This is a genomic window from Pelotalea chapellei, from assembly GCF_018531195.1.
GTDB classification, from domain to species: domain Bacteria; phylum Desulfobacterota; class Desulfuromonadia; order Geobacterales; family Pseudopelobacteraceae; genus Pelotalea; species Pelotalea chapellei.
Window position 1 is genome coordinate 115,344 of sequence record NZ_JAHDYS010000003.1, and the last position, 57,671, is coordinate 173,014.

The 57,671-nt window shown below is 51.4% G+C and carries 48 protein-coding genes and 1 pseudogene (2 of these 49 cut by a window edge); 25 read left to right on the forward strand and 24 right to left on the reverse strand.

Annotation, left to right across the window (positions count from 1 at the left end; genetic code table 11):
• The 5 genes from KJB30_RS03910 to KJB30_RS03930 form a co-directional block, all read left to right on the forward strand.
• A protein-coding gene (locus tag KJB30_RS03910; protein ID WP_214296633.1) for a PAS domain S-box protein crosses the window boundary here: on the forward strand, nucleotides 1-2,171 show its 3' portion. The gene continues 1,357 nt to the left of window position 1, outside the view; the window shows 2,171 of its 3,528 coding nt (coding positions 1,358-3,528); its start codon lies off the left edge, out of view; the stop codon is at nucleotides 2,169-2,171.
• A 74-nt stretch (nucleotides 2,172-2,245) separates the two neighbouring features.
• Nucleotides 2,246-3,040, forward strand: coding sequence for a response regulator (locus KJB30_RS03915; protein ID WP_246545488.1), 795 nt, complete (start codon nucleotides 2,246-2,248; stop codon nucleotides 3,038-3,040).
• Nucleotides 3,041-3,042: 2 nt separating this feature from the next.
• A complete protein-coding gene (locus tag KJB30_RS03920) occupies nucleotides 3,043-4,002 on the forward strand; it encodes an HD-GYP domain-containing protein (protein ID WP_367618923.1) in 960 nt (319 codons plus the stop codon).
• Nucleotides 3,992-5,293, forward strand: a complete 1,302-nt coding sequence (gene nosR, locus KJB30_RS03925) for a response regulator c-di-GMP phosphodiesterase, NosR family (protein WP_214296635.1) — start codon at nucleotides 3,992-3,994, stop codon at nucleotides 5,291-5,293. The genes KJB30_RS03920 and nosR overlap by 11 nt, the downstream gene beginning before the upstream one ends.
• Nucleotides 5,294-5,526: 233 nt before the next feature.
• Nucleotides 5,527-5,841 (forward strand): hypothetical protein, encoded by a 315-nt coding sequence (locus tag KJB30_RS03930; RefSeq protein WP_214296636.1) that lies wholly within the window; start codon nucleotides 5,527-5,529, stop codon nucleotides 5,839-5,841.
• A 168-nt stretch (nucleotides 5,842-6,009) separates the two neighbouring features.
• On the opposite strand, the gene KJB30_RS03935 is transcribed toward KJB30_RS03930, so the two are convergent.
• From KJB30_RS03935 to KJB30_RS03950, 4 genes are all read right to left on the reverse strand, one after another.
• Complete coding sequence (locus tag KJB30_RS03935; RefSeq protein ID WP_214296637.1) at nucleotides 6,010-7,044, reverse strand: sulfate/molybdate ABC transporter ATP-binding protein; 1,035 nt, start codon at nucleotides 7,042-7,044, stop codon at nucleotides 6,010-6,012.
• A gap of 110 nt (nucleotides 7,045-7,154) precedes the next feature.
• Entirely contained in the window at nucleotides 7,155-8,021 is an 867-nt protein-coding gene (cysW, locus tag KJB30_RS03940; RefSeq protein ID WP_214296638.1) for a sulfate ABC transporter permease subunit CysW, read from the reverse strand.
• Between the two features lie 164 nt (nucleotides 8,022-8,185).
• Complete coding sequence (cysT, locus tag KJB30_RS03945; RefSeq protein WP_214296639.1) at nucleotides 8,186-9,016, reverse strand: sulfate ABC transporter permease subunit CysT; 831 nt, start codon at nucleotides 9,014-9,016, stop codon at nucleotides 8,186-8,188.
• Nucleotides 9,017-9,192: 176 nt separating this feature from the next.
• Nucleotides 9,193-10,191, reverse strand: a complete 999-nt coding sequence (locus KJB30_RS03950) for a sulfate ABC transporter substrate-binding protein (RefSeq protein WP_214296640.1) — start codon at nucleotides 10,189-10,191, stop codon at nucleotides 9,193-9,195.
• 415 nt (nucleotides 10,192-10,606) lie between these two features.
• Here KJB30_RS03950 and KJB30_RS03955 point away from each other — a divergent pair, with 415 nt between their 5' ends.
• The 5 genes from KJB30_RS03955 to KJB30_RS03975 all read left to right on the forward strand — a co-directional run bounded on the left by KJB30_RS03955 (nucleotide 10,607) and on the right by KJB30_RS03975 (nucleotide 14,616).
• Entirely contained in the window at nucleotides 10,607-11,923 is a 1,317-nt protein-coding gene (locus KJB30_RS03955) for a hemolysin family protein (RefSeq protein WP_214296641.1), read from the forward strand.
• Between the two features lie 85 nt (nucleotides 11,924-12,008).
• Nucleotides 12,009-12,428 carry a nucleotidyltransferase substrate binding protein gene (locus KJB30_RS03960; protein WP_214296642.1) on the forward strand — a complete coding sequence of 140 codons (420 nt, stop codon included), beginning with the start codon at nucleotides 12,009-12,011 and terminating at the stop codon, nucleotides 12,426-12,428.
• Nucleotides 12,421-12,762: a nucleotidyltransferase domain-containing protein gene (locus tag KJB30_RS03965; protein WP_214296643.1), complete on the forward strand. Its 342-nt coding sequence runs from the start codon at nucleotides 12,421-12,423 to the stop codon at nucleotides 12,760-12,762. Before KJB30_RS03960 ends, KJB30_RS03965 begins: the two co-directional genes overlap by 8 nt.
• 334 nt (nucleotides 12,763-13,096) lie before the next feature.
• Nucleotides 13,097-13,843: a nucleotidyltransferase gene (locus KJB30_RS03970; protein WP_214296644.1), complete on the forward strand. Its 747-nt coding sequence runs from the start codon at nucleotides 13,097-13,099 to the stop codon at nucleotides 13,841-13,843.
• A gap of 11 nt (nucleotides 13,844-13,854) precedes the next feature.
• On the forward strand, nucleotides 13,855-14,616 hold the full coding sequence (locus KJB30_RS03975) for a sugar phosphate isomerase/epimerase family protein (RefSeq protein ID WP_246545505.1): 762 nt from the start codon (nucleotides 13,855-13,857) through the stop codon (nucleotides 14,614-14,616).
• Between the two features lie 72 nt (nucleotides 14,617-14,688).
• Here KJB30_RS03975 and KJB30_RS03980 read toward each other — a convergent pair.
• Nucleotides 14,689-15,243: pseudogene (locus tag KJB30_RS03980) on the reverse strand (DsbA family oxidoreductase); the annotation flags it as partial.
• A gap of 236 nt (nucleotides 15,244-15,479) precedes the next feature.
• Between KJB30_RS03980 and KJB30_RS03985 the strand changes: the two are divergent.
• Together KJB30_RS03985 and KJB30_RS03990 are read left to right on the forward strand one after the other, a co-directional pair.
• Complete coding sequence (locus tag KJB30_RS03985) at nucleotides 15,480-16,703, forward strand: ATP-binding protein (RefSeq protein WP_214296646.1); 1,224 nt, start codon at nucleotides 15,480-15,482, stop codon at nucleotides 16,701-16,703.
• On the forward strand, nucleotides 16,703-18,865 hold the full coding sequence (locus KJB30_RS03990) for an ATP-binding protein (RefSeq protein ID WP_214296647.1): 2,163 nt from the start codon (nucleotides 16,703-16,705) through the stop codon (nucleotides 18,863-18,865). The genes KJB30_RS03985 and KJB30_RS03990 overlap by 1 nt, the downstream gene beginning before the upstream one ends.
• Before the next feature lie 91 nt (nucleotides 18,866-18,956).
• Here the strand turns inward: KJB30_RS03990 and KJB30_RS03995 are convergent, their stop codons facing one another.
• Complete coding sequence (locus tag KJB30_RS03995) at nucleotides 18,957-19,220, reverse strand: hypothetical protein (RefSeq protein ID WP_214296648.1); 264 nt, start codon at nucleotides 19,218-19,220, stop codon at nucleotides 18,957-18,959.
• A gap of 377 nt (nucleotides 19,221-19,597) precedes the next feature.
• Here KJB30_RS03995 and KJB30_RS04000 point away from each other — a divergent pair, with 377 nt between their 5' ends.
• Complete coding sequence (locus KJB30_RS04000) at nucleotides 19,598-20,332, forward strand: DUF3108 domain-containing protein (protein WP_214296649.1); 735 nt, start codon at nucleotides 19,598-19,600, stop codon at nucleotides 20,330-20,332.
• A 269-nt stretch (nucleotides 20,333-20,601) separates the two neighbouring features.
• On the opposite strand, the gene vapC is transcribed toward KJB30_RS04000, so the two are convergent.
• The 3 genes from vapC to KJB30_RS04015 form a co-directional block, all read right to left on the reverse strand.
• Nucleotides 20,602-21,003, reverse strand: coding sequence for a type II toxin-antitoxin system tRNA(fMet)-specific endonuclease VapC (gene vapC / locus KJB30_RS04005; protein WP_214296650.1), 402 nt, complete (start codon nucleotides 21,001-21,003; stop codon nucleotides 20,602-20,604).
• The gene (gene vapB, locus KJB30_RS04010; protein WP_214296651.1) at nucleotides 21,003-21,230 is read right to left on the reverse strand and encodes a type II toxin-antitoxin system antitoxin VapB; all 228 of its coding nucleotides are present in this window, start codon (nucleotides 21,228-21,230) and stop codon (nucleotides 21,003-21,005) included. Before vapB ends, vapC begins: the two co-directional genes overlap by 1 nt.
• 286 nt (nucleotides 21,231-21,516) lie before the next feature.
• Entirely contained in the window at nucleotides 21,517-23,394 is a 1,878-nt protein-coding gene (locus tag KJB30_RS04015; RefSeq protein WP_214296652.1) for a glycoside hydrolase family 15 protein, read from the reverse strand.
• 274 nt (nucleotides 23,395-23,668) lie between these two features.
• On the opposite strand from KJB30_RS04015, the gene tal reads away from it, so the two are divergent.
• Nucleotides 23,669-24,811 (forward strand): transaldolase, encoded by a 1,143-nt coding sequence (gene tal / locus KJB30_RS04020; protein WP_214296653.1) that lies wholly within the window; start codon nucleotides 23,669-23,671, stop codon nucleotides 24,809-24,811.
• A 79-nt stretch (nucleotides 24,812-24,890) separates the two neighbouring features.
• On the opposite strand, the gene KJB30_RS04025 is transcribed toward tal, so the two are convergent.
• The 11 genes from KJB30_RS04025 to bioB form a co-directional block, all read right to left on the reverse strand.
• A complete protein-coding gene (locus KJB30_RS04025; RefSeq protein WP_214296654.1) occupies nucleotides 24,891-26,561 on the reverse strand; it encodes an FAD-dependent oxidoreductase in 1,671 nt (556 codons plus the stop codon).
• 246 nt (nucleotides 26,562-26,807) lie between these two features.
• Complete coding sequence (locus KJB30_RS04030) at nucleotides 26,808-27,809, reverse strand: hypothetical protein (RefSeq protein WP_214296655.1); 1,002 nt, start codon at nucleotides 27,807-27,809, stop codon at nucleotides 26,808-26,810.
• On the reverse strand, nucleotides 27,809-28,492 hold the full coding sequence (locus tag KJB30_RS04035; RefSeq protein WP_214296656.1) for an ABC transporter ATP-binding protein: 684 nt from the start codon (nucleotides 28,490-28,492) through the stop codon (nucleotides 27,809-27,811). The genes KJB30_RS04030 and KJB30_RS04035 overlap by 1 nt, the downstream gene beginning before the upstream one ends.
• Nucleotides 28,493-28,501: 9 nt before the next feature.
• Nucleotides 28,502-29,632, reverse strand: coding sequence for an ABC transporter permease (locus tag KJB30_RS04040; protein WP_214296657.1), 1,131 nt, complete (start codon nucleotides 29,630-29,632; stop codon nucleotides 28,502-28,504).
• Nucleotides 29,619-29,930, reverse strand: a complete 312-nt coding sequence (locus tag KJB30_RS04045; RefSeq protein ID WP_214296658.1) for a hypothetical protein — start codon at nucleotides 29,928-29,930, stop codon at nucleotides 29,619-29,621. Before KJB30_RS04045 ends, KJB30_RS04040 begins: the two co-directional genes overlap by 14 nt.
• Nucleotides 29,930-30,418 carry a nitrous oxide reductase accessory protein NosL gene (locus tag KJB30_RS04050; RefSeq protein ID WP_246545489.1) on the reverse strand — a complete coding sequence of 163 codons (489 nt, stop codon included), beginning with the start codon at nucleotides 30,416-30,418 and terminating at the stop codon, nucleotides 29,930-29,932. Before KJB30_RS04050 ends, KJB30_RS04045 begins: the two co-directional genes overlap by 1 nt.
• Before the next feature lie 151 nt (nucleotides 30,419-30,569).
• Complete coding sequence (locus KJB30_RS04055; protein WP_214296659.1) at nucleotides 30,570-32,843, reverse strand: PAS domain-containing hybrid sensor histidine kinase/response regulator; 2,274 nt, start codon at nucleotides 32,841-32,843, stop codon at nucleotides 30,570-30,572.
• Between the two features lie 98 nt (nucleotides 32,844-32,941).
• On the reverse strand, nucleotides 32,942-34,318 hold the full coding sequence (locus tag KJB30_RS04060) for a sigma-54-dependent transcriptional regulator (protein ID WP_214296660.1): 1,377 nt from the start codon (nucleotides 34,316-34,318) through the stop codon (nucleotides 32,942-32,944).
• 235 nt (nucleotides 34,319-34,553) lie between these two features.
• The gene (gene bioA / locus KJB30_RS04065) at nucleotides 34,554-35,924 is read right to left on the reverse strand and encodes an adenosylmethionine--8-amino-7-oxononanoate transaminase (protein WP_214296661.1); all 1,371 of its coding nucleotides are present in this window, start codon (nucleotides 35,922-35,924) and stop codon (nucleotides 34,554-34,556) included.
• A gap of 507 nt (nucleotides 35,925-36,431) precedes the next feature.
• Entirely contained in the window at nucleotides 36,432-37,238 is an 807-nt protein-coding gene (gene bioD / locus KJB30_RS04070) for a dethiobiotin synthase (RefSeq protein WP_214296662.1), read from the reverse strand.
• A complete protein-coding gene (bioB, locus tag KJB30_RS04075) occupies nucleotides 37,235-38,221 on the reverse strand; it encodes a biotin synthase BioB (protein ID WP_214296827.1) in 987 nt (328 codons plus the stop codon). The genes bioD and bioB overlap by 4 nt, the downstream gene beginning before the upstream one ends.
• Nucleotides 38,222-38,605: 384 nt before the next feature.
• Here bioB and KJB30_RS04080 point away from each other — a divergent pair, with 384 nt between their 5' ends.
• The 11 genes from KJB30_RS04080 to KJB30_RS04130 all read left to right on the forward strand — a co-directional run bounded on the left by KJB30_RS04080 (nucleotide 38,606) and on the right by KJB30_RS04130 (nucleotide 54,486).
• On the forward strand, nucleotides 38,606-39,763 hold the full coding sequence (locus tag KJB30_RS04080; protein ID WP_214296663.1) for a cohesin domain-containing protein: 1,158 nt from the start codon (nucleotides 38,606-38,608) through the stop codon (nucleotides 39,761-39,763).
• Between the two features lie 164 nt (nucleotides 39,764-39,927).
• Entirely contained in the window at nucleotides 39,928-41,910 is a 1,983-nt protein-coding gene (locus KJB30_RS04085; protein WP_214296664.1) for a PAS domain-containing sensor histidine kinase, read from the forward strand.
• On the forward strand, nucleotides 41,907-43,238 hold the full coding sequence (locus KJB30_RS04090) for a sigma-54-dependent transcriptional regulator (protein ID WP_214296665.1): 1,332 nt from the start codon (nucleotides 41,907-41,909) through the stop codon (nucleotides 43,236-43,238). Before KJB30_RS04085 ends, KJB30_RS04090 begins: the two co-directional genes overlap by 4 nt.
• A gap of 296 nt (nucleotides 43,239-43,534) precedes the next feature.
• The gene (locus KJB30_RS04095; protein ID WP_214296666.1) at nucleotides 43,535-44,005 is read left to right on the forward strand and encodes a response regulator; all 471 of its coding nucleotides are present in this window, start codon (nucleotides 43,535-43,537) and stop codon (nucleotides 44,003-44,005) included.
• Nucleotides 44,006-44,034: 29 nt separating this feature from the next.
• On the forward strand, nucleotides 44,035-45,996 hold the full coding sequence (locus KJB30_RS04100; RefSeq protein WP_214296667.1) for a multicopper oxidase family protein: 1,962 nt from the start codon (nucleotides 44,035-44,037) through the stop codon (nucleotides 45,994-45,996).
• Between the two features lie 239 nt (nucleotides 45,997-46,235).
• Nucleotides 46,236-46,904: an FKBP-type peptidyl-prolyl cis-trans isomerase gene (locus tag KJB30_RS04105; protein WP_214296668.1), complete on the forward strand. Its 669-nt coding sequence runs from the start codon at nucleotides 46,236-46,238 to the stop codon at nucleotides 46,902-46,904.
• 146 nt (nucleotides 46,905-47,050) lie between these two features.
• Nucleotides 47,051-47,623 carry an SCO family protein gene (locus tag KJB30_RS04110; RefSeq protein ID WP_214296669.1) on the forward strand — a complete coding sequence of 191 codons (573 nt, stop codon included), beginning with the start codon at nucleotides 47,051-47,053 and terminating at the stop codon, nucleotides 47,621-47,623.
• The gene (locus KJB30_RS04115) at nucleotides 47,620-49,305 is read left to right on the forward strand and encodes a type 1 periplasmic-binding domain-containing protein (RefSeq protein ID WP_214296670.1); all 1,686 of its coding nucleotides are present in this window, start codon (nucleotides 47,620-47,622) and stop codon (nucleotides 49,303-49,305) included. Before KJB30_RS04110 ends, KJB30_RS04115 begins: the two co-directional genes overlap by 4 nt.
• Before the next feature lie 54 nt (nucleotides 49,306-49,359).
• The gene (locus tag KJB30_RS04120; protein WP_214296671.1) at nucleotides 49,360-50,055 is read left to right on the forward strand and encodes an FKBP-type peptidyl-prolyl cis-trans isomerase; all 696 of its coding nucleotides are present in this window, start codon (nucleotides 49,360-49,362) and stop codon (nucleotides 50,053-50,055) included.
• Between the two features lie 56 nt (nucleotides 50,056-50,111).
• Nucleotides 50,112-50,510, forward strand: a complete 399-nt coding sequence (locus KJB30_RS04125) for a hypothetical protein (protein WP_214296672.1) — start codon at nucleotides 50,112-50,114, stop codon at nucleotides 50,508-50,510.
• 133 nt (nucleotides 50,511-50,643) lie between these two features.
• Nucleotides 50,644-54,486 carry an FG-GAP-like repeat-containing protein gene (locus tag KJB30_RS04130; RefSeq protein WP_214296673.1) on the forward strand — a complete coding sequence of 1,281 codons (3,843 nt, stop codon included), beginning with the start codon at nucleotides 50,644-50,646 and terminating at the stop codon, nucleotides 54,484-54,486.
• 111 nt (nucleotides 54,487-54,597) lie between these two features.
• Here the strand turns inward: KJB30_RS04130 and KJB30_RS04135 are convergent, their stop codons facing one another.
• The 4 genes from KJB30_RS04135 to KJB30_RS04150 all read right to left on the reverse strand — a co-directional run.
• The gene (locus KJB30_RS04135; RefSeq protein ID WP_214296674.1) at nucleotides 54,598-55,374 is read right to left on the reverse strand and encodes a glycosyltransferase; all 777 of its coding nucleotides are present in this window, start codon (nucleotides 55,372-55,374) and stop codon (nucleotides 54,598-54,600) included.
• A gap of 34 nt (nucleotides 55,375-55,408) precedes the next feature.
• On the reverse strand, nucleotides 55,409-56,665 hold the full coding sequence (locus KJB30_RS04140; protein ID WP_214296675.1) for a hypothetical protein: 1,257 nt from the start codon (nucleotides 56,663-56,665) through the stop codon (nucleotides 55,409-55,411).
• A gap of 4 nt (nucleotides 56,666-56,669) precedes the next feature.
• Nucleotides 56,670-57,584 carry a glycosyltransferase gene (locus tag KJB30_RS04145; protein WP_214296676.1) on the reverse strand — a complete coding sequence of 305 codons (915 nt, stop codon included), beginning with the start codon at nucleotides 57,582-57,584 and terminating at the stop codon, nucleotides 56,670-56,672.
• A 69-nt stretch (nucleotides 57,585-57,653) separates the two neighbouring features.
• Nucleotides 57,654-57,671: the 3' end of a methyltransferase domain-containing protein gene (locus KJB30_RS04150; protein WP_214296677.1), read on the reverse strand. 783 nt of this gene lie beyond the right edge of the window; 18 of the gene's 801 nt are visible here — the last part of the coding sequence; its start codon lies beyond the right edge, outside the window; it ends in the stop codon at nucleotides 57,654-57,656.

The window sequence follows — 57,671 nt, forward strand, 5'->3', positions numbered from 1 at the left end:
TACAAGGTGCCGTTCGTGTCGAAGGATGGTTCGAGGCAATTGGCGGGAAACGCCGCTACCTGTTCTTTGAAGCCGCCAAAGTTTTCAACAGCGATAATGAACTTGTGGCAGTGGTGGAAACACTTGAGGACATCACCGAGCGCAAACTGGCCCAGGAGGCTATTTCCACCCAGAACCAGTTCCTGCAGGAAATCATGGATGCCATTCCCAGTCCGGTCTTCTACAAGGACACCCTGGGTGTCTATATCGGCTGCAACAAGGCCTTCTTGGAATTCTTCGGCAAGAGCAGCACCGAACTCCTTGGCCGGACTATTTTTGAAATAACGTCCCCCGAATATGCCGCCGACAGCACCGTCCGGGATAAAGCCATTCTGGAAAGCGGTAAAAATCTCAGCTATGAAACCACCCTGGTCCGTGCCGACGGGGCCACTCGGACCGTTTTCATGACCAAAGCCCCTTTCTCCACAATTGACGGAGGTCCGGGAGGAATCGTGGGAGCATTTGTCGACTTGACCGAGCAATACCGGATGGACGAGCAGGTCCGCAAAATGTCCCAGACCATGGAACAAAGTCCGGTCAGCATCGTCATCACCGGGCTGGATGGCACCATTGAGTATGTTAACCCCAGGTTTTGTCAGACCACCGGCTATTCGCAAGAAGAAGCGATAGGTCTGAATCCGCGAGTTCTTAAATCAGGCTCAATGGCCCACGAAGAATATGTCAATCTCTGGAACACCATCAGCAGCGGCAATGAATGGCGCGGAGATCTGCACAACAAGCGTAAGGACGGCACTCTTTACTGGGAATATGCATCCATTTCTCCCATTCTGGACAAGGTAGGAAAAGTCACCGGCTATCTGGCTGTCAAGGAAGACATCACTGCCCGAAAGGCCGTTGAATCGGAGCTCGCCAATAGCCGCAAAGCCCTCGAAGCCCAGCACCACGAACTGGGACAACTATTTGAACTGGTAGCGATGGGCAAGCGCGAGTGGGAGGAGACACTCGACCACCTGCGGGACATCGTGATCCTGACAGATGCCGAGCACCACATCCGGCGCTGCAATAAGCTTTTGGCAGACATTTCGGAGAGACATGTCAACGAACTTGTTGGAGAAGATTGGCGGAAAGTAATTGCCGAAAACGGCTTTGCTTTCGTAAAGCTGGACAGTTCAGATGGAGAGGTGGTTCATCAGCCTTCGGGTCGTTCCTACGACGTATGCATCTATCCGATTACCGACAACGAGCGGATCACCGGCCATGTCGTCTCGCTCAACGACACGACAGATTTGCGCGCTGCTACTCAGGAACTGGAGAAGGCCTACCTGGAGCTAAAAGAGGCCCAGTTACAGGTTTTTCAGCAGGAGAAGATGGCCTCCATTGGCCAATTGGCAGCCGGAGTGGCCCATGAGATCAACAATCCAATGGGTTTTATTTCCAGCAATCTGGCAACGCTCCATAAATATCTTGATCGCGTGGTGGAATATATAGGGTTCATCGACCAGATGCTGGCATCCTGCAGTGACTGCAATGCAGCAGAACAGCTTCAGCAGACACGAAAACGTCTCAAGGTAGATTATATAATGGGTGATGCTCACCAGCTGATCGCAGAAAGCCAGGATGGAGCCGGCCGAGTACGCCGGATCGTTCAGGACTTGAAAAGCTTTTCACGGGTTGACCAGGCCGAATGCGCTCTGATCAACATGAACGAGGCACTTGAAATCACCATCAATATCGCCTGGAACGAAATCAAATACGTAGCGGATCTGCAGCGTGAATTTGGAGAACTGCCCCAGATCAAATGTTATCCACAGCAGCTTAACCAGGTCTTTCTTAACCTGCTGATCAATGCGGCTCATGCCATGGAAGATACACACGGCACTATTACCGTTCGCACCTGGAGCGAGGATCAGAATGTCTTTGTTTCGGTTGCCGACACCGGCAAAGGAATTCCGGAAGAGATCCTTCAGCGTATCTTTGAGCCTTTCTTTACAACCAAGGTCGTTGGCAAAGGCACCGGACTGGGCCTGTCCATCTCCTATGACATCATCAAAAAACACAATGGCGAGATAACAGTGAAAAGTCAGGTGGGAGTCGGGAGCACATTCACCGTCATGCTGCCGATGGATGGACCGCCCATGGAAAAAGCATTGAAGAGACCATCTTTACCCTAAGGTTACCTCTCACATAGCCGTAACTCATCCGCACCACGATGAAATCGATCCACTTCGCAGGCAAAAGGACATTCATGAAAAAAGAACAGGTCAGAATATTGTGCGTGGATGATGATCGCAATGTTCTGCGTGCGCTGGAGCGAATCTTCTTTGACGACAACTACGACATCATATTGGCCAATTCTGGCGAGGAAGGGCTGGAAATAATTGACAGCAGCGATCCTTTTCAAATCATCATATCCGATTACCGCATGCCGGTAATGAACGGCGTTGAATTCCTCAAAAAGGTCTATGAACATTATCCCGAAACAGTCAGAATCGTGCTCTCCGGCTATGCCGACGCCGGCTCAATTGTTGCTGCCATTAACGAAGGACATATCTACAAATTTATCCCCAAACCGTGGAACGATGAGGATTTGCGAGCAACCATCCAGAATAGTCTGGAGCGTTATTTTCTATTGAAGAGAAACCGGGAACTGCTTGCCGAACTGGCCCAGGCGAACGAAGAACTGGAAAGCAGGATATGTCAGCGGACCGAACAGCTTGAACTGCGTAACCGGGCGATGGAGTTCTCCCAAAGCCTGCTTGGGTACCTGCCGGTAGCAGTCATCGGCGTTGATGAAACCGGCATGGTCGCTTACTGCAACGACAAGGGAGCCGTCATAATGCGGCGACTTTACAACGACATCTTCGGAGTGTGCCTCCACGAATGTTGTGACATCGAGTTGGGCCGATTGGTGGAACAAGTGCGGCTTGAAAATCAGGTTACTCTCCATTGCACCTTGGCTGGTACCAGTTACCGGTTCTGGGGGCAATCCTTTACCTACTGCGGAAATCAGGCTGTAGTGATTGTCCTTCTGGAGAATTGATAGTGCGCACTGTCCTTTTTGTTGATGACGAATTGCAGATCCGTAATGCTCTGAAGCGCATGTACCACGACCGGTCGGATGTCCGCTGTCTGTTTGCCGCTTCAGGACAGGAGGGCTTGAACTTACTTGAAAGGGAAAATGTTTGGGTAGTGGTTTCGGATTACATGATGCCGGAGATGCGTGGAATCGAGTTTCTTTCACGGGTCAAAATACTTCGCCCTGATGTGGTGCGTATAATGATGACGGCGTTTGCAGACTTGAAAATTGCCATCGACGCCATCAACAAGAGTGAGGCCTTCCGTTTTGTCACCAAACCTTGGAACAATGATGAGTTGATGCAGGTTATTGACGAAGGACTGATGCGCTATCAACTGGTGCATTCCTTGGCGAGCAAGGATGAGACGGTCTACCGCACCCTGGCGCAGACAATCGAATTGAAAGATTCCTACACCAAAGGGCACTACGACAGGGTTGCTGCCTATGCCGTTAAACTGGCCCAAGCTGCCGGCATGGACGAGGGATTGATCAATGACATCAGACATGGCAGTTGGCTGCATGACTGCGGAAAAATTGGCGTACCTGAAGCCCTTCTCAACTCTTCCGCCAGACTCAGCGAAGATGAAATGGAAACGGTTATGCAGCATCCCCGTTGGGGTGCAGATGTTGCCCGTCAGGCCCATATGTCCGAGGCGGTGATCAACATCATCCTGTACCACCATGAACGCTATGACGGACTCGGTTATCCATTAGGCCTGAAGGGTGAGACAATACCTGTCGAGGCGCGCATTGCAGCCATAGCCGACGTTTTTGATGCGCTATATTCTGATCGCCCGTACCGCAAAGCCTATAAGCACAAGCAGGCAATCAGCATCCTGAAAGAGATGAGCGCCACTCACTTTGACCCAGGTCTGATGGAGCTGTTCCTTCCAATCGCAGAGGAGGTTGTAGACAATGAGCGATGAAACGCAGTGTATAACGGTTCTACTGGTGGATGACGAAGAGAACATCCTGCGTTCTCTGAAACGATTGTTGATGGATGAAGCATTTGAGGTGGAGACAGCCACCTCCGGGGAGGCGGCACTCAAGTTGCTGCCAGAGCTGGAGAATGTGGGGCTGATAGTTTCGGACCAACGCATGCCGGGTATGAACGGGGCTGACTTCTTGGGGAGATCACGTGAAATTGCCCCCCATGCCATGCGTGTTCTACTGACCGGGTATTCCGATATCAATGCCACCGTCGATGCCATCAATAAAGGGGGCGCATGTCGCTACATCTCGAAGCCTTGGGATGATGAGGAACTGCTGCAGACCGTCAGGGCCACAGTCGATCAGTACGTGGCCGAAACGGAAAAACGCAGGCTGAACAGCATTATTAATCAGCAGAATCAGGAGCTGGAGCAATGGAACGAGAGCCTGAAGAAACGATTACTGCAGACGACCGCAACGATCCGGGAACAGAGCCTGAAAAAACAGAGTGAAAAAACAGCTGCGACCCTGATCAACACTGTCTTTGACAATGTTATGGAGGTAATGGGTGACCCTGATTCAGTACATGCAAGAACGGTAAGTACGTTGGTAACCGATGTTGCCCGCAAAATGAACCTTGATAGTGAAACCGTGGCCATGTTTCGGCTGGCCGCGCTGCTGCATGACGCGGGCAAACTGGGCAGCATTTCCTCCGGCCTGAACAAACATCTGGACGATATGTCCGAAAGCGAAGCCAGTGACTATCGTCAGCACCCGCTGCGGGGAGAGGAGATGTTTCGCCATACAGAAGAACTTGCCGACTTGCTCCCCATGATTCGCAGTCATCACGAGGCTTTTGACGGCAGTGGTTTCCCCGACGGTCTGCAGGGGGAGATGATCCCATTGGGCGCCCGCCTGATCGCCATTGCCGACTTCATCGACAGGTCAGCCCGCTCGGTTGAACGACACCGGGCAGAATACGCTCTGATGAATACCCGCTATCGCAGCGGAATCCTGTTTGACCCAAAGCTGCTGACACTGTTCGGTGCCATAACCCGCAAAATATACTACGAGCAAAGAAAACCGGGCTCACTTTCGGAGGTGGAAGTAGCCCCGACAGAACTCGTTGCCGGAATGATCATTGCGAGAGACGTTGAAAGCGGCAGCGGTGTCCTGCTCATGAAATCCGGAACAGTACTGGACCTGTGTGGAATCCTCATCATTCGCAGTCATTACCGCAAGAACCCAACCGGGCATGGTGTTTTTGTGCAGGTCGTCGAGAGCTGATGATCCTGACTCATCTACTCTCCTCGCAGCACCAACACTCCTGACTGCAGAAAATTCGCCGATTCCTGGGGACACTGTAGCATATTCCTTACCGGCACAAAGTAGCCCTACCAGCATCCCATAACAAATTATGCTTAAATTTAAGTATCTTATACTCCAAAAAGAGATATGGCATGCAAGTTGAAATGTAATAATCATGAACGGCAACGCCATATAATCTAAGGAGAATTAAAATGAAAAAGAACATTTTTGTGGCTGCATTGACAATGGGAATACTATCTGTGGGCGCTCTTTCAGCTTCAGCCGCTGGCTCGTGCTGCAATGACGGTACTTGCGCCGACAAGCAGAGCGTCCAAAAGTTCACTGAAAGCACATCGGCCTTGACCAGCACGCTCAAGGCAAAGGACTTTGAACTGCGTGAATTGTACGGCTACGACAGCATTAACATGCGCAAAATCAGCCAGCTCGAAGCCGAAATCAAGGAGTTGAAGGCCCAGATAAAAATGGCCGCTGAAAAACAGGGCATCCACACCTGTTGCCTCGGTTGATGCGGTAACATGAAAGGGCCGGGAAGAGACAATCTCTCCGGCCCTACCCTGTTTTCGGTGTTTTTTCCACTCTTGATGAAAATGACTTCCTCCACGTACTGAAACTTTAAGAGGCTGTCGAGATACTCAGGTTGTTTTTCAACAACCTTTTAAGTACTGTCTCAATCCTCAGATTTGATAATCCTCTGCAAAAACCCTCACCTGTCTCGGCCTGACATATACCTGCTCACCCTGCTGCAAGTCCAGATTCTGAAACACATCCCTGGTCAGTTCCGCTTCGACGAAGCTCTCGGAGTCGTTTATCGAGAGCGTTATCCGCACCGATGGCCCCAGCTTCTGGATATGCTTGACCTCGGCCTTGAGGGAACTGCTGTCGTGCTGGCTGCGGTCAATTTCAACATCGTGTGAACGCACATAGGAGACGCTATTGTCCGCCTCCGGCTGCCCCTCTCCGGCCGATTGAATGCGGCCGTGAAACAGGTTCACGTTACCAAGGAAGTTGAGCACAAAGGGATTGGCGGGATGCTCGTAGACCTGGTCCGGAGTACCGGCCTGCTCGATGCGCCCCTTGTTCATGACCACGATGCGATCCGCCACTTCGAGAGCCTCCTCCTGGTCATGGGTGACGAAGACACTGGTGACGTGGATTTCGTCGTGCAGTCTGCGCAGCCAGCGGCGCAGCTCGGTGCGCACCTGGGCGTCCAGCGCGCCGAACGGTTCGTCCAGCAGCAGCACCTGAGGCTCCACTGCCAGGGCGCGCGCCAGGGCGATGCGCTGGCGCTGTCCTCCCGAAAGCTGGGCCGGGTAACGCTTGGCCATTCCCTCCAGTTGTACCAGCCGCAGCAACTCGGTCACCTTATCCCTGATCTCCCCTTTTGAGGGACGGGTCTCCTTGGGACGGACGGTCAGGCCAAAGACAACATTATCAAAGACGGTCATATGCTTGAAGAGAGCGTAATGCTGAAAAACGAAGCCCACCTTGCGTTCGCGCACATGGCTCTCTGTCGTATCTTCACCGTTGAAGAGAATCCTGCCGCTGTCGGGGCTCTCCAGCCCGGCAATGATCCTCAGCAGAGTCGTCTTGCCCGACCCGGAAGGCCCCAGGAGCGCGACCAGCTCGCCGGAAGGGATGGAAAGACTGACATCACCCAAAGCGGTGAAACTGCCGAACTGCTTGTTGATGCTTTCAATTTCTATACTCATGGACGTAATCCCTTCCTATCAAATTGGTGTAGGGGCGGCGTTTCGCCGCCCGTTCCGCCGCCCGATTTCGTCGACACGTTCACCGCCACATGGGCAGGGAGACCCTGCCCCTACGGTTCCATATTTTCGCGAACATTCCACTCGGCCACGGACTTTACCGCCAGAGTGATCAGGGCCAGGAAGGCCAGCAGCGATGCCACGGCAAAAGCGGCGGTATAGTTGTATTCGTTGTAGAGAATCTCCACCTGCAGCGGCACAGTATTGGTGATGCCGCGAATGTGGCCGGAGACCACCGAAACGGCGCCAAACTCTCCCATTGCCCGGGCGTTACAGAGGATCACCCCGTAGATGATGCCCCACTTGATGTTGGGCAGGGTGATGCGGAAGAAGGTTTGCAGGCCGCTGGCGCCCAGTACCATGGCAGCCTCCTCCTCGTCCCTCCCCTGGGACTCCATTAGCGGAATCAGTTCCCGGGCAATGAAAGGGAAGGTGACGAAGATCGTTGCCAGGAGAATACCCGGCACGGCAAAGAGGATCTTGATGTCATGGGCTTCCAGGAATGGTCCCAGCCACCCCTGACGGCCAAAGATCAGCACATAGATCAGACCGGAGATAATCGGCGAAACCGAGAAAGGCAGATCGATCAAGGTAATCAGCAGATTCTTCCCCGGAAAACTGAATTTGGCGATTGCCCAGGAAGCCATCACTCCGAAGACCAGGTTGAGCGGCACTGCCACGGCGGCGGTGATCAGAGTCAGCTTGACGGCGGCCAGAGTGTCGGGCTCCTTCAGGGCCAGCAAATAGGTACCGAACCCCTTCTCAAAAGCCTGACTGAAAACCGCTGCCAAGGGCAGTGCCAGGAACAGGGCCAGAAATACCAGGGCAACGGTGGTCAGCACCCAGCGGACCGGTGCGGGTTCGGTAATGCGGTGGTTGCCATTAGCATGAGCGGTCAGTGTTCTGGTCGGTGCGGACATGGGGGCCTCTGTGTAGATTCTGAAGACTGTTGTAAATCTCAGGTTGTTCAAAAATAGTCAGATCGTCGCTCCCGGAGAAAGTCCCGCGGAGCCGTAGCAGCGCTACGGCGCACAAGGCGGCTTTCGAGGACGGCGGCGAGATGGCTGTTTTTCAACAACCTGCCTCACTCTGCGTACCTTCTGCTCCACTTCTGCAGCAGGTTGATCACCAGCAGCATGATGAAGGAAGCCACCAGCATGACCGTGGCGATGGCAGTCGCTCCCTGGTAATCGTACTGTTCCAGCTTGGTGAGGATCAACAGTGGCGTGATCTCCGATACCATGGGCATGTTGCCGGCAATGAAAATGATCGAGCCGTACTCTCCCACCCCCCGGGCAAATGCCAGGGCAAAGCCGGTCAGCACCGAAGGGGTCAAAAGCGGAAAGAGCACCCGGCGAAAGGTCTGCCAGCGATTGGCTCCCAGGCAGGCCGCCGCCTCTTCTATCTCGGCATCCAATTCCTCGATCACCGGTTGGACCGTACGCACCACGAAGGGCAGCCCGATAAAGGTCATTGCCACGATGATGCCGAGTGGTGTGAAAGCGACCTTGATGCCGCGCGGCTCCAGGATTTTCCCCACCCAGCCGTTAGGCGAGTAGACCGTGGCCAGGGTGATGCCGGCAACGGCCGTCGGCAGGGCAAATGGGAGATCCACCAGCGCGTCCACCAGGCGCCTGCCGGGAAAGGGATAGCGAACCAGCACCCAGGCCACCAGCACGCCGAAGACAGCGTTGATGCCGGCGGCAGCCAGGGCCGCGCCAAAGGTGACCTTGTAGGAGGCCAGTACCCGTGGGGCAGCCACCGCTTCGAGGAACTCATTCCAGGAGAGCCCGGCGGTCTTGAACACCAGGGCCGAGAGCGGGATCAGTACCACCAGGCTCAAGTAGAGCAAGGTGTAACCCATGGTTGGTCCGAAGCCGGGCAAGACGTTATGGTGCTTGGTGAATAGTTTCATGGTCTGTTCCTGGCGGCATGGTGCGGGGGAGTGAAGGCGTAGGCGTCAAGGAATCTGCTTCCTGGCGGGATACTGCCGGTTTCATGCGCTTCCACTCGCTCAGGATCATGCTGAACCGTGATGAATGTACCGGGACGGCGCAGTGACCGCCCCGGCTGTAGACTTGTTCCGTTGGCTTACTTCTTTGCCGCTCCGGTGATCTGGTCGAAGATACCACCATCGCTGAAATGCGTTTTCTGAGCCTTCTGCCAGCCACCGAAGGCCTGATCAATGGTGTAGAGTTTCACCTTGGCCAGCTTGGTCGGGATCTTGGTATTGATCGGACGGTAGTAGTGCTTGGCAGCAAGTTTCTGACCTTCGTCAGTGTAGAGGAATTTCAGATACTCCTCGGCCACTTTTCGGGTTCCACGCTTGTCTGCGACTTTGTCGATCACAGTGACCGGCGGTTCCGCCAGGATGCTTTCAGATGGGGTCACGATCTCGAACTTATCCGGCCCCAATTCGTTGATTGCCAGGAACGCTTCGTTCTCCCAGGCCAGCAGAACATCTCCAAGGCCCCGCTGTACAAAGGTGTTGGTGGAGCCGCGGGCGCCGGAATCAAGCACTGGTACGTTCTTGAACAGCTTGGAGACGAACTCTTTAGCTGTGGCATCGTTGCCACCCGGTTGATGCTTGGCAAAGGCCCAGGCTGCCAGGTAGTTCCAGCGGGCGCCGCCGGAGGTTTTCGGATTGGGAGTGATCACCGAAACGCCCGGCTTGATCAGGTCGTCCCAGTTCTTAATCTTCTTGGGGTTTCCCTTACGCACCAGAAACACGATCGTGGAGGTATAGGGAGAACTGTTCTTGGGCAGTTCCTTCTGCCAGCCCGGCTTGATCAACCCTTTCTCCGCGATGGCATCGATATCGTAGGCTAGCGCCAAAGTAACCACGTCGGCTTCCAGACCATCGATAACGGCGCGGGCTTGCTTGCCAGATCCGCCGTGGGATTGCTTAATCGTTACTTTGTCGCCAGTCTTCCCTTTCCAATAGGTGGCAAAGGATTTGTTAACGTCGGTGTACAATTCGCGAGTTGGATCGTAGGATACGTTCAGCAAGGTGACGTCGGCGGCAAAGGCGGCTACCGTTGTGGATACAGCCAAAGCAAGCGTTGTGAAGGATGTGATGATTTTTTTCATAATACTCTCCTTTTATCTATGGATTTTATAGTTATTAAACCGTTAAAAAAAGTTGCACTTCCGGATCAAGGAACAGCAACATAAAACGTATTAATGCTAATACCAATGTATGAAATAAGTGTCAAGCATTTATTTATATTATCTATTGACATTATAGACAATAACTATTCCAGCGGCGCCATATCCCCTTTCACGATGTTATCCGCCTTCCGCCTACCACAGAAATGCAAGAACATTAAAAATTACATGGACAGCATCCACATTGATGTCTAAAATTTCTTTCCTCTTTATGGGGAAAGACATCCATGAGGCGCTGAAAGAAAAATCATGGTAATCTACCATTTAATCTTGCCCCCCTGGATTTAACGGGTTTTCTATTTAAGAGCCATCTGTAACCTGCTTAAGGATAAAAAAAATGCTTATGACAATCTCATATATTGCTATGGTTTTACTGCTCGTACTGGCCAACGGTTTTTTTGTCGCCTCCGAATTCTCGCTGGTGGCGGTGCGCCGCTCGCGTATCGCGGTACTTGCCGAGGATGGCGACCGTCGTGCCCTTCGGCTTCTGGAACTGATCGACAACCTTAATGCCTACATCTCTGCAACCCAACTCGGCATAACCATGGCATCCCTCGCCTTGGGCTGGATCGGCGAACCTGCATTCGCAAATTTGCTGGAAGCGCCCCTGCGGGGACATGTTTCAGATACTGTGCGACATACCATTTCCTTTGCTCTTGCGTTTACAGCCATTACATTCCTGCACATCGTTCTGGGAGAACTGGCTCCAAAAACACTGGCCCTTGAACGAACGGAAAAGGTGGCTCTGGCGATCGCCCTGCCGATGCGTTTGTTTCACAAGCTGTTCCGCTGGCCGATTCGGCTGCTGGATTGGGCGGGAACCCGTACTGTCCGTTTTTTCGGACTTCACCCCTCGTCCGATCATGCCTCAGTTTACACCTCCGACGAATTGCGTCATCTGATCGATACTTCCCTGCAAAGCGGTTCCATTGATGCCGACGAACAAACTCTTTTGCAGGGGGTATTCGAGTTTGCCGATGCCGAAGTACGCGAAATAATGGTTCCACGCAGTGCAGTTGACGCCTTGCCGGTAAACGCCACCCTTGAGGAAACGAAGAAGGCATTTCGCACATTGGGATACTCCCGCATGCCGGTCTACCGTGACCAGTTGGACAACATTGTCGGTGTTCTCTACCGTAGAGACCTGGAGCCATATTTCGAACACCCTCATACTCAAATTTTCGACCTGGCAAATTTGGTTCATTCACCCAAGTTCATTCCTGCTACCGCTCAACTCAGTGCGGCCTTAAGGCAGATGCAGTCCTCCCGGAGTCACTTGGCTATTGTGGTAGACGAATATGGCGGAATCGAGGGAATTATTACGCTCGAGGATCTGCTTGAAGAAATAGTCGGTGAAATAGTTGACGAATTTGACGAAGAGACGTCGGCACTCATTATAGAAGACGATGGAAGTTATGTGCTGGATGGCATGCTGACCGTGCGGGATCTCAACAACCACCTGAATCTGCACCTGCCAGAAGAAGGCTCCTACAATACAGTCGCGGGATTGTTGCTCGCCAGGGCCGGCCGCATGATGAATCCCGGGGAGTCCATTGAGCACGAAGAGGGACTCTTTACAGTGGAGAGCCTGGACCGGCGACGCATCCGCCGGGTACGGTTTACACCCGCTTCGCACGAAACAAGTGATGAGTGATGTTATGCTTTCCAGATGAATAGGTTATTTTCAACTTATGATCAGAGGATTTCTTGCAGCAGAGTTTACCTGAAAGGATTTATCAATGACCGAAGATATCCGCTGGATGCAGCGTTTCGACAACTTCAAAAAGTCGCTTAAACAGTTGGATAATGCCATTGCCCTGATGGCAGAGCGCGACCTCAATGACCTTGAGCAGCAGGGTGTCATCCAAGCTTTTGAGTATAACTACGAACTGGCATGGAACACCTTGAAGGACTTTTACGAGTATCAGGGAGAGCAAAATATTCAGGGAAGCAGGGACGCCATCAGGGTTGCCTTCAAGCGAGGAATGATTGCTAACGGCGACGTCTGGATGAAAATGATCAAAAGCCGAGGTTTGACCGTCCATACCTACAATGAAGAAGTTACGCTTCAAATTCTGGAAGACATCATTTATCGATACTATCCCGAATTCGTAGCACTAAGAGAGAAACTCACACAGCTTATGGCACATCATGACTGAACTATTCGGCCTGACCACGGAAGTCATCGCTTGTATTCGCGCCGCCCTGGCCGGTTTTGAACAGATACAAACCGCCACGCTCTACGGTTCACGCGCCAAGGGGAACTTCAAGCCAGGTTCCGATATTGATCTAACCCTCACCACCGCAGGCGAATTACCGAAATCATTTCTGAACGATGTTTCGATAGCTCTAGACGATCTCGACCTTCCCTACTCCTTTGACCTTTCCCTGCTCCATAAAATCAATAACTCCAACCTGATCGACCACATCCACCGTGTCGGTGTCGAATTCTACAATGCAGAAAGTTTTGCAGCCGAGAAGCATCGGCTTTAAAGACCTTATCTCACGCTGGGCCGCAGAGTAACGCAGAGAAAGGCTAAGCAAAACCTTCTTATACGCACGAAATGTCTTCGAAAAAACAGATTAAACCATTGTGAGGATGAAGTTCATGGTTTTCTTAAGGTTAGATTCTCTCTGCGGGCTTGCCTAGAGCACCTACTTCTGGCCGCGTGATACAAGTTTTAAAAAGGCTAAACTCACGCGACTAAAAGCGCACAATCCCCCACCCTTGACAGATCCCCCTCCCCTGTTTCAATTGTAGTAGGTGATCGCGATGCTTGGCGCTTGTTTAACAGAGGCCGTACGGGCACGAGGAACGGGGGTTGACATGCAGCGACCTGAAAGTTCGCCGGAAAAGGGGGCGGAGATTCTGACGAGTCTGGTGCCGCCGGAACTATGGTCCCAATACGCCTCAGTGTTCGCCGAAGGAGCCAAACGAGGCATCCGTTTCGTAGTTGGCGGAGGACTCGCAGTTTCCGTTTATTCGGGACATACCCGCCGCTACACTAAAGACATGGACCTCTTCGTACGAGAGGAAGACAGTGGAGCGCTCCTGGAGATGCTACATGGGCTGGGGTTCAAGGAGTATACCGAGTTCCCCTACGACCGGACCTGGAGTTATCGTGCCATCCGTCATGGCGCGATAGTGGACATTCTCTGGATGACGCTGAATGGAAAGACCGCCGTGGACGAGACGTGGCTGACTAAAGGGTGGCAGTTCTCGGTGAGAGAAAGCCGGATCCGATTGATCCCGGTGGAAGAGCTGATCGTGGCTAAGCTTTATATTCTGAAGAGGGACCGGACCGACTGGCCAGACGTAATGAATCTTCTGTATGCCATGGGGAGTGAGCTGGATTGGGCGCGGATGTTCGAAGTTCTGGGGGATGACCTCCTTCTCCTCGGAGGTGTCATGAATGTCTTTCGTTGGCTCTGCCCAGGCAAGGCGTATCTGCTGCCGGCTCATATCTGGACAAGCCTGGGGCTATTGCCGCCGGTCAACTCGGACCTTCAGGTGGACAGAGGAAGGGTGGCCCTCCTTATGGCAGAGCAGTTGTTTCCCGGAGAAAAATCATGAAGATCGGAGCAATGAACCATCCCCGAGAAAACCCGCTTGAGGAGATCCGCAAGTTTGCACACATGGGGCTCGATTTCATCGACCTGACTCTGGAACCGCCTGGAGCGGGGTGGTGGCAGTGCGACCCGCTGGCGGTCAGGCAGGCACTCGCTGACCATAGCCTGGACATCGTGGGACATACCGCGTACTTCCTTCCCCTCGGCCATCCATTCGAGGAGGTACGGCAGGGGGCAGTGGAAGCTTTCCGCCGTTCGCTTATGTTCTTTGCCAAAGCCGGAGCGAGCTGGATGAATATCCATCCGGACAGGAACGCGCCGATGCACGATAGGAACTACGTGATCAAACAGAATCTGAAGAGCCTGGGCGAGCTGCTGGAGGCGGCCGATGGTACGGGGGTGGGGATCATGATCGAAAACGTGCCCGGCGGCTTCAACAGTGCCGACCAGCTTGGCGAGCTGCTCGATCCGCTGCCCCAACTAGGGCTCCACCTGGATATCGGCCACACGGAGCTGATGGTCGAGGCTAGCACAATGAAGGACATCCTTGCGAGATTCGGCGACCGGCTCAGACATGTCCATCTCCACGACAACAAAGGGGGCGTCGCCGACCTCCATCTCCCGCTCGGCGCCGGAACCATCGATGTTGCGAGCCACCTGCGGAAACTTAAGCATACCGGCTACGACGGCACCATCACTCTGGAAGTCTTCACCCCGGATCCCACCTATCTCGCCATAAGTATGGAGAAGCTGCGGACCATGTGGGATAAAGTCTGACCGCTCAGTCAGTCTATTTAAAATCAACATCTTTCCCACCTGCCACGACCAACCTGCACTTTTGGATTAAAGCTAGGATCTTATCTCTGCCCCGATAAGACGCACAAAATCATCGTAGGAACTGAACCCAACCAGCCTCTTTCCGTCACATAGATGGGAGGGAACAGACCTGATCCTCAATTCCCGAGCCCGCTCCCAATCCGTATCGACTGCCGCGGCAAAGCTCCCCGCCGTCAGCACCGCTCGCGCCTCTTTACCCGAAAGGTTCACGGCCTCCGCGATCCGCACGAGCTCGTCCAGTTTGGCGATATTTATCCCGTCCACGAAATATGCCTGGTAAACAGCTTTTCGGAAAAGGTCCCCCTTCCCCAGCGCTTCCGCCCATTTCCCCAATTCCTGGGCTCGCCTGCTATTGCTGGTACGGGTTCGTTCCGCCAGCGGAAGCCCCTCAGCAGCGGCCAGCTGGCGCAGCCTCGCCTGCATTTCCTTAATCTCCTTTTCCCGCCCTGCAAACAGCTCGGAGAGCTCCATCCCCTCCTCCGGCGTCTCCGGGTGGAGCGGAAAAACTGTCCAACGCAAAGTAACCCCATATTCCCGCTGCAAACGATCAGTACGCACGGTACCGAGATAGCACCAGGGTCAGATATAGTCAAAAAAGACTTCCACAACGGGTGCTTTATCCATGACTCACCTCTCAATTTTTTAGTGTAAGTGTATCCGGTATCCGGGACGGAGCAACTCTCGTGTCATTAGGCGGGAGAGATTGTACGCTACTTGTGGTCCGTGGAAAAAAGTTGCGTTTTATAATTGATAACGTTATACAAAAAGTAACGTGACTAAAATTAAAACGCGTGAGGGCAACCATGGAAAATATAACTGGATCAGCGGTTGTTGCCGGTAACTATCTTGATACCCGCAAATTTCTTGTGGATGAGTTGCGCAAGCTTGTTCTTCGACACTCGGTAGTGGTTGAGGCTCCCCGCCGGTTTGGAAAAACAAGTGTCATTAAGGAGTTTGTCCGGCAGGAACATGAAAAAGGTGATGAAAGCCGGTTTCAGATCTTGTTTCTTGAACTTGAGGGGGTAGAGACTCTCGATCAGTTCTGCCTTAAGCTTTACCAACAGCTCATTACTCTCTATGACGTCAAACGCTATGGAGAGTGGCTTAAAACCGTGCTTAGCAGCAGTTGGAACGCAGTGGCATCTCGCGTGCCATCCATCGGTCTTCCGGAGTTTGAGCTTGAATTGCGCGAGATAACCCGCGATTTTGACTTTACCACCTGGAAAGAGCGACTTTCCCCCCTAATAGCAGGATCAAACAGGCTGGGCAAAGACGTCGTGATTGTCTTCGATGAGTTTCCCGACATGCTGCAGAATTTTGCCGGAGGCGCTGAACCACTTGGTTTTGTCAAGGCTACGGATGTTCTTACCGCCTGGCTCAGGTCGATCCGCCAGGAATATCAGGATTCAGCACAGTGCCATTTCGTCTTCTGCGGTTCGGTAAATCTACGCAAGACGCTGGAAGAAGCAGGACTCGGCAAGCGAATGAACGACACCGAGACCCTTCGGGTTCCTCCTATGCTGATAGATGAAGCCCGAGCACTGCTGCAGGGTCTCGCCACCAGCTACAATATTATGCTGGAGCCCGCAGCCCTCGAATTCATGGTCGCCAAGACTGCCAATGGCCCGCCATACTACGGGCAGGTTCTAATCAAGGCAGTGCGTGACAGCCGTCGGTGCGAGATTTACTTTCAACTGCTGCAAGGGATTTACGACAACATGCTGCGTAACGGTGATCATGATCTAAACCACTTTGACTCCCGGCTGAACACGTACATCCCGTCACAACAGGAACTGGAAAGTACGCGCGCCATTCTGCGCACCCTTTGCAACGATGACTGGCACGAACGGGAACTGTATGACGTTGTCATTGCCGACAGCCGTCTCGCCTATGCCACTTACCAAAAGGTTGTGGATCGCCTGATTTACGAAGGTTATCTCAAACGAGATGTCGATTCCGCCGGCAAACTGTCATTTCTCTCGCCACTGCTGCGTGATTGGTGGGCATGTAAAGCGGGGGTGAGATAATGTACAAGTACAATCCGCGCAAAAAATCTGCTGAACAGCTGGAAAGCTCACTGGTTGGGGCAGATCGTCACGACATTCTGAAAGGCATCTTGTCCGAACTGGCGCTAAAAAAAGGAGAAAGCCCGAAGCAGCACTGGATGATAGTCGGTGCTCGGGGCATGGGAAAATCGCATCTTTTGACCCTGCTTCACCACAAGGTCTGCTCCGATAGCGAGTTAAGCGCACTCTGGATACCGGTGCTATTTCCTGAAGAAATCAGGATGGCCGGGGATCTGGCAAAATTTTTGGAGCGAGCCGCAACCGAGATACTGCACGATCTGGAACAGGGCAAGAACACGATAGTTCCTGATCTGAAAGAGAAGATAGCCAAGATCCGCAGCATCCGCCATGACGAACGAGTTGATTACCTGTTCAGCGTCATCACCTGGATCCGCAGCGAAACCAAGCGGCATATCCTGCTGATCGCGGAAAACCTGCAACAGTTGCTTGGCAAAAAAATCAGCATCATCGATCAAAAAAAGCTGCGCGCCTACCTGCAGAGCGAAGATGCACTGCTGCTGTTCGGCTCTGCCACCACCATCTTTGACGCCCTACACGATCACAGCCACCCCTTTTATCACTTTTTCCATATCCGCCGCCTGAACGAACTTAGTTTTGACGATGTAAAGGCACTGGTTTCCAACCTGCTCAGCGGTTACGGCAGGGAGGAACAGGCCAGGATCATGCTGGAGAACGAAGCGCGCCTCAAGGTGCTGCACTCCTTTACCGGCGGTAATCCACGAATGGCGGTTTTTCTTTCCGACATCCTCAAGACAGATGTCAATGAAGAGATGATCGACATCATGGATCGCATTCTGGACGAGCTGACCCCCTATTTCGAAGCGATTATCAACGACACCCCGGAGTATCTGCAGGATATCATCAATACCCTGGCCGCCTATGAACCGGCCCAGAGCCCGAAGGAGATAGCTGAACATCTTGAGATGGAGCAAGGCACCGTGCGCAACTACCTGAAGCAGGCCAAGGACAACGGTTATGTACGGGTGGCGTTCTCAAAAGGGAAGTCAAACTTCTACTGTCTCAACGAATATCTGTACCGCACCTGGTTCCAGATGCGCGACAGCAGCCACCGGGAAGAGATGCGCTGGCTGATGGAGCTGATGTTGCTTCTGTATTCGAGAGAACAAATCATGGAGGAAAACCGGAGGATTGAGGAGTCGGAAGGAGGTTGTGCGAATCATTATCAGCGGTTGGTCAAGCAAACCTTTGAATTTATGGTATCGAATCCGTCGTTCTGTGCGGTGATTGATCTTTGTGCGCAACAGGTTGGTAAAAAGAAAAAGGAAAGAAAGGCAGATGTCGATCTAGAAAGAATATTTAAAACCAATTTCATGGAAAGACTGCGCACACTGGACCAAAACAAGCTTACTAAAAAAGAGTATTTGGCAAATGGCACGGACATTCTTGTCGATATGATGTCAAAAATCCATGATGGCCCACTGGCTTTATTGATCACCTATTCATTGACAATTCCACTTTATTACAAGAACACCTTTGATATAGCAAAAACGCTGGAAGATTATGGTGAACATCTTGTTAATATTAAAGTGAAGCACGGGAGCGAGCTTTCGAAAACACTCAATTTTAGTCCCGATAGTAGCAATGCGAACGACACATTTTTCATGCTTAATGTGGCATTAGAAAATTACGACACAGCACTTAGTTTTGCTGAAACCCTAACAGATAAATCACGCAACCATTTTATCGACGCAGCTGTAATGTTGCTGGTAATCCAAGTTGCGTATTACGGGCACATTAATAATGTTGAACATATGATTAAAAGTTATGAAGCTCTCCAAAGCATCTGCATAAGCACAAAACGGAGCAGTAAAGATTTTAGGTTATTTCTTGCACTGTTACTGGCTCACCAGGCGGACGTGATTAAGGATGAAGCGGTTAAAAAGTTTTTGGGATTCATAGCAACAAAGTATCCAAGCCAATCGCTATTTTTCAGTTTATGGGTCTGCATTCATGACCCGGAGTCAGCGTATGTTCAAAAAATGATGGCTGAACCAGCTTTCACAAAGGTAGTAGCTCAGCTCCAGGATCTCATTGCAACGGCAATAGAACAACAGGACGAGTGTGCTGACAACTGTCGCTAAAGCAGCAAAAAATAAAGGGGAAAGGCTAATTTCGTTGCCTATCCCCTTAAAACGTTCCACTCAGAGCAGGAATAAATTCTGACGGCGTAACCTACGCCGGCCAATGCGACACTCCTTCCGGACACTGCCGGTTGATGTGAGCCAGCCACTCCAGCACCTCATCACTGGAAAACAGCTTGTCATCATGGCAGTGAGCGAAGATCTCCCGAAAACGATCGGTGATGTAAACCGCCGTGCCACCACCGGCAAAGGAAGCGACCACTTCTCCCTTTTGATCTGACAGCACGGGGAATGGAAGCTGCAGCCGCTCCCTCAATCGGCTGGACTCCTTCTGATCCCCGTGGAGTACCGCCAAGGCGACGGCTTACTCCCTTGGCCATTCCTTCATGGAAAGGAAAATACCTTGAATGGAGATATCTTTGTTTATTGTTGCAATCTTAATAGTATCAGCCTGAGGTGGGGGTGCAACTGCAGAAACAGTTAAGGACAAAAGGGGATCAGAAGTGGAGGAGTTGCTACAATGAGTTCAGGGGAAGGTAAAGGGAAAACACGGTAAATTCACAAAATTTATTATGCTTCTGATTCCATTGACCGCCTCTGCCATAGGTCCCTCCGTTGCAAAACCAGCGCAACCTGCTACAATGCCGCACACTCACTCATTCATGAATACCGCCGCCCCTGAAACCCGACGGCATCTCAACCCCGTTGTTTTAACCGCAAACGAGGTGAATTATGTACCGCATTCTTGCCGCATGGCTGCCGACCCTCCTGCTGCTCCTCGTATCCCCCCTGCCCTTGTTCGCTTTCGAGAAAATTCCGGAAAAGCTCGTCTACAGCCTCAGCTGGACCGGGATTCCCGTTGGCACGGCAACCCATGAGATAACCGAAGAAGGTGGGCTGCGCCGTATCAATTCAACGGCGCGCTCCAATGACTGGCTCTCCGCATTCTTCCCGGTCGATGACCGCACCGAAAGCATCCTCGACAAGGGTGGAGTATTCCCCGGCACCACCCGCAGCTTCAAGATGCTCTTCAAGGAAGGGCGCAGCGTTCGCGACCGGGAGATCACCTTCAATTCGACCGGGAGGAGCGCCCTCTACCACAACAAGACTAATGGTGAGAAGCAGATCATCCCCATTGAACCACGCACCTACGACATTTACTCAAGCTTCTACTACACACGGTACCAGCCCCTCGAACCGGGCAAATCTCTTTATATCAACGTGCTGGACAGCAAAAAACTGCACCGCATCAAGATCAGGGCGCTGCGGCGCGAGAGGATCAAGGTGCCGGCGGGCGAGTTCAATACGATTGTAATTGAGCCGATGGTGAAACCGGTGGGGGTGTTCGAAGGGAAAAAAGGTGCCTACATCTGGCTGACGGACGATGACCGGCGCATACCGGTGAAGGCCCAGACAAAAGTGAAATTGGGGAGTGTCACAGCGGTACTGACCGGCGGCAATTATTGATCCTTGTCCTGTGTTTTTTCATCCACGAAACCACCGGTGCGAAAAACGAAAAAAATTCGTTAAAGGTAGCGGGGTTGAGCGTGAAGAGATGAAGAGATGCTTTACATCGAGTTGTTAACAGCTTTCTATAAAGCTATCCGATCAATATTCCCCGGCAAGTGCAACCATCAGACAGGCACCGAGGATTCCGGTCAAATTACAGATTCAAACAGGACTGACTCCGAACTAAACCCTAATAGTTCGTATCATAGCGCGAATTACAAACAGAATTAAACTACCCAATCAATAAGGTTGAGGGCTGAAATACGCAGAAATTCGCGGGTGTTATTGGTAACCAGAGGAATTCCCAAGGAAACGGCATGGGCAGCAATCAACATATCCATAGCACCAATTGGTGTTCCGGCCTTTTCAAGAGTTGCTCGAATTTCACCGTACACATGAGCGGCATCTTCATCGAAAGAAACAACTTCTAAAGGGGTAATAAACTCATCAAGGGCTTTGGAATTTTTCTTCTGCTGTGTACTTTTGGCAACTCCATAACGTAATTCCGATAGAGTAATTGAAGAAATACCAATGTCACCAATCTGATATTCTAAAAAACGCCTGAGAACGGCTGGCGGCTGCTGTTTGATAATATATATGCAAATATTGGTATCGAGCAGCAGCTTCATCAGAAACTCTCCCGTTTGTCCAGCTCTGGTTGAACACGCTCAACCATGAAATCGCGGGAGAATTTTTTAAGGCTTCCAAATAATGAATTCCACGAATCACTACGAGGAATCAATTGTACGATATTGCCGGTTTTTTTAATAAATACCTCGCTGTCGTCAAAGCGAAACTCTTTGGGCAGCCTGACAGCTTGACTCTGTCCATTTTGAAATATTTTTGCAGTTTTCATCAATGGCCTCCCAATTAATATATATTTTAAATATATATTCTTATCTTGATGATGACAAGAAAAACAATAGACGCAGCCATTGATCTGAGAAACTCGCAAATGGAGCAGAACCTTTTTAGGCTATCTCGCGTCGCAGTGGAACGCTGGTGAACAGTAGCTAACTCCCTTGTCTAATTCTCCCTTCTTTCCACCCTGAAATTCAATAAGTCGTCTGAACATTGCGAAACGCCACCACTCAAATTACTTCTTTCTAAAATAGCCATTAGAAAGCTTTCAAAGGAAAACATCACCGACTTCGCAATGAGCCAAGTGCCCGGTCCAGGTTAAAGGCGGCACTGATCAGGGCCAGGTGTGTAAAAGCCTGTGGAAAATTGCCCAGTGCCTCACCGCTGTAACCGGTTTGCTCGGCGTAAAGGCCAAGGTGATTTGCGTAGCCGAGCATTTGCTCGAAGAGCAGGCGTGCTTCCTCAAGACGTGCACGGTCGGTATGGCCGGCGCGGGTCAGCGCCTCAACCAGCCAGAAGGAGCACATGTTGAAGGTCCCCTCGTGACCAGGGAGACCATCCGGCGCCACAGCGGGATTGTACCGGCAAACCAGGCCGTCGGCAGCCAGACCGCCAGCGGTCAGGGGTCTGCGGATCGCGTCCACGGTGCTCACCATGCGCGGATCACTGGGCGACATGAAGAACACCAGCGGCATCAGCAGACTGGAAGCATCCAGGGCCTCGGTATGATAAGCCTGGATAAAGGCGCCGCGGTGCTCATTCCACCCCTTGGCCATGACCTCTTCGTAAATCTGATCGCGAACCTTGAACCAGCGGTGCCGGTCCGCAGGGAAAGACCGCTTGTCGGCCAATCGCAAGCTGCGATCCAGGGCGACCCAGCACATGAACTTCGAATACACAAAATGCTGCCGCCCACCGCGCACTTCCCAGACCCCCTCATCCGGGCGTTTCCAATTATCACAAAGCCAGTCCACCAATTCCCGCAGGTGAATCCAGTCATGATAGGAGACCGGTTCCACGTATTTATTGTGGAGGTAGACTGCATCCATCAATTCTCCATAGATATCGAGTTGCAATTGCCGATGGGCGGCATTGCCGATCCGCACTGGCCGCGAGCCCCGGTACCCCTCCAGATGGTCAAGGATTTCCTCCGCAAGTTCGGTACGGCCGTCGATGCCGTACATCAGCTGCAACGGGCCGTTACCTTTCTGAGACACTGACCATCCCGCCTCGCCATGAACCTTCCAACGCCGCTCCAGCCAGTCTCGAAAACGAGCCGCTTCTTCGGTGAACCCGATGCGGAGCAGGCCGTAGACAGTAAAAGCCGCGTCACGGATCCAGGTATAGCGGTAGTCCCAATTGCGTTGCCCGCCGATCGCCTCGGGCAGACTGCAGGTCGGAGCCGCAACGATTGCCCCCGTCGGTTCGTACGAAAGGAGTTTAAGCGTGATGGCGGAACGAAGCACAACCTCGCGCCAACGGCCGGCGTAGGTGCATTTGGCAGTCCAGCGCTGCCAGTAGGAAACGGTCTCCCGAAACAGATCTTCCGCCTCTCCGGCACAGGGGCATGGCCGCTGCTGATCGTCAGAACAGACACGCCGCAACACGAAAGTAACCTTCTCCCCCTCGCCGAGCGTAAAGTCGGCGGCCACCCCGGCAGTATCACCGTGAGCGGCGGGTGACAGATGGAGTTGCACGGGAGAGGCCAGTGCAAGGCTCAGACCTGGCCCGTCAAAGCGGGCGCCATCCTCGCTGAGAAGGGTTTGATGTGTGGCACGGGCATAATCGAAAGCGGGACGGCATTCCAGATGAAACGTGACCCGTCCGCGAACAACACGGACGCGCCGGATCACTTCCTCCCCAACGCCACCAACCGGCATATAATCTTCGATTTCCCCAACACCCTCCTCGTCCAGAAAACGGGTGATGAGAATGGCGGTATCCGGCCAGTAGAACTGCTTGCGCCGGAAATGATCCCCTGTGGGGGCGATCCGAAACCGCCCACCCTGGTGATCGTCAAGAATGGCGGCAAATACGCTGGGAGAATCGAAATGCGGCACACAGAGCCAGTCGATGGAGCCATCCATTCCGACCAGTGCCGCGGTGCGCATGTTGCCGATCACGCCGTAATTTTCAATGGGCTGGTAATGCGATGGCATGGAATGGTCCTCCTGGCGACCTTCTCTCGGCTTTTGGCCACCCTCTGCTGGGAGAGGGTAACTGAATCCCTTCATCCTGTGGGAGAAGGATAGGATGAGGGGTGGGACTGCTGTTTTGCCAATTAAAGAGTATCAGAGGTAAAGACCTTAGCAATACGGCGCCCCGCAGCCTAAGTAACTAATTAGTCTGAGCTAATTCCAATTGCGTTTAATACAACATGAGCTACTCTTGTCTCAGAGAACCGTTTCCGTCTAAAAAGCGAGGTGAAATGTCATGAGAGAAAATCCGCTTCTGAAGTTGACAAGTTTAGGCCAAAGCATCTGGCTTGATTCACTCAGCCGCAGCATGCTTGATTCGGGAGAAATCAGTCGGCTCATCGACCAGGACGGGCTGGGAGGAATAACCTCCAATCCTTCTATTTTTGCTAAGGCCATGGTCGAAAGCAGCGACTATGACAGTGCAATCCACTCGCTTCTACAGCAACAGAGAACTGCCAATCAGATTTACGAAGAGCTTGCCATTGAAGATATCCGGCGTACTGCCGATCTGCTGCGGCCTCTTTATGACAAGATGGAAGGTAACGATGGCTTTGTCAGCCTTGAGGTATCACCCCACTTGGCCTTCGACACTGCCGACACCGTCGCTGAAGCCCGGCACCTCTGGTCCAGGGTCGATCGTCCAAACGTGTTGATCAAGGTTCCCGGCACTGTGGAGGGACTTGTGGCCCTGCGCCAGCTCATAGCCAGCGGTATCAACGTCAACGTGACGCTGCTTTTCAGCCTGCCCCGGTACCAGGCTGTAGCCGAAGCTTATATGGCGGGGCTCGAAGAGCGGGCGGCCGCCAACCTTCCCTTGGGGAACATTGCTTCAGTGGCCAGCTTTTTTCTAAGCCGCATCGATGTAATGGTCGATTCGCTGCTGACAAAGAAACTTCAGGAAGGGGGTCGGATGGCGGACCTTGCCTCCATGCTGGTCGGCAAGGTTGCCATTGCAAGCGCCAAGACAGCATATCAGATATTCAAGCAGATCCACGGCAGTGAAAGATTTCGCAACCTATCCGCACAGGGCGGTCGCCCTCAGCGAGTGCTGTGGGCCAGCACCAGCACCAAGAACCCGGCTTACAGCGATGTAAAATATGTGGAAGCACTGATCGGAGCGAATACGGTTAATACCCTGCCGATGGAAACTTTGCTGGCCTATCGTGATCACGGGAATCCCGAACTTCGACTGGAGGAGGGGCTGGAAGAGGCTGGCCGGGTACTGCAGCGTTTGCCGGAGGCTGGTATTGACCTGGATGCAGTAACCCGGCACCTGGAACAGGAAGGGGTGGAAAAATTCGTCGAACCTTTCGACAAGCTGATACAGATGCTGGAACAGAAAATTGCAGGTCGGTATGAGTGGACCCGGGGCATATAAATGGCATCCTGCTGGGGCCTGGAGGGGTAAGCCTACCCTTTCCAGAACAACGGCTTAGCATTATAAATCGTCCTCTACGTTACTCGCTCAACACCCGATGGACGAACGACACCACATTCGATCCCTCCCCAACTGCCGCTGCCACCCGCCTGAGATTGCCTGACCTGACATCGCCGACCGCAAATACTGCGGGCACGCTGGTTTCCAGGAAATACGGGCCTCTGGCAAGAGGCCACTGTGCCGTAGACAAATTATCCTGTGACAAATCCGGGCCTGTTTTTATATAACCGCTGTCGTCGAGTACCAGGCAACTGTCGAGCCATCCTGTGCAGGGATTGGCACCCATCATGACGAAAACATGACTGATAGGGTGAACTTCGATCTCTCCTGATTGATTGTCACGCCAGCGAACATGATCGAGATGATCGCTGCCTTCTAACGCGACAATTTCCGAACGGGTCCGCACTACGATCCCCGGGTGGTCTTCCATGCGCCTGATCAGATATTGCGACATGGTCTCCTTCAGTCCGGCCGATCTGATCAGAACATGCACGCGCCTGGCGGTCCGCGCCAGGAAAACGGCCGCCTGACCCGCCGAGTTACCGCCCCCCACCACAATGACTTCCTCGCCACTGCACAACTGCGCTTCCACGAAGGTAGCACCGTAATACACACCCGCGCCTTCAAACTGTGCCAGGTTCTCCAGGGGCAGCCTCCGGTATTGTGCTCCGGTCGCGATGATCACCGTGTGCGCCTGTACCTGCGATCCGTCATCAATATTCACCGAATAGGGCTTGCGATCGCAGTGGAGCCGCGTCGCGGACTTTGCGATAAGAATCCGGGCTCCGAACTTCTGGGCCTGCGTGTAAGCACGTGCCGCAAGTTCCTGGCCGGAGATACCGTTGGGAAAGCCGAGGTAGTTCTCGATTCTCGAGCTTGAGCCTGCCTGTCCTCCAGGCCCATTCCCTTCAACCACCAGGACATCGATCCCTTCCGATGCCGCGTACACGGCAGCCGCAAGACCCGCAGGCCCGGCGCCGATTATGACCAGATCGCGAACCTGTGACCGATCGATCGCATCGTTAAAGCCAAGGCACTCCGCGAGTTGCTGGTTGCTCGGATTCCGCAGCACGTTCACGCCATGGCAGATCACGATCGGCACCTCTTCGACATGGACCTGAAACCGGTCCAGCAACTCCTGGACATCCGGATCCCGTTCCACGTCAATAGAGGTATAAGGATGGCCATTGCGCGTGAGGAACTCCCGGATCCGAAGTGTGCCGGCGGAATTACTGGAACCGACGAGCGCGACATCTCCGATGCCCCGCGCAATCAACTCCATCCGCCGCAGGATGAAGGCGCGCATGAAGACTTCACTCAGTTCGCTATCGGCCTGCACAAGTCCAAGCAACTGTTCTCGAGCCATCTGTATCACTTCACCCGGCTCGCTCGCGCGCAGTTGCACGAGCGACTGACGCCCCGAAAGCAGGTTCAGTTCGCCGGTGAATTGACCTGCCCGGGCGATGGCTACAAGTTCCTCTGCGTCGCACGATACCCGGACAACATCGATCTGCCCCGTCTTGACGACATAGAACCGCGTGGTTTGCTTGCCCGCTTCGACAAGCACCTCACCCGCCTCGACGCTCCGTATCTCACCCTGCAAGGCGACGCGGGCCACCTGCTCCGGCGTCAGCTTGGGAAACATCCGGTCCGGCTGTTCGCCGGGAATCGGCGCCGATGTATCGGTCATTTGGAACCTCCTGCTCATGCCTGAGCTGAATCAACCATACCTAAAGTATATTGAATGTCTCACAACCCGCAATGAACGTCGCATGGTCGAGTTTAAACCCGCCCTTACACCCCGCCTCTGCACAGGAACAATTTTGCGAAATCAGACGATTAAAACAAAAAAACCGGGACAACCCCTTTTAAGGTGTCCCGGCCTCCGTTTTGTCAGATTAACGCTTTCAACAAGCCATGCACATATTCCGGTAATTCAATATCCTTCCAGCTTAAAGCTGTTAAAAAATATCCTCCAGGTCACAATCACGGTGAAAAACAAAAATGAAATGACTGATATGGCGCAAAGCTTTCGTTGCATGACAGGGATGATCAGTTTGAGGCTTTCCTTTTTACGATAGGCTTGTAGTACTCCTGTTCCGAGTCCGGTTACTGCACCCAGAAACAATGAACCATAGAGCGGGTATCCGATATAGCCATATTCTTTTTGCAATATGCAAAAGGGACAGTGATGTGAAGGCATTTCGTAGAAATAGAGAGCGATGAAAGAAATCATTGAGATTATCGAGGTTATGAAGGCGATTCCGCTCAAGCCGGCAAAAAGATAGCCACCCTTGCCGTTCCAGAAAAACCGTGCACCTGCTGTGAACGTGGCCAGCACACTCGAGTAGAAGAGTATCTTTGCTGGAATGCTTGGCATGGCCAGAATCTCTGAAGCAATTCCCCGTGAACCTTGACTGAAAAGACTACCGCAACAGGAGGTTATGATGTCAGGCTTGAGTCCAAGAAAATAGATATTCTGCAGTACGGTTTCAGCCAGGATGAAGGGAGCCATTATCAACAACAGCAGATACTTGGCTCGTATAAGCGGATAGTCATACCCTTGGTTATCGGCGCGATTGAGAATCAGCCACAGGCCGGCCATAATGAAGGTGACCAACTTGAGAAGCAGGGTTGGATAACCGAAGTGGTGAGCCGTCAGGGTTCCCACTGCGCACATCGCACCAACAAACAGGTGACAGATGCTGTCAGCCGTCTGGATAAACAGAAACAGTGATACCAGTTGAAAGGCCAGGAAATAGCTGACGATAGTAGATATCAGATATGTGCGCCGTTCCAGGACCAGTTGAAGCTCACTGCCACTTGAGATGTCCCACCGGCGCAGAATCGTAACTCCGTAGCACGCGGCATAGATTGTCATCAGGCTTATCAAAAGAGATGAAATAAACAGCGCCAGGATGTTCGGATTAAGGATCATTAAAGCCTTCCATCCTTGACTACCTGACCATCGCGCATCTCGACCACTTGATCCGCCAAAGCGGAGTTATAGACAATCGGATCGTGACTGGCCAAGATAATTGTCGTCCCCGCAGCCTTCAGATCTTTCATGATTTCCATGAACTCGTTGGATAGCTTACTATCCAGGTGAGCGGTCGGTTCATCGGCGATAATAATGGCAGGGTTGTTGATCAGCGCCCGGGCAATTGCCACCCGCTGGGCCTCTCCACCAGATAGAAACTCGATCCTGGTATTGGCCCGTTTGCCGAGATCGAACATTTCCAGTTTCTCCAGCCCCCTCTTGCGCAGCAGTGAATTTTTTTCCCCGGTTGGATAAGCGGGGATCATGACATTCTCAAGGGCCGAAATCCCCTTGATAAGGTTGAACTGCTGGAAAATGAAACCGAAGGTGGAGCGGCGTATTTCGGTCAGAAAACGCTCCGGCAGGCTGGTGATTTCCCGGTCGTTCAAAAAGATGCGTCCGGTGGTCGGACGGGCCATGCACCCCACCAACCCAAGCAGGGTAGTTTTGCCAGACCCGCTCGGCCCTTTAAGAACAATTGTTTCACGCATGCGCAGATTTAGTGAAACATTGTGCAGAGCTGAGAACTCATTGGTTTTTCCGGCATTAAATATCTTAGCGATGTCACATAGCGATATCATAAAGCCTCCTCAACGCATAACCGCATCGGGATCGATGGTTGCCGCTCGCCATGACGGGACGATGGTAGTGACAGTATAGGGAACGACGGTCAGGAAGAAGAGCGTGGCCATTTGGCCGAAGTCGATAAAAGGGGTCAGACGGAAGGTGGGATAGAGTGTCGACCATCCTTTGAGCACCGGCGCGAACAAGGCCGCCGAAGTTAAAAATACATGGACATAAGCCAGGATTGTTCCCACCAGAAATGAAGTCAGCGAGACAACGGTACCTTCCCAGAATTTCATCAACAGAATATCGGAGGTTTCCCAGCCAACCGCCTTTAATATACCGATTTCCCGCCGTTCTTCGGCAGAAAGACCGGTAGCCTTGTCCCAGGCAAAGATAACAAAAGCCAGGGCAGCGGCACTGAAAATAACAATCAGCAATCCGGATCGCCAGCCAAAGACCGCATCATAAGTGCGTTGTATCTCGGTGCGTACAATGGGACGGGTTTCGGGGTACATCTGAGTAATTTTTTCAGCAATGGTGGTGTATTCCCTGGGATTTCGGACCCTCAAGGCCAAGTCGGTGGCCTGTTCGGCCGGTATGCCGGAAAAGTCGCGGTAATCCTTTTCCGAGAGCACTATCAGATCGCTGGTCAGGAGTTGAGATTCATTGTCCAAAATGTTTCTGATGATAAAGGTGCGCGGCAGGCCGTCATGTCCGGTGAATGCTATGATGTCATCTGGATGGGCGGCTCTCATTCTGGAAATACCGCTACCTATGTCGATACTGCCAGGTTCGGGCGGATTTCCGGCCGGCACAGTCAGGGTGTAATTGGCTTGATAGACGTTGTCATATTGGTAGCCCCATAAGCGTGGGCGAACAGAGATAACTCCATTAATCTCGCGAATCTTATCACCCCAAGCGGTGGGAATTGGCTGATAACGACCAGTCAGCGTGCGCTGGACGATAATCTCCGGGGCTTCTTTAAGTACCAAGGCCGCCTCGCGTTTAAGTGCATGGGTAAAAAAAAGCACAGAGGCAAGGATGAAGATGATCAAGGTGTACACCGACAGTAATGCTGCATTTTTCCCCTTGCGCCGCAGGAGCGATGAGAGGGTGAAATCCAGGATATGTCGATGGTGTTCAATGGCTGCCATGGTTCCTCACCAAATGGGGCGGTGGTTCGACCAGTGCGCCGGTGGGGAAATGCTCCAGCGCCATTGGCGAGTCCTGAAAAGGGGTGGAGAGATCGGTCATACTCAGGTGTCGAGTGTAACTGGCCTCGGTAAAAAGACAAAGATCGGTCAATTCCAGTTGTTTCACCAGCACAATCTTGCGGGCGAAGAGCGATCCGGATGCACGGACTTGGCCGGAGGCATGCAGAAACAGCCCAACCATGATCAAGATTAGCCCCATGGTTGTTCCCAGATAAATCGTCGAGCGGCGCAGCATCATCAATCAAGCTGCTTGAGGAGAGCGGGAGTTACGTCGCGAAACCGGATGATGGATTTTCCCTTGTGATCTCTCAGAAATTCACGCGCTTGTGCTTCTTTGACAAAAGGGACCAGTTCGCGTCCCATGGGACCGAATACATCACTCCCCATGACGTAATAGGCAGGGAGTCCGTCCACCATGGTCAGGTCGTAATAGTTGGTAACAAGTACGGCAGTGATGTCAGTCGTTTTCTTGCCTGGGGCGTAGCGGGACAGATTAAGGTAATATTTGAACATATCTTTGGTGCCATCGAAATGGAACGTTGAACCATCCCGAAACTGGATCTGTGCAGCAAAGTCGGGGTACTTGGCTACGAACATGCCGCATACTGCGCATTTATCCTTGGGGCCAACCTTGCGGGGCTTTAACTCGGCGGCGAAAGCAAATGAGACCCCGACTAAGAAAATCCCTAAAAACAGGACCAGACTCCTGAAAATCATGTTGTTCATCACGAAAACTCCTTTCAAATTATTATTTCACCTTGCGGCGTGGTGTGTCTTTCAGACATCGTGAGCGTACTTCCTATCCCGGCACTCTTTCGACAGTTCCGGAGCAGGTTGGTACTCCAACTCAAGCGTTTGTTAATCCTAAAGAGTCGAATCATTTTCTTATCATGGTCCTGATTACTTCCCTTGCCTTGTTGAGGTCCAATGGTTTGGTCAGGTAGAAATCCATGCCTGCGGCAAGACACCGTTCCTTATCCTCACAAAAAGCATGGGCTGTCATGGCGAGAATAGGAATATGTCTGCCGCTTGTTTGCTCACGTTCACGGATGATCCGTGTGGCCGTGATACCATCCATCCTTGGCATCTGCACATCCATGATGATCAAGTCGTACCTGCCCTGTTCCCACATATCCACCGCATCCTGGCCCGTCGGCACATGAGACACCTGCATGCCGTCAGAAGAGAGGATGGCCTTCATAATATCCGCAGCCAACTCATCGTCCTCTGCAATAAGAATACTGTGCCTTCCCGCGGCTACAGCTTGGGGAGAGACTTGTTGGAAAGACTGTCGCTTTGCTTTATCGGTGGCGGAGAGATTTTCTACTTCAGCCTCCATAAAAGGCACGGTAAATGAGAAAGAACTTCCTGCCCCTTCCCGGCTGGTGACCGTGATTGTTCCTCCCATCATCTCAACTAATTCCTTGGTGATGGTAAGACCAAGTCCGGTTCCGCCGTATTTGCGTGTGTCAGAATCGTCAATCTGGCTGAAAGCGCTGAAAAGCAGATGCATCTTATCGGCGGGAATACCGATGCCGGTATCTGTTATGGTAAAGGTGATTTCATTTTTCCCAGCCACAAGCATGTTGCCTGTTATCTGGACTTCAATTTTTCCCTTGCCCGTAAACTTGACGGCATTGCCGATCAAGTTGATTAAAACCTGTCTCAGCCGCAACTGATCTCCCTGTACGGCATCTGCGACATTTTCTGCAATGGTGACCGCAAGTTCAACGCTCTTGTTTCGAGCTTCAAGAGAGAAGTAATCGACAGCTTCGGCAATGGTTTGCCGTAGCGAGAAGGGCTTCTCATTGAGATGCAGTTTCCCTGCCTCAACCCTCGATAAATCAAGGATGTCGCTAACTATCTGAAGTAGTGAATGGGCTGATTTACCTGCCTTTGACAATAATTCGTGCTGTTTAGGGTCAACATCGCCGACATTACCCTCAAGAACTAGCTGGAGCACACCAAGGATGCCATTCAATGGAGTACGGAGTTCATGGCTCATATTCGCCAGGAACTGACTTTTTGCCCTGTTGGCTACCTCGGCAGCTTTCTTCGCTTCAGCAAGCTCGGTGACGTCGGTACTGGTTCCCAGCCATTGAACTACATGCCCCTTGGCATCCTTCAACGGCTGGACCCTTGTCAGAAATGGCCGAAATTGCCCATCTCTTCCTTTCAATGGAAAAACCATCTCAAAAGGAGCTTCGGATTGAAGAGATTTTTCCCACTGATCCAACACCGATGGAAGCGCATCTGGATCCTGGATGCCTGGCCAGCCCCATCCGGCCATCTGATCGGGGGCCATACCAGTATATTCGTAACATCGCCTGTTGAACCAGTAGATAAACCCGTCGGCATTGGCACTCCAGGCAAGCTGTGGCATGGCGTCTGCCATCGTCCTGAACTGTTCTTCGCTCTGCCTCAGAGCTTCTTCGGCTCGTTTCCGCCCGGTGATATTTTCAGTGAAGATGATTATCCCACCGATATTCCCATTACGGTCATGCCACGGTCGAATCTCCCAGCGGTTCCAGTCAACGGCGCCGTCCAACCGGTGAAACGGCTCCTCGTCACATTTTTCAACCGCTCCAGCCAAACACCTTTGGTGAATTTGTTTCCAATGGTCCGGAATTTCGGGAAAGACTTCATAATGGCTCCGGCCGATGATGTCCTGGCCGCCCAGACGATAATCGCTCAACCAGCGGCGGCTGGTGGCAATGTACTTCATTTCCCGATCCAGCATTGCAACAGCTGCTGGAGTATATTCAATCAGGAGTCGGAATTTTTCCTCATTTGCCCGCAGCTCCTCCTGGGCCTGCTTTTCCTTTGAAATGTCTGTTATAACGACCTGACACTCATTGCCCGATGCTGCGGCAACAGCCCCGAGTTGCACCATGACCCCATTCGAAAGCTTGACTTGACACAACTCCCTGCCGTTTTCTTTAAAAACTCTCTCCAATAGTGCGGAAATAACCTTTTGATCTGCTATGGAGACAGATGTGGCAAGCTGCCGGCCTATCAAGCTGGAGCGGTCATTGCCGAAAACTTCAGCTCCAGCAAAATTCACCTCACGTATGATTCCTGCACGATCCAGTCTGAAGCATCCAACCGGCGCATGTTCAAAAAGATCGCTTTCCTTCAGGTTCTGGTCCATGAGATTTTATCCTTGCTGATTTCCATGGTATTTTACCAACCCCAAATAAGGAGGGAGAAGAAGAGGAGGAGCAGTCAGCAGGAGGAGAAAGAACTATTTCACTCCATCCTGAGCCGCTTCATTTTCTCCACGAGAGTCGTTCTGTTGATCCCTAAAAGGGTGGCGCCTTTGGCCTTGACCCCTCCCCCCAATTGCAGAGCTTGCGTGATAAGTCGGCGCTCCACCTCGGCCATGGCAGCAACCATATCCATCCCCTGCTCGGTCAGATCCAGACTGATATCCCCTGATACGACCTTCTGCCCGCTCATCTCGACCGGCAGGTCCTCCAGATGAATTACCTCTCCCTCTGCCAGAGCAACCAGGCGCTCCACCAGATTTTCCAGTTCGCGAACATTGCCGGGCCAGGCATGCCGTTCAAGAGCTTCCAATGCACGCTTACTGATGTTCATGGGCTGCCTGCCCATCAGCAGGCAATATTTTTCCAGAAAGGCACCTACCAAGGCGATGATGTCCTGCTTTCGTTCCCTCAAAGGGGGAAGCTGAAGAGGAATGACATTTAAACGGTAAAAAAGGTCTTCCCGGAAATTCCCCTGTCGCACCTGCTGCTCCAGGTCCAGATTGGTGGCAGAAATGACGCGCACATCGATTTTGATCGGACTGGTAGCGCCAACACGATCGACTTCCTGCTCCTGCAGCACCCGCAACAGCTTGGTCTGCAAATGAAGCGGCATGGTGCCGATCTCATCCAGAAAAATGGTTCCGCCGTTGGCTGCCTCGAATTTACCCGGCTTGTCCTTGATAGCCCCGGTAAATGCGCCGCGCATGTGACCGAACAACTCGCTCTCCAGCAAGGATTCCGGGATGGCAGCGCAGTTGACGGCAATAAAAGGTTTGGCTTTCCACGTCCCGTTGTAATGCAGCGCCCGCGCCACAAGTTCCTTGCCGGTACCCGACTCACCACTGATCAGCACAGTAGAATCGGTCTTGACGATGCGTGTCATGCGCTCAAAAACCACTTTCATTGCCGGGGAACTACCGATTATATTGCTGAATTCGAAACGCCCCTGCAGCTGTTTGCGCAGACTGACGTTTTCCATCAGCAGTTGTTGTTTCTCCAGGGCCTTTTTAATGACAATCAGTAATTCGTCGAGATTGATCGGCTTGGTGATGTAGTCAAAAGCCCCGGCTTTCATGGCGCTGACAGCAGTTTCTGCCGAGGCATAACCTGTAATCACAATGACTTCGGTGGTGGGAGAGAGACGGCGGGAATGCTGCAGGATTTCGATGCCGTTTTTATCCGGCAAAAAGAGGTCTGAAACGATCAGGTGAAACTGCTCACGCTCAAGCAAGGCGATGGCTTCATCACCAGTGGCGGCTGATATGACTGAATAGCCGGAAGAGGACAACATCCGTTCCAGCACCCGGCGGGCTGGCTCCTCATCATCAATCAGCAATATGCGTATCTGGTTGGACATAGGCCTCCTTGGGCTGGTAAGAGGAGGCTGTTGAAAAACAGCCATCTCGCCGCCATCCTCGAAAGCCACCTTGTGCGGCGTAGCGCTGCTACACCTCCGCGGGGCGTTCTCCGGGTGCGACGATCTGACTATTTTTGAACAGCCTGATTATTCAACATCCTCCTAGTCTAGGTTTAGACTCTAGAAACTTGGTCCCAGACTTTATTGACTTTCACCGTAAAAGGCAAGCTGTCTATTATACAGCTCTCATCTCTGTTACAGCCTGTATCGCCAGCTCCAGGCCATCCATGAGCAGCTTCAATTCCTCCATGCTGATGGCTAGCGGGGGGAAAACCACCACCGTATTGCCTAAGGGACGGGAAAAGACTCCGTGTTTACGTGCTTCCAGACAGACCTTCACGCCGGTTTTTTCTTCCCAGGGATAGGGTGTGCGGTTCTTCTTATCGACCACCAGTTCGATTCCGGCAGCCATGCCGCAGTGGCGTATGTTACCCACGTGAGGCAGGTCCGCTATCTGCGCCAGACGTTCCGCGAGATACTGTATCTTGGGCTGCAGCGCCTCAAGCAGACGATCGGTCTCGAACAGCTCCAGACTCTTCAAGGCCACGGCACAGGCCAGCGGATTGCCGGTAAAGGTATGGCCGTGAAAAAAGGTTTTCAATTCGGCATATTCACCAAGAAAAGCGCCATAGACCTCCTCGGTGGCCACAGTGGCGGCCAGAGGCAGATACCCGGCGGCAATTCCCTTGGAGAGCGCCATTATGTCAGGCACCACATCCTCATGTTCGCAGGCGAACATCTTGCCGGTGCGCCCAAAGCCCGTGGCTACTTCGTCAGTAATCATCAGCAGCCCGTAGCGGTCGCACAACTCGCGTACCCGACGCAGGAATCCGGGAGGTTGCACGATCATTCCGCCGGCACCCTGCAGGAGCGGTTCAATAACCAATCCCGCACAGGTTGAACCCTCTTCCCTGATTATGTTTTCCAAGGCGCCGAGGCAGAGCATATCGCAGGTTTCAGGCCCTTCACAGCCCAGCTCACAGCGGTAGCAATACGGGGCAGCCGCCTGGATGGTCTCGAACATCAGCGGTTTGAAGGTGGCGTGATAAATATCAATGCCCCCAACGCTGACAGCACCCAACGTATCGCCGTGATAGGCATTGCGAAAAGTAATGAAGCGGGTCCGCTCCGGCCGTCCCCGATGCACCTGATACTGAAAAGCCATCTTGACGGCCACTTCCATGGCAGTGGAGCCGTTATCTGAATAGAAAAAACGGGTCAGACCGCGGGGAGTGATCTGCGCCAGGCGCTGGGCCAGGATGATGCTCTGCTCACTTGCTAACCCCAGCAGGGTCGAATGTTCCAGCCGTTCAACCTGATCCTTGAGCGCATCGTTCAGTTCCTTGCGGCAGTGGCCATGAACATTGGTCCACATGGAAGCAACACCGTCCAGATAGCGCTTGCCGTCACTGTCGATCAGCCAGCTCCCCTCGCCCCGGGTTATGACAATAGCATCATCCTGTTCCCAATCCTGCATTTGGGTAAATGGATGCCAGACATGGCGCTTATCCCACGCCCGCAACTGTTCGGTGGTATGTTGTGTCATATTTTGCCGACCTTATTTCAAAATTATTATCTTAAAACCGTATCACGCGGAGACGCAGAGGACGCGGAGAGAGACAACCACAAGCCTTTTTTAGCCTCACGATTACTTCGCGATTTACAAGGCGAGAACCGCTAAAAGCTTAAATCTTTGTCTTCAATCCGGCTTTTTCGTGGACTTTTCGTGAGGCAAAATTGCTTCTGTTCTTTCTCTGCGTTTCTCTGCGACTTGCCTAGGGCACCTACTTTTGGCCGCGTGAGACAAGCTTTTACAGCCAAATCTTTTTCAGCCTCACGATTTTCAAAGCTAAAACCGTAAAATCGTTCCGACTGCTGTTGTCTCTAAGTCTTTTAAATCCGGTCTTTTCGAGGACTTTTCGTGAGGCTAAGAAAGGTTTTGGCCTTAGCCTTTCTCTGCATTACCCTGCAACTTGCCTAAGGGCACCTACTTCTGGCCGCGTGAGATAAAGCCTTTAAATCTTCACGATTATTCATTTGCGCCACCCTCCTACTATTTGCAGCTTCCCTCAAGGCACCCGCTGCCTGAGCATGAACCGGACGCGCATGTCGTAGGGGCGACGCATGCCTCGCCCGCCCCTTCACTCAACCCCATCGCCCGTAGCACGATGGCAGTTTCCGGTTGGTTATAGAGCCAGTAGGCGAGATAATCCACAACCTCGATCGGGTCAGGATCTTCACGGTGCGGCCAGATTCCGAGTACCGGTGCTCCGCAGAGGGAGCCGATCTGATGCGGAGCAGTTTTTTCAGCCAACCCGGGCGACTCGGGGTAATTATTGATGATCACCCCAGCCACACTGATCCCCATCTGCTGAGCACATAGCGTGGTGAGAACCGTGTGGTTGATAGTGCCCAGATCCGGCCGGGCCACCACCAGCAGCGGCAGATCAAGCTCGCGCACCAGGTCGGCAACCAGCAGGCCACCCACAAGGGGCACCATCAAGCCGCCGGCACCTTCAACGATTACAACGTCATGAACAGCCGCCAGACGCTCGTAACACTCCTTCAAATGGGAAAACTCGATGCGTACCTTATCAAATTTGGCTGCGTCGGCAGGTGCAACCGGCTCACGCAGCAGATAAGGAGCCACATCCTCGTTGCAGGTCACGCCTGCTGCCTTGCAAAGCAGTTCGGCATCATCGGAAACCAGCTGACCCTCTTCCTCGCGACATCCGCTGGTGACAGGCTTCATCACCCCGACGTTAATCCCCTTCATGCGCAGCACCAGGGCTAGGGTTGCTGCAACTATGGTTTTGCCGACACCTGTATCTGTTCCGGTTATGAAAATCCCTTTGCTCATGAGCAGGTCTCCACCGTTAGTTCAAGATCGTCCAGCATTTGTCTGTCCTGCTCCGGTGCACGACCCGGGGTAGTCAGGTAATTGCCGGTCATCATGCCGCTGGCTCCGGCCAGAAAGATCCAGGATTGAAGCTCGCGCAGGTTCTTCTCGCGTCCTCCGCACACAGTCAGGCTTTTTGCAGGCAGCATAAAGCGATAGAGAGCGATAATCTTGAGGCACTCCATGGGGGTCAGGAAGTTTGCATTCTCGAGCCGGGTTCCTTCCACGGGGTTGAGGAAGTTGATCGGTACAGTATCGACGTCCAGCTCGCGCAGGGTTTCTGCCATTTCAACACGGTGGCTGAAATTCTCGCCCAAGCCGAAAATCCCCCCGCAGCAGATTCTAAGCCCGGCCTGCTTGACCGCCCGAACAGTTTGCACATCCTCTTCATAGTCATGGGTGGTGCAGATATTGTGAAAGAAACTTCGTGAGGTTTCCAGGTTATGGTGATACGTCACCATGCCCGCCTCTTTTAGAATCTGAGCTGTTTCGGTATCCAGAATTCCCAATGAGCAGGATGGCTCGATAGTAGTCTCCTGCCTGATGCGTTTCAGGGCGGAGCAGATCGTTTCCAGCTCCTTGCCCGGCTTAATGCCGGTACCGCTGGTGATAATGCCATAACAGCGGGCGCCATTCTCTTCGGCTCCCTTGGCGCAGGCCACCAGTTGCTCTTCATCCACCAGCGGATACACCTGGGCATTGGTCGAATGTGCCGAAGACTGGGCGCAGAAAGCGCAGTTCTCAGGGCAGCGACCCGATTTTGCATTGATGATCGAACAAAGGGAGGCCGAGCTTCCCTTGAACTTTTCCCGTATGCGGGATGCCTCTGCAAACAGCAGGAACAGGTCCGATCCTTTTGCCTCAGCCAGCCGAAGCGCCTCTTCCGGTGAAAGTATGCCGCCCGAGAGGACATTTTCGGCAGTAGTCATAATCAGGTTACGCATGGTCATATATACACCTCCGGCCCCATCGATAGCACAGCCCCCCCCTATTGTCAACCCGACCACCCGGTATCAGTTGACAATCGATCTTATCACGCAGAGGCGCAAAGGACGCGGAGAGAAACAGAAACCTGGGGAACCCTAAATCCTTTTTGAGCCTCACGATTACTTCACGATTTAAATACAAATCCTTAGATCGCGCCTTTTCGGGGGAATTTCGTGAAGCTAAATCGCTTTTGTCTCTGCGTTACTCTGCGACTCCGCGTGAGATAGCTTCTGATCAGCATATGGACTAAACGCTTCTAAAGTGATAAGGTCAAGAAACTTGATCCAGAGCCAAGGTGCACCCTGCCCTGACCACTACCATTTTCCAATCCAAGGTTACCCATGATGCTACGCTTGGCTGCAATACTGCTTTTTTCCGCGCTCACCCTGAATGCCCATGCCGCTTCCATCACTGTGATGCCCCTCGGCAAGGGCATATATACACTTCAAGGTAACAATATGGATGGCGTGGCCGGGATAGAGATGAAAATCGATTATCCGGCCACGCTCTCATCTCCCACCGTTACGCAGGAAAGCCTTGTCGCCGGGGCCATGATGGCCACCACCCAGACCAAGGACAGCATCAAGATTGTCATTATCAACACTCGTCCTTTTATTGGTTCGGGCCAGATCGCTACAATCTCTTTCAAATCACATACAGCCGCAGTGGAGGCCATTTCTGTTTCGGCAACAATGATTGACAGCAAGGGAGCACCGGTCTCAGCTGATACTGCACCCTCCGGAGATGGGCTTGTCAAAGCAGGAATACCCGATTCAGCCACACCGCCCACGGTGTCGACTGTTCCCCCGGCGACGAACTCCGTAATAGTAGCCACACCCGCAACAGAGCAGGCATCCACCTCTCCCGGCATCGTACGGGTTCCCGTTGCTACACCGGCGGAAAAGCAACCTCAACCTCAACCTCAACCTCAACCTCAACCTCAACCTCAACCTCAACCTGAAATGCCATCTCCCCCTGCATCAATAAAACACATGGGGGTAATGGAGCATTTTAAAGATCTCGGTAGTGAAAGAACACCGGCAGCCTGCTGCGCACTCTTTACACAACAACTCTCAACCATCAGACAGGACCCGTCTATCGCTCTCAGTGATGGTGTTACACCGGTCATTATTGTGGTCAAACTGGAAGGTTCAAAGCCAGCTTCGCCAAATTTTGCCTTGAGCAACGCCAGACTGGTCTCGATCAGCAAGGAAAATAGTACCTGGATCATCAAGACCATTCCCCAGGCGCAGGCACTTCATGCTAGCCTGACCATTCTCAGCGGCGAGACAATGATAGAGTTTCCGCTGACGCTGGTCCCGCCGGTTGAGGACATCTCAGCTGCAGAAGGAGATTTTGCCGCATTTCTCAAAGACAGCGGCGTCACTCCTCCCAAGCGTGACCTGAATGGCGACGGCGTGCATGATTACCAGGATGACTATATTTATACCGCCCATTACCTGATCAAAAAAAGCGCTGCAGCCAAAGCAAAACCATAATTTTCTTTCCATTAGATTGCCTCTCTTAGCGTGTTTGCGGCTTTGCGTGAGAAAAGATCTTATAACTGCTCGCTCGCTCGCTTCGCTTAAGACGCCAAGGTGCTAAGGAAATCAACTTCGATAACGCGTGAATGTCCAGCGTGCACTGAAAAGGAAATAACCTGATGAAACGTTGGGAAACAGACGGGGTCCCAGGAAGTGCCGACACAAGTCATCACACTGTTGAACAAATTCTTCCCCAAGCACAGAATTACCACCTGCAGCTTTTCGAAAATCTCCCGGTGCTTATCTGGCAATCCGGAACCGACGGTCTCTGCAATCATTTCAATCGCACCTGGCTGGAATTCACCGGTCGCACGCTCGAACAGGAGTTGGGAGAGGGCTGGGCCGAGGGAGTTCATCCCGACGATCTGGATACCTGTATAACTACCTACCATTCTGCTTTCAGTGAACGTCGCTCCTTTGCCATGGAATATCGCCTGCGCCACCACGATGGCAGTTACCACTGGATAGCCGACCATGGCAGCCCTTTCAACGATCTCGAAGGCAATTTTGCCGGGTACATAGGCGGCTGCCTGGACATCAATCAACAGAAGGTGGCGGAAATTGAGCTGCGTGAAGCCCATGAAAAAATGGAGCAACGCGTTGCAGAGCGTACACTGGAGTTGCAAAAGAGCCACAACCTGCTTAAAAGCCTTTCCCGCCAAGTACCTGGAGTAATCTTTCAGTTCCAGATGATGGCTGACGGCAGCTTTCGCATCCCCTATGCCAGCGATTCAATCCGAGAGATCTATCAAATACATCCGGCTGATGTCACTGAAAATGCCGATACCCTGCTCAACCGCATCCACCCCGACGATTACGCTCCCTTCCTTGCAGCGGTCCAGGAATCAGCCCGCACCCTGCAGCCTTTCCTGGAGGAGTTCCGCATACAGGTCCCCGGCAAGGAATTCTGCTGGCGTTCAGCCAGTGCCAAACCGCAGCGTCTGGATGATGGAAGCTACATGTGGCACGGGTTTTCGGTTGATATTACGGAACGGAAGCGTCTGGATGAGGAATTGCGTGACAGCCGCATCAAGCTCAATCAAGCCCAGCACATGGCAAAAATGGGCAGCTGGCACTGGTTCATCGACACCAACAAGCTTACCTGGTCCGAAGAGATGTTTGTTCTTACCGGCAGCGATCCAAGCAAACCGCCACTGCCCTTTTCAGAACAGCCCCAGCGCTACACGCCTGAAAGCCGGGAGCGGCTGAGTCGGACTATTGAACATACACTTGCCAGTGGTGAACCCTATGAGCTTGAACTTAATCTTGTCCGTCCCGACAACAGCCAGTTTCTTGCAATTGCCCGAGGAGAAGCAGTTATAGACGAGAACGGACGGGTAGTACAACTTCACGGCACTCTGCAGGATATAACGGAACAAAGGCAGCTTGAAAAGCAGTTGTCCCAGGCCCGCACCCTGGAATCCATCGGCCAGCTTGCCGCCGGAGTGGCCCACGAAGTACGCAATCCCCTTAACGCCATTCTTTCCATCACCGAAGCACTGTTCAAGGAAAGCGAGATCGAATCCGATCCGGAGTTCCAGCCATACCTCCAGCATATCCGCACCCAGGTCAAGCGACTTGCACATCTGATGAATGAGCTTCTTGACCTTGGCAAGCCGATTCCTGCATCAAGTCTTCAGCCAACTCCACTGTATGAATTGTGTCGTGAAACTGCCGTCTTATGGCAATCCTCCGGCCTGGCCCCAAACAAATGGGTTGTACTCACGTCAGATCAAACTGCAGCGGAATCCTATGTTATGGCGGACGGCATGAAACTGCAGCAGGTATTTTTCAATCTGCTGGAAAACGCCGGGCATCACAGTCCCCAAGGAAGCAAGATCCTCTTCCAACTTCATTGTGTCGAAGACGGAAACGCTGTCATACGAGTCATAGACTCCGGCAGCGGCATTGCGGATACAACGATGGACCGCATCTTCGATCCTTTCTACAGCAACCGCAAGGGAGGAACCGGATTGGGACTGGCGCTGGTCAAGCATTTTGTCGAACACATGGGAGGGTGCGTGAACATCCGCAACAATTTCCCCGATCCCGGGTGCATTGCAGAAATCCGCATACCACTCGCCAATGAGGTAATGCCATGAAACCTGCCGTATTGCTGATTGAGGATAATGAAGGAACCCGTTTCGGGTTTTTTCGTTATTTCAGCAAAGAGGGATATGAAATCAGCGAAGCTGCCGACCTGGCCTCCGCAACCCACAGTCTCGCTTCACGCCCTTTCGATGCAATCGTGCTGGATATCAATCTGCCCGACGGGAATGGCCTTGATTTTATTGAAACTGTACGTGGTCAGGATCCTTGTATTCCCATTATTGTCATCACCGGATCAGGAGATGTGCCTCTTGCAGTGGAAGCCATGCAGCGCGGTGCAGACAACTTCCTCAGCAAACCGGTTGATAACGCGGCACTGGGAGCCTATCTGCGCAAGACTCTGGAGATCGGCACCCTTAAACGTCGGCTGTCTGCCCAGAAACGACTCACACAAAAAGAGGATATCTTTTTTGGCAGAAACAGGTACATGCAGGAAATCTCGCACATCGCCCGTGCAGCTGCCTCTGGCGACACTCCGGTCCTGATTACCGGAGAAACAGGTACAGGCAAGGGAATGCTCGCAAACTGGATCCATCGTCACAGCAAACGATCAAGCCAGGAATTCGTTTCGCTCAATTGCTCCAGCCTGAGAGGAGAGATGCTGGCCCGCGAGCTGTTCGGAAATGCGCGCGGCGCTTTTACATCAGCAGATCAGGACCGCAAGGGATTGCTCGACATAGCTGATCGCGGTACGCTCTTTCTTGATGAAATCGGTGACATGGGCATGGAGATCCAGGCGCAGCTGCTCAAAGTGCTGGAGGAAAAGACCTACCGCCGGCTTGGAGATGTCAAACTTTACAGGAGCGACTTTCGCCCGATCTGCGCCACACATCACAATATTGAAAATCTGGTCCGCGAGAAACTTTTCCGCCAGGACCTCATGTACCGCATCAACCTGGTCGTGATCCATCTCCCTCCCCTGAGAGAACGCCTGGACGATCTCCCCTCTCTGGTCGCGTATCTCCTCCGGACGCTGGGAGTTTCCGAAGCAGTCCTTGAAGATGATGTCATGCAGGTGCTCATGGACTATCCCTGGCCCGGCAACATTCGCGAGCTGAAGAATGTGCTCGAAAGGGCATTATTGCTCGCCCCACGTGGAACCAGGCTTGGCAGGGAACATTTCTCCTGCCTCATCCAGCACCCCCCAGGTAGGGCTACACAGGAATCATGTTCACCAACGGTACAGGAGATCCAGCAGAGGCACATCCAACAGGTCGTCGAGCAGATGAACGGTGATCTCGTTCAGGCCGCGAAGAGCCTCAACATCTCCCGGGCTACTCTGTATCGCAGATTGAAACAGATCCGGGACAGCCAACCTTAGTGCGCTGCAACATCTAAGCCCCCTCCCTAACCCTCCCCCTCCGGGGGAGGTTGGGAGGGGGGAAGCCCCGGTGCGAAAAAATAAGAGCCACAACGGGCGACGCATGCGTCGTCCCCTACGAGAACAAATTTTCCCGGTCCTCACGTTCCCCGTCTCTCCTTCTCACCCCGTCTCACTTTTGAGACAAAAATCTCACATGTGAGACAAAACCCTATTCCTTATTTTACCTATCTACCTGAAATCACAAAACCAGCTCCTGTCAATCAGATCGGCATGCTTCTTGATGAACTGCCGTTATGGTACTCACCTCGCAAGCCATTCATTCTGAAAAAAAAGAGAGCCCTCACCGCATCCTGATCGTGGATGACGAACCGGCGGTTCTGTTTGCCTACTGCAAGATGATGCAGCGGGAAGGAATCATGGTTGATAAATGCGAGTGCCTCGAGCATGCCATTTCCAGCATCAAATCCACTCAATACATGGCTGTGATCGCTGACATGCGTCTGGCCGGAACAGACAACCTGGATGGACTGGAAGTTGTGCGTTCGACCCGGGAAATTCAACCTGACGCCACGGTAATCGTAGCAACAGGTTATGGCAGCCAGGAAGTGGAGCTGGCCGCACGCAAGATGGGAGTCACACATTATTTTGAAAAGCCGGTGCGGCCCTCTGACATCATGACTGTGCTTAAAAGATTAAAAGACGAGATCGGACAAAACGCGTGTGCAACGATACTTGTTCTTCAAGCCATATCTGCATTTTTATGAAGGACATCATTCGTACGGAGAAGGGAACTATGAGCTACAAAAGAACTGCAATCCACATTCTTGTAATGGTCGCTGTACTGTCGCTGCTTTCTGCCTGCAGCACAAAAACTAATGAAAAAGTGGTCCAGGGTGCATCAAAAACCACCATGCTCAACCCACTGGCCTTGCAGCAGTTCGCCAATCCGCTCCCGCTGATTCCAGTAGCAACTCCCGACACAACTACGGACCCAAGCGTAGAAGCCTATACCGTGGTTGCGGAACAGACCAGCGGCTACGACTTCGGTCTGCGCAAAAAGGATGGCAGCGAATTTATCGATCCCGCTACAGGAACCCCGATTCGAACCACAGTATGGGGTTACACAACAAATGGCATCCAGGCAGGATATCTGGGCGCTACGATTGAAGCCCGCTCTACCCTGGATGGACCAACGGGCAAACCGGTTCAGGTCACCTATATCAACAACCTGAAAGATGGCAGCGGCAATCTGCTGGCCAAACATCTGCTGACCGTTGATCCGACCCTGGAAGGCGCCGACAATGGCGAACCCGAGGTGCGCATTGTGACCCACCTGCATGGCGGCCACGTACTGCCCGAGTTTGACGGCCACCCCGAGGCCTGGATCACCAATAATCCCAATTATGCCGGCGCTCCCGCCACTGCCACTGAACCGGCGCGACCTGCCGGTAACAAGGTCACTTACACATACAAGAATGACCAGGTGGCCAACCACCTCTGGTACCACGACCATGCCATGGGCATTACCCGCCTCAATGTCTATGCAGGGTTGGCCGCTAATTACCTGCTGCGCGACAGCGTGGAGGACAACCTCAACCTGCCCAAAGGGGCCTACGAGATCCCGCTGGTGATCCAGGACAAATCCTTTAACCAGGATGGTTCACTGCACTACGATGCCAATCCGTTGCTGAAGCCGGACGGCACACCATACCTGGATGCCGCCGGCAACCCGGTCAACAGTTCTAATCCTGAATTTTTCGGCAATGTGATCACCGTGAACGGCAAAGCCTGGCCCCTGTTGAATGTAGAACCGCGCAAGTATCGTTTCCGCGTATTGAACGGCTCGGATTCCCGCTTTTACAATATGTGGCTGGAGCGTTCCGACGGAGGAGCCATCCCGGCCGGGGCCATTACCCAGATCGGCAACGATGGCGGACTTATGCCTGATTCCGTCCCTGTGGGTGACAGCGCGGACAACGGCCTGCTATTGGCTTTGGCCGAACGGGCTGACCTGATCATCGACTTTTCCAAATTTCCCGCAGGCACCAGCATTACAATCCGAAACGATGCCCCCACCCCCTTCCCTGGCGGAAGCGATGTTGACCCCGCCACCACGGGCCGTGTTATGCAGTTCAAGATCAGCAAACCGCTGGCTGGTCCTGATACGAGTGACCCTATTCCTGCGAATCCCCGCAGCTTGATTCCCTTGGATGTGGCGACCAAAACCCGTTTTCTGAATCTCCAGGAAACCGAGCAGGATGATTTCTTGGTGTATGACGCCATCACCGGTTCGTTCTCAAAACGTCTTAAGATCCTGATCAATGGTCTTCTTTTCGATGACCCTATCACTGAAAATCCAAAAATCGACAGCGTCGAAGACTGGGTCATCATCAACGACACAGAAGACGCTCATCCAATGCACATACATCTTGTGCACTTTGAAGTGCTTGAGAAGGGAAGCGTTGTTCCTGGGACCTTCGACGCCCAGAATGCACCTTTCGCCCCAGTTGGCCTGCTCCCGAATACCAATCCTGACCCTACTCAACCCAGTTCTGCATACACCCTGCAACCCAACGAGCGGGGCCGCAAGGACACCGTGCGGGTACCACCGGCTCAAGGCTCGGGTTTGACCCGTTCACAGGGCTACGTCAAGATTCGGGCTAAATTCGACATCTTGGGCACGTACATGTGGCACTGCCACATATTGGCTCACGAAGATAACGCAATGATGCGGCCATTCACGGTTATTCAATAATAAAAGGTCCACTTCAGGACCTAAAGAGGATCGAAGGGGGATTTGTTTGTGACAAATAAGCCAAATCCCCCTGCTCCCTTTTCCAAAGGAAGCTTCCCCGAAGTATTATTGAGTCATTAAATAACTGGTTGCAAAAAAATAATTTAAATGACATTAAGGATAAAAAATATCCTATTAGAAAGCTTGAAATATCTCGGTCGGACATTGAACCGGCCTACTCCAACACAGGATGGTGCACCATGAAGAAAAGCCTCGTTGTACTGCTGATCACACTGTTGAGCGTCCCGGCAATTGCCGCTGACGCGCCGACAAAAACTGAAGAACAGAAAACTCTCTATGCAATCGGATTAATGGTGTCCCGTTCCCTTTCCATTTTCAATCTGACCCCTGCCGAATTGGAATTCGTCAAACAGGGACTGACCGATGCGGTCAGCGGGAAAAAACCGGAAGTAGATCTCACCGAGTACAATGCGAAAGTTCAGGACTTTGCTCGTTCGCGGCGCAAAGTCCAAGGAGACAAACTGGCAGCGGCAGGCAAAGAATATCTCGATAAGGTGGCCAATGAAAAAGGGGCCATCAAGACTGATTCAGGAATGGTCTACAAGTCATTGGTTGAAGGCAAAGGAGATTCACCCAAAGCAAGCGATACGGTTAAGGTCAACTACCGCGGCACCCTCCCGGATGGAAAGGAATTTGACAGCTCCTACAAACGCAATAAACCGGTGGAGTTCAAATTGGATGCAGTCATCAAATGCTGGACGGAAGGTCTGCAGAAGATGAAGCCGGGTGGCAAGGCACAACTCGTTTGTCCTGCAAATCTCGCATACGGTGAAACCGGAGCAGGAGAACTCATTCTGCCGGGCGCTACACTGGTGTTCGAGGTGGAACTGTTGGAAGTGAAGAAATAAGAGCGATAGTCGAAGTTCTTACACCCTCCCCCAACCCCTCCCATAAAGGGAGGGGAGCTTTTACCCCCCTCTCCCCTTGTGGACCCACAGGGCCTAAAGGAGAGGGATGGGGAGAGGGGAGATTTACTACCTTGGAGCCCTGAATCATGAAACTGCCGTTTACCCGAATCCTGATAGTTGTTGCAATGCTGGCATGTGCAGCCGCTCCGCTTAGAGCTGAAAACAAACCATACAAACGCACTGTTGAGTCATATTCACTGCCCGATGTGACACTGATTAATCAGGACGGGAAAAAAGTGCGCCTGCAGAGCATCATGCAATCTGACAAACTTGTTGTAGTGGATTTCATCTTTGGCACCTGCACGACCATCTGTCCGATACTCTCGGTAGGTTATTCAAACCTGCAACGAAAACTGGGGCCTGACACCAACAAGGTGCATCTCATATCCATCTCTATTGATCCGGAACATGACACTCCGAAAATCATGAAGGAATATCTGAAACGATATCAGGCAAAGCCGGGCTGGGATTTTCTCACCGGCTCGCGCTCGGACATCAACAAGGTGATGTATGCGCTGAATGCCTATATCCCCAACAAGATGTCCCATTACCCGCTGACGTTGTTCCGGCCTGCGGGCAACAATAAATGGATCAGAATCTTTGGACTCATGAACAGCACAGAGTTCCTGGAAGAAACCAAAAAGGCGGGATTGAAATGAAAGGCCTTGGGAAGACATTGATACTCCTGTCAGCCGTTGCAGCATGTCTGTCTCTGCTGATTGTTTGCGACGCGACTGCCACCTCGGCCAGTCCGGCGCTTTCCCAGCAACAAAAACTCAAGCTGGGGGAGCGGATCTATCGCGAAGGCATTCTTCCTAATGGAGAGCCCTTGATGGCTTTCGTAAAAGGAGATTTGCCGGTTCCAGGAACCGCTTTCACCTGCATAAGCTGCCATTTGCGCGGGGGCATCGGCTCTATAGAAGGTGGAGTCTATACACCCCCGACAAATGGAAAGACGCTCTATCAACCGCTCAAGAAAATCCATAAAGGGGTGGAGATAAAGTATGGCGAAGATCCCTTTCGCAGGCCCGCTTACACTGACGAAACCCTGGCAGAAGTGCTTCGCACCGGCACAGACCCGGTCGGCAAGATTCTGGATGATGTCATGCCCCGCTATCTGCTGGAGGATGAAGACGCTCCCCTGCTGATTGCGTACCTGAAGTCGCTGTCGTCCGAGTTCTCACCAGGAGTTACCGATACAACGCTGCATTTTGCAACGATTATTTCCGAAGATGCCAACCCGGCAGACACGGAAGCAATGGTCAGCGGCATTGAAAAATTTATTACCGACAAAAACGGTATGGCAAACAATTACCGCAACGTCAGGACGCCCAGAGACCGGATGATGGCCAAAGCCATGTCCACATCCAAAGAACTGGAACTTCGCAAGTTGACCCTGTCACGCTGGATCCTTAAGGGAGCACCGGAAACATGGCGCAGGCAGCTGGAGGAATACAACCGCCGCGAGCCGGCGTTCGCACTGCTGGGAGGACTGGTAAATGGTGACTGGCAGCCGATCCACCAGTTCACCGAAGAAAACGGCATTCCCTGTATTTTTCCAAACACGGATTTTCCCGTAATATCCGATACCGACTGGTACACCCTTTATATTTCAAAGGGTTTTTACCAGGAAGGCGAAGCAGTTGCTCGTTTTCTGAATAGCAAGGAAGAGTTGCTACAAGACACCAGGATAATTCAGATTGTCCGTGCATCCCGCGAGGGTCGTGCCCTGTCGGCAGGATTTGAAGAAACCTGGAAAACAATGAGCCATAATCCCCCGCTGACAATTTCTTTGGCCAAAGAGGAACAGTTGTCGGACGCTATGGTTTCAAAACTGACTGCCAAAGAGGAACCTCTGATCATCCTGGTCTGGGACGGCCCCGATTCCGGGCGAATTCTGACTGCTCTGGCCAATGGCAAGAACAAACCAACCATGGTTTTCGCCTCTTCAAGCTATCTGGGCAAAAATCTAATGACACTGCCGGAACAGGTTCGCGATTTCACCTACCTGTCCTACCCTTACCGACTGCCGCAGGACAAGGTCATAGATCCGATGATGGGAAAGGCCATCAATTTTCAGGTTGGAGACAATCGCGTGGCCCAGCAGACCTATGCCCTGGTGCTGACACTGAACATGGCGGTAATGGAGATCAAGGGAAATTATTACCGCGACCACTTTCTGGATGCCATCGGCATGTCCATGGACCGGGTAGTGCCGCTGTACGAACGCCTCAGCTTTGGGCCCGGCCAGCGCTACGCCTCAAAAGGCTGCTACATCGTTCAGTTGGCCGGAGGAGAGAACCCCCAACTTGTGAAAAGAAGCGACTGGGTCACACATTAATCCTGACTCAATTCAACATAGTAGTTTGGAAAAATCAAAAGGAGCACAGAAGACATGAAATTCATTAAATTTTCTCTGATTACAGTGGCACTCTTCACAGCCCAAACCGGATTTGCCGAACCGGTGACACTAAAAACGCCACAAGACAACATAAACTACGCAGTAGGCGTCAACATGGCAAATACCCTTAAAAATCAAGGATTCGAGGTTGATTTTAATCTTGTAATGCAGGGTTTTAAAGATGCCAGCACAGACGCCAATCTTCTCCTTAGCGAGCAGGAACTGCGTAAAGCAACCATCCAGTATCAAAACGTTGTCCGCAAAAAACAGGGTGCTCGCGCAAAACTCAATAAAGCAGCAGCCAACAAAAAAACTGGTGAAGCATTTCTGGCACAAAACAAAAACAGAGAAGAGGTCAAGACCCTGCCCAGCGGGCTCCAATATTTGGTTTTGATAGCCGGCAAAGGCAAGACTCCATCAAGCGACGATACTGTTGAATACAATTATCGGGGCCTCCATTTAAAAGGAACGGAGTATGACAGCAGCTACCGTAGCGGGAAACCGGTAACTGTCAAAGTCTCGGAAAGTCCAATTCCTGCACTGCAGGAAGCATTTAAACTAATGCCGGTAGGCTCAAAGTGGCAGCTATTCATTCCTCCCCAACTCGCCTATGGAGAGCAGGGACTTGGGCTGAGCGTAGGTCCCAATGAAACGGTTATCCTTGAAGTTGAATTATTGGCCATCAAATAGCTTCTTTCGATGTCAATGAGACAGCGAAGTCTGCTCTGACTACCAAGGACACGGCCATGAAAACCACAACAGTTTTTTCCAGTTTCTGCATTGTCACGGCTCTGGGTATGACAGCCCAAGCTGACACTTCATGCCGAGTAATCGAATATCCGGATCATTATGAAGCTGTCTGCAACGGTGACGAAAAAGTTGTTCCATCAATATCTTCTCCACTGGTTATCCCGGCGACTCCTTCTAAGTCCAAGAAGAGTGGTGCGAAGCCGGAAGTAAGAAAAATCATTACTTACAGGCTGAACCGCCCGATTAAAACAGGATGGAATGACAAACTGGCCATAAGGATGAAGTTAATCAAGGAGGAACAGGAAAAGCAGCGCCAAGAGGCTGAAACAGCTCCACCAGAACCGGAACAGAGGGAAGACACCATCTCCGATTCCTCCGACATGAATCCCATGTAATCCACTTACCCTGTTCCTGCTGCAGACACATTTCAATGGACAGACGGATGATCAAACAATGAAAGGAGGGAATGCAATCTGGTTGTATGAGATCCAATGGCAAAAGTAAGTACAACATCAAGGAGGATTAATCATGAGGTACAGGCTATTAACATGGTCAAGCATGACATTGGCAGCACTCGCCCTTGTCAGCGTCTGTGATCAAAGCAGGTCGCTTGCAGCTCCCATAACAGCGCCCGGCTCGATCCCGGATTATTTTGAAACCCCGAACTGGGCCAACAGCCCGCCACTGAAGAAGTTCGTGGATACCCTTGCTCCGTTGGGCGACACAGCAGGCAACTGCGGTACGAAAAACACCCTGGGGCAGTGCCTGCCAATCGCAGTGCCTGACACCCTGACCTATCCCGGCTCGGACTACTACGAGATCGAATTGGTCGAATATCGCGAGCGTCTGCACTCGGATTTTACTGCAGTTACCCTTAATGCAGGCAGCAAAATAAATGCTACAACAGGCGGCACCAAACTGCGAGGATACCGTCAGGTCAATACCGATAAACCTGAGTTGCGGGAACCACATTACCTGGGACCAATTATCCTTGCCACCAAAGATAAACCGGTTCGCATCAAGTTCACCAACAAACTGCCTGTCGGTGCCAACGGCAAACTGTTCGTGCCTACTGACACAACAGTCATGGGGTCCGGCAAGTTTGAAATCAATTATAACCCGGTTACAAAGGCGCCATATCCAAACGGGACTCCCAGCTTGATAGGAGACTTCACCGAAAACCGCGCCACGCTGCATCTGCATGGCGGACGCACGCCCTGGATCAGCGACGGCACAACTCACCAATGGACCGCTCCGGTCGGCGAAAATGCTGCCGCCAACTACCCGAAAGGGATGAGCGTCTCCTACGTGCCGGATATGTGGTTTGACAAAACCACCGGTGCAACAGTTGCAGCTTGCAAAGGCCAAACCACCTGCAATGTAGCCAATTCCACCAATAATCCCGGTGAAGGGTCAATGACCTTTTATTACACAAACCAGCAGAGCGGCCGTCTGATGTTTTACCACGACCACGCCTGGGGCATCACTCGCCTTAATGTGTATGTCGGTGAAGCCGCCGGCTATATAATTTCCGATCCGGTCGAGCAAGCCATGATCAGCGGCGGACAAGCCAACGGACAGGGCCGCAGCTATGCCGCCGGCACCATTCCCCCACTGGCTGATACTATTCCGCTGATCATTCAGGACAAAACCTTTGTTGATCCGCTCACTATCAAGAGCACTGATCCTACCTGGGCCTGGGGTTCGCAGGCTCCAACTCCGGTTGTCGGCCAACCCGCGTCAGCCGGTCAGGGCATGAATCCAGTAAAGGGCGATCTGTGGTGGCCGCATGTTTATATGCCGGCTCAGAACCCCTTTAATCCGGATCTTAGCGGTGTCAACGCCATGGGACGCTGGCATTATGGCCCCTGGTTCTATCCGCCGACACCAACCTGCGGTTCTTCAGCCGAGGCAGTCAAACCTTACTGCATCGAATTTGGACCTGTTCCAAACGAGCACTATTTCGCTGATCCCAACTGTTCACCGGTTGAAACTGCACTTTGTAACCAGCCACCGGAGCGGCCCGGTACTCCCAATACTTCCTGGGGTGCAGAAGCTTTCCTTGATACGATGATGGTTAACGGCACCGTCTACCCCAAACTCGATGTCGCACCGAAGAAATACCGTCTCCGCATTCTGAATGCGTCCCACGACCGTTTCCTCAACCTGCAGCTGTATCAGGCTGACGGGACTGTTAATGCCAACGCCGATCCGGTAGCAGGACCGATCTGCGCCGGCGCCTGCGCCACCAACACAGAAGTCAAGATGGTTATTGCCCAACCTCGTCCGGTATGCGGTGGAGCTGTCGTCACCAATTGCACCTGCCCTGATCCGGCCGTAAACAACCCAGCCGGATGCTTCCCGGATTACTGGGCTGCCGACAGCCGTGAAGGCGGAGTACCTGATCCGGCTCTGCGTGGACCGGCCATGATCCAGATAGGCACCGAGGGCGGTTTCCTTCCGGCACCGGTTGTCCTCAACAACAAACCGGTCACCTGGAATCTCGATCCTACCATGTTCAACGTTGGTAACGTCGACGGCGGCACCCTGCTGATGGGACCTGCCGAACGTGCTGATATCATCGTCGATTTCACAAACTTTGCCGGCAAGACACTGATCCTCTACAATGATGCCCCCACTGCCTTCCCGGCACTGGATCCGCATTATGACTACTACACCGGCGCACCCGACCGCACCGATATCGGTGGTGCTCCAGCCATCCCGCCGGGTCTTGGCCCGAATGTCCGTACCGTTATGCAGATCAATGTGAGCGGTGCAAATGGCACAGCTCCTGTTGATGATTACAATCCGGCAACCCTGACCACCCTGCAGACCGCATTTGCAACCGATGGCGCCACTGCAGGTGCATTTGCAGCAGGACAGGATCCGATTGTGGTCGGACAGGCTGCTTACAACAGCACCTACAACCGCACCTTCCCGACCAGGTACCCAACCTGGGGCCTCTCCAGGATTTCTGACACCAAACTCAGCTTCCAGGCAGCTGACGGCACTCCGGTTACCAACTTCCCGATGTTGCCCAAGGCCATCCATGATGAAATGGGTGCCTCATTTGACGATTACGGTCGTATGAGTGCCAAACTTGGTTTGGAAGTTCCTTTCGTAAATGCAGCAATTGCCAACTTCATCCTCCAGAACTTCGTTGATCCGGCGACTGAAGTAGTCAATCCGAATAAGGTCCAAATTTGGAAAATCACCCACAATGGCGTCGACACGCACCCGATTCACTTCCACCTGTTCGACGTGCAGGTACTTAACCGTGTAGGCTGGGATGGTTTCATTCGCCTGCCCGATGCCAACGAACTCGGCTGGAAAGACACCGTCCGCATCAGTCCTCTGGAAGACACCATCGTGGCCTTGCGCCCGATTACACCCAGGGTTCCTTTTGCACTCCCCGACAGTATCCGTCCGCTTAACCCGGCAGCCCCGCTGGGTCTGTCTGACATGGCAGGATTCTCCAACATCGACACTGCCACCGGTAACCCAGCGGCAAGTCCGACGCTGAATGCATTCACCAACTTCGGTTATGAGTATGTATGGCACTGCCATATCCTCAGCCATGAAGAGAATGACATGATGCGCCCGATCATATTCAATACCAAGGCAGTGGCGGATATCTTTTTAAGAAACACCTCAACGGGACAAAATGTTCTATGGTATTTTGACGGGGTAGCGCGAACCGGGTCAGCTTATTTACCTGACCTGACGGACCAAAATTGGAAGTTTGGTGGAAGAGGCGACTTCAATGGTGATGGGAAACTAGATATCGTCTGGAGAAATACGCAAACTGGACAAAATTCAGTTTGGTATATGGATGGAATAAAACGGATTGGTTCGGCATATTTTCAAGCACTTACGGACCAGAACTGGAAGATTGCAGGTGTTACCGATTTTAACAATGACGGAAAGCCAGATCTCGTCTGGAGAAATACTGTAACCGGACAAATTTCCGCTTGGTACATGAATAACGTGACATTGGTTGGATCGGCATATCTCCCGACAATCACCGATCCAAATTGGAAAATTGTAGGTTTAGCCGATTTCAACAGCGACGGCAAATCTGACATCTTATTAAGAAACACTTCGAACGGCCAGAATGTAGTATGGTTTATGGATGGTGCAATACGTACCGGATCTGTATATCTTCCTGCAGAAACAGATCAAGCATGGAAGATTGTTGGGACTGGTGATTTCAATGGTGATGTTTATAATGACATTCTTTGGAGAAACACATCAAACGGTCAGAATAGAGTCTGGTTTATGAAAGGTGCTACACGTCTGGACACTACGACTATTCCAGCAATGACTGATCAGAATTGGAAAATATTGGGTAACTACTACGTATATCCATAAAGTCAGTGGTATTTAGTTCATGAAGCCAAAATACAAAACCCAGGGGTTGTCTTCCCTGGGTTTTGTATTAGACACAATAAAATAAAAAAGAAGTCAAGACATGCATGGAATTCAGAATCCCCATCCCCATTTATGCAGGTAGGCAAATGCGCTTCGCATATGTATCAATGTCATTTTAATGTTTTTGTATGAAGATCGTTCCCATAAGTGAGTTATTGAAGTATTGGGGTTGAATACAGTCCTATATCCTGCCATCTGCATCTTTCTACTTAAATCAGCATCCTCTAAATACATAAAGTAACGGCTATCAAATCCACCGAGAGTAGTAAGCGCATCGGTACGACAGAACATAAAACAGCCGGTCAAAAACTCAACATCGCAAACCTCTTCATAACCAATATCTTTCATTTCATAGTGATCAAGTTTGTCTTTGATAAGAGGAAGTAATAATGTTGGAACGAACCTGCGAGCAAATAGATTATAAAAAGTAGGATGTCTTCTGTTTAAAAATTGAGTGGTACCGTCTGGGTTTAGTATTTTAGGAGAAACTATGCCGATATCAGAATTATTATCCATGAAAGTATAGAGTATTTCGATAGTCGTAGGTTCAATAATTATGTCTGGGTTTATAATTATGTGATACTTGCTACTTAAACCATTATTTATTATCCTATTATGACCTTCTCCATATCCAAGGTTATTATTACAAAAATAATACTTAACTGGCAGATCTGTGAGAAAAGATTTCAAAGTTGGTGTCTCAGAATTATCTATAATATGAAGTTCGATACTCAATGTTGGAGATAACAAGCTACCTACCACCTTCCTAATCATATCAGGTGGATTATTGTAAACTACAATCGAAGCAGTACAGTGCAGCCCTATCATTAGAATAATCACTTCCTATCAAATATTTTCATCATCATTTTATAAAACGAAATACTCTACCATCGCCAGGAGCTATAGTTACAGAAATAACTTGTCCTTTTCTGTTTTGATATATCCTCCATTTCATGGTTCTTCGATCGAATTCTTCAATGTCAATCACGCCTTGGCCAATAGTCAGTTGTGTTAAAACAGGAATTTTATAATTACGGTTCACAACCATAAAGGTGGTTATTACGTTGTTTCTTCCAAAAAGAGCTAAAATAATGTTTTCCGGTCGAATAAATTGTACGGGCGATGAGACGGGTACTGGATTGGTGCCGGGCGGCAGCGGACTTGTATGGTAAACTCCCATACTATCTAATTTAATTAGAATTGAACCTACTGCTGCCAATTCTTTATTAATAACGGCTGCTGAATCAACTAAGGGTGTTTTAATACCTCCTTGGTACAATCCCCCCCCGCCATAGGTTACTGGTCCCCAATATAGAAAATAACTGATCCCACGAGCACCATAAGCCAAGGTGGTGTAAACCAACCAACGTAGTTCATTGGCATTAACCGTCCGCCAATTGGATTCTACAGTACTTGCCTGAATAGTATTCCAGAAAGGCAATCCATGCTTTAGCGAAAATTTGCGTATTAATTCTAAATTTAAGAAAAATTGATCACCGTCACCGGTTTTAAAGAAATGATAATGATCATAACTTATCAATGAAGGATTGACTTCTTCAATAAATCGCTGGAGATACTCTTGATAAGCATGGACAGGTGTTCCATTGACCCCAAGCTGCGTGTTTGACGCATAAATAGGTGGCAAATTAATAAATGCAAAATGTTTTGGGTCACGTTCTCTCAGGTAGGCTACTAATTTTGCTAGTCCAGGAAAATCAGATGCTTTTGGTTCGTCAGTAATATAGTAGGCCTTCAGGGATGGATGATCCTTTACGCGATTAATAAGTAAATCTAGTTTTGCACGTCCTTCTGAAGTATCAATCGTGCTAGGGGTTAAAAGAGAATTCTTGAGCATTGACATCATCCCGCTCTTACTGACCATATCCAGTCTATATTCATCAGGTGATGTGAGATTAAATCCTTCGATTACTGCTTTTGAAAGAGATTCAGAAGTGAAAGGAGGTGGGGACCAGAATGTGATAATGAACTTTTCATTTTTGGATGAAAGGGCTTGAGCATTAGTCGCATTTAAAACAACGAACAAGCCGCAAAGTAAATATAATTTTCTAATAAACATAATTTTTATAATAGAAGTAATTTTTGAATGTGTATGGTGCATAATATCAAATCAAACTTTTCCTATTACAACGACCTACTTTAGGAAGTATACCATCTATTAACCCTAAAAAAAGTGCTTTCAGTTTCATTAACTTATCGTTTTCAAAAAGAATTATACCCATATACTCGTATCCCATCCTGAGTATAAGTAGCCACAAAATAGAAGGAAAACATTTAAAGTGGTGCCTAACCATAAAGATGCCATTACGAACAGCATAATATCTGCGAAGTGGAGAATGGAAATTAGGTTTGAATTTAATACGCAAAAAAATTTTAAGCTTCCTTTTACCAATGGCATGTTCAAACACAACATCAGGATTAATCAGAATCATATGACCGGATCTATGAAGTCTTATGCAAAATTCTGAATCCACATGATCAATGAAATAATCTTCTCGAAAAAGACCAATTTTTTCGAACAGGGATGAAAATATCATGGTCCCAGAGGTAATGGCAAACGTTGTCTCAAAAGGCAAAGACATGGTTTCACCATTAATATTTTCAATTCGCCACTTACATAATTTAGTATAGTTTCCAAATGTTTTTGAATTAATATCTATATATTTTGGTGCAACCACCATTTTTTTGTTTTCCATAGCAAATGAGTACTGCCTTTCAAAAAAAAGCGCAGGCAAACAAGAATCCTGATCTAAAAGAAATATAAAGCAATCACCAAGTTTTTTTATGGCTGCTTTGATACCAACATTTAAAGCACCTGCAATTCCACCCTCATTGTTGTTAACTAAAACAAAAATATTTTCAGGAAGATTATCAGATAAGAGAAAAGAAGCTCCTCCTTCAGTATTATCAACAACAAACATATAGTCCAATTCCAAGGAAATGGTTCTAATGCTAACTACCTGAGCTAATGTTGGTGCAAAAGCAACTAGAACTCCAACTATTTTATCTTTCTGAATCATCTGCGGTTTAACCTTTCCATGGTAAATCAGGTTCACTGCTAGGATGAATAATCATGCATGAGACTGTCGCTACATATTGTCATTATT

Coding starts and splice junctions, on each gene's coding strand:
- KJB30_RS03915 (WP_246545488.1), top strand. CDS start 2,246: ATGAAAAAAGAACAGGTCAGAATATTGTGCGTGGATGATGATCGCAAT.
- nosR (WP_214296635.1), top strand. CDS start 3,992: ATGAGCGATGAAACGCAGTGTATAACGGTTCTACTGGTGGATGACGAA.
- KJB30_RS03930 (WP_214296636.1), top strand. CDS start 5,527: ATGAAAAAGAACATTTTTGTGGCTGCATTGACAATGGGAATACTATCT.
- KJB30_RS03935 (WP_214296637.1), bottom strand. CDS start 7,044: ATGAGTATAGAAATTGAAAGCATCAACAAGCAGTTCGGCAGTTTCACC.
- cysW (WP_214296638.1), bottom strand. CDS start 8,021: ATGTCCGCACCGACCAGAACACTGACCGCTCATGCTAATGGCAACCAC.
- cysT (WP_214296639.1), bottom strand. CDS start 9,016: ATGAAACTATTCACCAAGCACCATAACGTCTTGCCCGGCTTCGGACCA.
- KJB30_RS03950 (WP_214296640.1), bottom strand. CDS start 10,191: ATGAAAAAAATCATCACATCCTTCACAACGCTTGCTTTGGCTGTATCC.
- KJB30_RS03955 (WP_214296641.1), top strand. CDS start 10,607: ATGCTTATGACAATCTCATATATTGCTATGGTTTTACTGCTCGTACTG.
- KJB30_RS03960 (WP_214296642.1), top strand. CDS start 12,009: ATGACCGAAGATATCCGCTGGATGCAGCGTTTCGACAACTTCAAAAAG.
- KJB30_RS03965 (WP_214296643.1), top strand. CDS start 12,421: ATGACTGAACTATTCGGCCTGACCACGGAAGTCATCGCTTGTATTCGC.
- KJB30_RS03970 (WP_214296644.1), top strand. CDS start 13,097: ATGCAGCGACCTGAAAGTTCGCCGGAAAAGGGGGCGGAGATTCTGACG.
- KJB30_RS03975 (WP_246545505.1), top strand. CDS start 13,855: ATGAACCATCCCCGAGAAAACCCGCTTGAGGAGATCCGCAAGTTTGCA.
- KJB30_RS03985 (WP_214296646.1), top strand. CDS start 15,480: ATGGAAAATATAACTGGATCAGCGGTTGTTGCCGGTAACTATCTTGAT.
- KJB30_RS03990 (WP_214296647.1), top strand. CDS start 16,703: ATGTACAAGTACAATCCGCGCAAAAAATCTGCTGAACAGCTGGAAAGC.
- KJB30_RS04000 (WP_214296649.1), top strand. CDS start 19,598: ATGTACCGCATTCTTGCCGCATGGCTGCCGACCCTCCTGCTGCTCCTC.
- vapC (WP_214296650.1), bottom strand. CDS start 21,003: ATGAAGCTGCTGCTCGATACCAATATTTGCATATATATTATCAAACAG.
- vapB (WP_214296651.1), bottom strand. CDS start 21,230: ATGAAAACTGCAAAAATATTTCAAAATGGACAGAGTCAAGCTGTCAGG.
- KJB30_RS04015 (WP_214296652.1), bottom strand. CDS start 23,394: ATGCCATCGCATTACCAGCCCATTGAAAATTACGGCGTGATCGGCAAC.
- tal (WP_214296653.1), top strand. CDS start 23,669: ATGAGAGAAAATCCGCTTCTGAAGTTGACAAGTTTAGGCCAAAGCATC.
- KJB30_RS04025 (WP_214296654.1), bottom strand. CDS start 26,561: ATGACCGATACATCGGCGCCGATTCCCGGCGAACAGCCGGACCGGATG.
- KJB30_RS04030 (WP_214296655.1), bottom strand. CDS start 27,809: ATGATCCTTAATCCGAACATCCTGGCGCTGTTTATTTCATCTCTTTTG.
- KJB30_RS04035 (WP_214296656.1), bottom strand. CDS start 28,492: ATGATATCGCTATGTGACATCGCTAAGATATTTAATGCCGGAAAAACC.
- KJB30_RS04040 (WP_214296657.1), bottom strand. CDS start 29,632: ATGGCAGCCATTGAACACCATCGACATATCCTGGATTTCACCCTCTCA.
- KJB30_RS04045 (WP_214296658.1), bottom strand. CDS start 29,930: ATGATGCTGCGCCGCTCGACGATTTATCTGGGAACAACCATGGGGCTA.
- KJB30_RS04050 (WP_246545489.1), bottom strand. CDS start 30,418: ATGAACAACATGATTTTCAGGAGTCTGGTCCTGTTTTTAGGGATTTTC.
- KJB30_RS04055 (WP_214296659.1), bottom strand. CDS start 32,843: ATGGACCAGAACCTGAAGGAAAGCGATCTTTTTGAACATGCGCCGGTT.
- KJB30_RS04060 (WP_214296660.1), bottom strand. CDS start 34,318: ATGTCCAACCAGATACGCATATTGCTGATTGATGATGAGGAGCCAGCC.
- bioA (WP_214296661.1), bottom strand. CDS start 35,924: ATGACACAACATACCACCGAACAGTTGCGGGCGTGGGATAAGCGCCAT.
- bioD (WP_214296662.1), bottom strand. CDS start 37,238: ATGAGCAAAGGGATTTTCATAACCGGAACAGATACAGGTGTCGGCAAA.
- bioB (WP_214296827.1), bottom strand. CDS start 38,221: ATGCGTAACCTGATTATGACTACTGCCGAAAATGTCCTCTCGGGCGGC.
- KJB30_RS04080 (WP_214296663.1), top strand. CDS start 38,606: ATGATGCTACGCTTGGCTGCAATACTGCTTTTTTCCGCGCTCACCCTG.
- KJB30_RS04085 (WP_214296664.1), top strand. CDS start 39,928: ATGAAACGTTGGGAAACAGACGGGGTCCCAGGAAGTGCCGACACAAGT.
- KJB30_RS04090 (WP_214296665.1), top strand. CDS start 41,907: ATGAAACCTGCCGTATTGCTGATTGAGGATAATGAAGGAACCCGTTTC.
- KJB30_RS04095 (WP_214296666.1), top strand. CDS start 43,535: ATGGTACTCACCTCGCAAGCCATTCATTCTGAAAAAAAAGAGAGCCCT.
- KJB30_RS04100 (WP_214296667.1), top strand. CDS start 44,035: ATGAGCTACAAAAGAACTGCAATCCACATTCTTGTAATGGTCGCTGTA.
- KJB30_RS04105 (WP_214296668.1), top strand. CDS start 46,236: ATGAAGAAAAGCCTCGTTGTACTGCTGATCACACTGTTGAGCGTCCCG.
- KJB30_RS04110 (WP_214296669.1), top strand. CDS start 47,051: ATGAAACTGCCGTTTACCCGAATCCTGATAGTTGTTGCAATGCTGGCA.
- KJB30_RS04115 (WP_214296670.1), top strand. CDS start 47,620: ATGAAAGGCCTTGGGAAGACATTGATACTCCTGTCAGCCGTTGCAGCA.
- KJB30_RS04120 (WP_214296671.1), top strand. CDS start 49,360: ATGAAATTCATTAAATTTTCTCTGATTACAGTGGCACTCTTCACAGCC.
- KJB30_RS04125 (WP_214296672.1), top strand. CDS start 50,112: ATGAAAACCACAACAGTTTTTTCCAGTTTCTGCATTGTCACGGCTCTG.
- KJB30_RS04130 (WP_214296673.1), top strand. CDS start 50,644: ATGAGGTACAGGCTATTAACATGGTCAAGCATGACATTGGCAGCACTC.
- KJB30_RS04135 (WP_214296674.1), bottom strand. CDS start 55,374: ATGATAGGGCTGCACTGTACTGCTTCGATTGTAGTTTACAATAATCCA.
- KJB30_RS04140 (WP_214296675.1), bottom strand. CDS start 56,665: ATGCACCATACACATTCAAAAATTACTTCTATTATAAAAATTATGTTT.
- KJB30_RS04145 (WP_214296676.1), bottom strand. CDS start 57,584: ATGATTCAGAAAGATAAAATAGTTGGAGTTCTAGTTGCTTTTGCACCA.